The organism is Pseudolysinimonas yzui, from assembly GCF_014653215.1.
GTDB classification, from domain to species: Bacteria; Actinomycetota; Actinomycetes; order Actinomycetales; family Microbacteriaceae; genus Pseudolysinimonas_A; species Pseudolysinimonas_A yzui.
The window spans coordinates 680,343-737,208 of sequence record NZ_BNAI01000001.1 but is presented as its reverse complement, the minus strand read 5'-3'; the positions used below and the strand labels follow the sequence as shown (position 1 = coordinate 737,208).

The 56,866-nt window shown below is 69.5% G+C and carries 58 protein-coding genes and 4 tRNA genes (2 of these 62 only partly in view); 7 read left to right on the top strand and 55 right to left on the bottom strand.

What is annotated here, in order from left to right; translation table 11 throughout:
* The 32 genes from IE173_RS03705 to IE173_RS03550 all read right to left on the bottom strand — a co-directional run.
* On the bottom strand, window positions 1–372 hold the 5' end (the start) of the coding sequence (locus IE173_RS03705) for an abortive infection family protein (protein ID WP_191281984.1). Its footprint begins 816 nt before the window's first position; the window shows 372 of its 1,188 coding nt (coding positions 1–372); its start codon is at window positions 370–372; its stop codon lies beyond the left edge, outside the window.
* A gap of 116 nt (window positions 373–488) precedes the next feature.
* Entirely contained in the window at window positions 489–1,151 is a 663-nt protein-coding gene (gene rpe, locus IE173_RS03700) for a ribulose-phosphate 3-epimerase (RefSeq protein WP_191281983.1), read from the bottom strand.
* Window positions 1,148–2,521 carry an RsmB/NOP family class I SAM-dependent RNA methyltransferase gene (locus IE173_RS03695; RefSeq protein WP_229841860.1) on the bottom strand — a complete coding sequence of 458 codons (1,374 nt, stop codon included), beginning with the start codon at window positions 2,519–2,521 and terminating at the stop codon, window positions 1,148–1,150. Before IE173_RS03695 ends, rpe begins: the two co-directional genes overlap by 4 nt.
* Complete coding sequence (gene fmt / locus IE173_RS03690; protein WP_191281982.1) at window positions 2,518–3,426, bottom strand: methionyl-tRNA formyltransferase; 909 nt, start codon at window positions 3,424–3,426, stop codon at window positions 2,518–2,520. Before fmt ends, IE173_RS03695 begins: the two co-directional genes overlap by 4 nt.
* A 40-nt stretch (window positions 3,427–3,466) precedes the next feature.
* Entirely contained in the window at window positions 3,467–5,407 is a 1,941-nt protein-coding gene (locus IE173_RS03685) for a primosomal protein N' family DNA-binding protein (RefSeq protein ID WP_191281981.1), read from the bottom strand.
* Window positions 5,408–5,413: 6 nt separating this feature from the next.
* Entirely contained in the window at window positions 5,414–6,604 is a 1,191-nt protein-coding gene (metK, locus tag IE173_RS03680) for a methionine adenosyltransferase (RefSeq protein WP_191282474.1), read from the bottom strand.
* 16 nt (window positions 6,605–6,620) lie between these two features.
* A complete protein-coding gene (gene coaBC / locus IE173_RS03675; RefSeq protein WP_191281980.1) occupies window positions 6,621–7,814 on the bottom strand; it encodes a bifunctional phosphopantothenoylcysteine decarboxylase/phosphopantothenate--cysteine ligase CoaBC in 1,194 nt (397 codons plus the stop codon).
* A gap of 19 nt (window positions 7,815–7,833) precedes the next feature.
* A complete protein-coding gene (gene rpoZ / locus IE173_RS03670; RefSeq protein ID WP_191281979.1) occupies window positions 7,834–8,091 on the bottom strand; it encodes a DNA-directed RNA polymerase subunit omega in 258 nt (85 codons plus the stop codon).
* A gap of 25 nt (window positions 8,092–8,116) precedes the next feature.
* The gene (gene gmk / locus IE173_RS03665) at window positions 8,117–9,016 is read right to left on the bottom strand and encodes a guanylate kinase (RefSeq protein WP_229841859.1); all 900 of its coding nucleotides are present in this window, start codon (window positions 9,014–9,016) and stop codon (window positions 8,117–8,119) included.
* A complete protein-coding gene (gene pyrF, locus IE173_RS03660; protein ID WP_191281978.1) occupies window positions 9,013–9,840 on the bottom strand; it encodes an orotidine-5'-phosphate decarboxylase in 828 nt (275 codons plus the stop codon). The genes gmk and pyrF overlap by 4 nt, the downstream gene beginning before the upstream one ends.
* Window positions 9,837–13,163 carry a carbamoyl-phosphate synthase large subunit gene (carB, locus tag IE173_RS03655; protein ID WP_191281977.1) on the bottom strand — a complete coding sequence of 1,109 codons (3,327 nt, stop codon included), beginning with the start codon at window positions 13,161–13,163 and terminating at the stop codon, window positions 9,837–9,839. Before carB ends, pyrF begins: the two co-directional genes overlap by 4 nt.
* Complete coding sequence (carA, locus tag IE173_RS03650) at window positions 13,163–14,299, bottom strand: glutamine-hydrolyzing carbamoyl-phosphate synthase small subunit (RefSeq protein ID WP_191281976.1); 1,137 nt, start codon at window positions 14,297–14,299, stop codon at window positions 13,163–13,165. The genes carB and carA overlap by 1 nt, the downstream gene beginning before the upstream one ends.
* Window positions 14,296–14,790 (bottom strand): PH-like domain-containing protein, encoded by a 495-nt coding sequence (locus IE173_RS03645; protein ID WP_191281975.1) that lies wholly within the window; start codon window positions 14,788–14,790, stop codon window positions 14,296–14,298. Before IE173_RS03645 ends, carA begins: the two co-directional genes overlap by 4 nt.
* Window positions 14,783–16,081 (bottom strand): dihydroorotase, encoded by a 1,299-nt coding sequence (locus IE173_RS03640; protein WP_191281974.1) that lies wholly within the window; start codon window positions 16,079–16,081, stop codon window positions 14,783–14,785. Before IE173_RS03640 ends, IE173_RS03645 begins: the two co-directional genes overlap by 8 nt.
* Entirely contained in the window at window positions 16,078–17,022 is a 945-nt protein-coding gene (locus IE173_RS03635) for an aspartate carbamoyltransferase catalytic subunit (protein WP_191281973.1), read from the bottom strand. The genes IE173_RS03640 and IE173_RS03635 overlap by 4 nt, the downstream gene beginning before the upstream one ends.
* Window positions 17,019–17,558, bottom strand: a complete 540-nt coding sequence (pyrR, locus tag IE173_RS03630; RefSeq protein ID WP_191281972.1) for a bifunctional pyr operon transcriptional regulator/uracil phosphoribosyltransferase PyrR — start codon at window positions 17,556–17,558, stop codon at window positions 17,019–17,021. The genes IE173_RS03635 and pyrR overlap by 4 nt, the downstream gene beginning before the upstream one ends.
* An 80-nt stretch (window positions 17,559–17,638) precedes the next feature.
* Window positions 17,639–18,403 carry an ABC transporter permease gene (locus IE173_RS03625; protein ID WP_229841858.1) on the bottom strand — a complete coding sequence of 255 codons (765 nt, stop codon included), beginning with the start codon at window positions 18,401–18,403 and terminating at the stop codon, window positions 17,639–17,641.
* Window positions 18,404–18,491: 88 nt separating this feature from the next.
* Complete coding sequence (locus tag IE173_RS03620; RefSeq protein WP_191281971.1) at window positions 18,492–19,529, bottom strand: aliphatic sulfonate ABC transporter substrate-binding protein; 1,038 nt, start codon at window positions 19,527–19,529, stop codon at window positions 18,492–18,494.
* A gap of 40 nt (window positions 19,530–19,569) precedes the next feature.
* Window positions 19,570–20,472 carry an ABC transporter ATP-binding protein gene (locus tag IE173_RS03615; RefSeq protein WP_191281970.1) on the bottom strand — a complete coding sequence of 301 codons (903 nt, stop codon included), beginning with the start codon at window positions 20,470–20,472 and terminating at the stop codon, window positions 19,570–19,572.
* 80 nt (window positions 20,473–20,552) lie between these two features.
* Window positions 20,553–20,972: a transcription antitermination factor NusB gene (gene nusB / locus IE173_RS03610; RefSeq protein ID WP_191281969.1), complete on the bottom strand. Its 420-nt coding sequence runs from the start codon at window positions 20,970–20,972 to the stop codon at window positions 20,553–20,555.
* 13 nt (window positions 20,973–20,985) lie between these two features.
* Entirely contained in the window at window positions 20,986–21,549 is a 564-nt protein-coding gene (gene efp, locus IE173_RS03605; RefSeq protein WP_191281968.1) for an elongation factor P, read from the bottom strand.
* An 11-nt stretch (window positions 21,550–21,560) separates the two neighbouring features.
* Window positions 21,561–21,995 (bottom strand): type II 3-dehydroquinate dehydratase, encoded by a 435-nt coding sequence (locus IE173_RS03600; RefSeq protein WP_191281967.1) that lies wholly within the window; start codon window positions 21,993–21,995, stop codon window positions 21,561–21,563.
* A gap of 105 nt (window positions 21,996–22,100) precedes the next feature.
* Window positions 22,101–23,186 (bottom strand): 3-dehydroquinate synthase, encoded by a 1,086-nt coding sequence (gene aroB, locus IE173_RS03595; protein WP_191281966.1) that lies wholly within the window; start codon window positions 23,184–23,186, stop codon window positions 22,101–22,103.
* Complete coding sequence (locus IE173_RS03590; protein ID WP_191281965.1) at window positions 23,168–23,656, bottom strand: shikimate kinase; 489 nt, start codon at window positions 23,654–23,656, stop codon at window positions 23,168–23,170. Before IE173_RS03590 ends, aroB begins: the two co-directional genes overlap by 19 nt.
* A gap of 1 nt (window position 23,657) precedes the next feature.
* Window positions 23,658–24,863, bottom strand: a complete 1,206-nt coding sequence (gene aroC / locus IE173_RS03585; RefSeq protein ID WP_191281964.1) for a chorismate synthase — start codon at window positions 24,861–24,863, stop codon at window positions 23,658–23,660.
* Window positions 24,864–24,887: 24 nt separating this feature from the next.
* Entirely contained in the window at window positions 24,888–25,754 is an 867-nt protein-coding gene (locus tag IE173_RS03580; protein WP_191281963.1) for a shikimate dehydrogenase, read from the bottom strand.
* Window positions 25,721–27,055, bottom strand: a complete 1,335-nt coding sequence (gene mltG / locus IE173_RS03575; protein WP_229841857.1) for an endolytic transglycosylase MltG — start codon at window positions 27,053–27,055, stop codon at window positions 25,721–25,723. Before mltG ends, IE173_RS03580 begins: the two co-directional genes overlap by 34 nt.
* A 3-nt stretch (window positions 27,056–27,058) precedes the next feature.
* The gene (gene ruvX / locus IE173_RS03570; RefSeq protein ID WP_191281962.1) at window positions 27,059–27,520 is read right to left on the bottom strand and encodes a Holliday junction resolvase RuvX; all 462 of its coding nucleotides are present in this window, start codon (window positions 27,518–27,520) and stop codon (window positions 27,059–27,061) included.
* 6 nt (window positions 27,521–27,526) lie between these two features.
* On the bottom strand, window positions 27,527–30,184 hold the full coding sequence (gene alaS, locus IE173_RS03565) for an alanine--tRNA ligase (RefSeq protein WP_191282470.1): 2,658 nt from the start codon (window positions 30,182–30,184) through the stop codon (window positions 27,527–27,529).
* A 70-nt stretch (window positions 30,185–30,254) separates the two neighbouring features.
* Window positions 30,255–30,494 (bottom strand): hypothetical protein, encoded by a 240-nt coding sequence (locus IE173_RS03560; protein WP_191281961.1) that lies wholly within the window; start codon window positions 30,492–30,494, stop codon window positions 30,255–30,257.
* Window positions 30,495–30,572: 78 nt separating this feature from the next.
* Entirely contained in the window at window positions 30,573–31,202 is a 630-nt protein-coding gene (gene rpsD, locus IE173_RS03555) for a 30S ribosomal protein S4 (protein ID WP_191281960.1), read from the bottom strand.
* Between the two features lie 275 nt (window positions 31,203–31,477).
* The gene (locus IE173_RS03550; RefSeq protein ID WP_191282469.1) at window positions 31,478–32,791 is read right to left on the bottom strand and encodes a replication-associated recombination protein A; all 1,314 of its coding nucleotides are present in this window, start codon (window positions 32,789–32,791) and stop codon (window positions 31,478–31,480) included.
* Between the two features lie 141 nt (window positions 32,792–32,932).
* Here IE173_RS03550 and IE173_RS03545 point away from each other — a divergent pair, with 141 nt between their 5' ends.
* The 3 genes from IE173_RS03545 to IE173_RS03535 all read left to right on the top strand — a co-directional run bounded on the left by IE173_RS03545 (window position 32,933) and on the right by IE173_RS03535 (window position 35,645).
* Window positions 32,933–33,700 carry a peptidylprolyl isomerase gene (locus tag IE173_RS03545; protein ID WP_191281959.1) on the top strand — a complete coding sequence of 256 codons (768 nt, stop codon included), beginning with the start codon at window positions 32,933–32,935 and terminating at the stop codon, window positions 33,698–33,700.
* A 95-nt stretch (window positions 33,701–33,795) separates the two neighbouring features.
* Complete coding sequence (locus IE173_RS03540) at window positions 33,796–35,022, top strand: DUF349 domain-containing protein (protein ID WP_229841856.1); 1,227 nt, start codon at window positions 33,796–33,798, stop codon at window positions 35,020–35,022.
* An 89-nt stretch (window positions 35,023–35,111) separates the two neighbouring features.
* Window positions 35,112–35,645: a type IV toxin-antitoxin system AbiEi family antitoxin gene (locus IE173_RS03535; protein ID WP_191281958.1), complete on the top strand. Its 534-nt coding sequence runs from the start codon at window positions 35,112–35,114 to the stop codon at window positions 35,643–35,645.
* Here the strand turns inward: IE173_RS03535 and IE173_RS03530 are convergent.
* From IE173_RS03530 to IE173_RS03495, 8 genes are all read right to left on the bottom strand, one after another.
* A complete protein-coding gene (locus IE173_RS03530) occupies window positions 35,635–37,890 on the bottom strand; it encodes a RelA/SpoT family protein (protein ID WP_191281957.1) in 2,256 nt (751 codons plus the stop codon). The two genes, IE173_RS03535 and IE173_RS03530, sit on opposite strands and share 11 nt — an antisense overlap.
* A gap of 47 nt (window positions 37,891–37,937) precedes the next feature.
* The gene (gene secF / locus IE173_RS03525; RefSeq protein ID WP_191281956.1) at window positions 37,938–38,963 is read right to left on the bottom strand and encodes a protein translocase subunit SecF; all 1,026 of its coding nucleotides are present in this window, start codon (window positions 38,961–38,963) and stop codon (window positions 37,938–37,940) included.
* A complete protein-coding gene (gene secD / locus IE173_RS03520) occupies window positions 38,963–40,702 on the bottom strand; it encodes a protein translocase subunit SecD (protein WP_191281955.1) in 1,740 nt (579 codons plus the stop codon). The genes secF and secD overlap by 1 nt, the downstream gene beginning before the upstream one ends.
* A gap of 97 nt (window positions 40,703–40,799) precedes the next feature.
* Window positions 40,800–41,225 (bottom strand): preprotein translocase subunit YajC, encoded by a 426-nt coding sequence (locus IE173_RS03515; protein ID WP_191281954.1) that lies wholly within the window; start codon window positions 41,223–41,225, stop codon window positions 40,800–40,802.
* A gap of 69 nt (window positions 41,226–41,294) precedes the next feature.
* The gene (ruvB, locus tag IE173_RS03510; protein ID WP_191281953.1) at window positions 41,295–42,326 is read right to left on the bottom strand and encodes a Holliday junction branch migration DNA helicase RuvB; all 1,032 of its coding nucleotides are present in this window, start codon (window positions 42,324–42,326) and stop codon (window positions 41,295–41,297) included.
* A complete protein-coding gene (ruvA, locus tag IE173_RS03505; RefSeq protein ID WP_191281952.1) occupies window positions 42,323–42,931 on the bottom strand; it encodes a Holliday junction branch migration protein RuvA in 609 nt (202 codons plus the stop codon). Before ruvA ends, ruvB begins: the two co-directional genes overlap by 4 nt.
* The gene (gene ruvC / locus IE173_RS03500) at window positions 42,928–43,497 is read right to left on the bottom strand and encodes a crossover junction endodeoxyribonuclease RuvC (protein ID WP_229841855.1); all 570 of its coding nucleotides are present in this window, start codon (window positions 43,495–43,497) and stop codon (window positions 42,928–42,930) included. The genes ruvA and ruvC overlap by 4 nt, the downstream gene beginning before the upstream one ends.
* Before the next feature lie 66 nt (window positions 43,498–43,563).
* The gene (locus IE173_RS03495) at window positions 43,564–44,325 is read right to left on the bottom strand and encodes a YebC/PmpR family DNA-binding transcriptional regulator (protein ID WP_191281951.1); all 762 of its coding nucleotides are present in this window, start codon (window positions 44,323–44,325) and stop codon (window positions 43,564–43,566) included.
* Window positions 44,326–44,399: 74 nt separating this feature from the next.
* Between IE173_RS03495 and IE173_RS03490 the strand changes: the two genes are divergently transcribed.
* Window positions 44,400–44,855: a hypothetical protein gene (locus IE173_RS03490; protein ID WP_191281950.1), complete on the top strand. Its 456-nt coding sequence runs from the start codon at window positions 44,400–44,402 to the stop codon at window positions 44,853–44,855.
* Here the strand turns inward: IE173_RS03490 and IE173_RS03485 are convergent.
* Genes IE173_RS03485 through thrS form a run of 6 tightly spaced genes read right to left on the bottom strand, consistent with a single transcriptional unit; the run spans window position 44,852 to window position 50,117 of the window.
* Window positions 44,852–45,460 carry a hypothetical protein gene (locus tag IE173_RS03485; RefSeq protein ID WP_191281949.1) on the bottom strand — a complete coding sequence of 203 codons (609 nt, stop codon included), beginning with the start codon at window positions 45,458–45,460 and terminating at the stop codon, window positions 44,852–44,854. The genes IE173_RS03490 and IE173_RS03485 overlap by 4 nt on opposite strands.
* 41 nt (window positions 45,461–45,501) lie before the next feature.
* Window positions 45,502–45,996, bottom strand: a complete 495-nt coding sequence (locus IE173_RS03480) for a nuclear transport factor 2 family protein (protein WP_191281948.1) — start codon at window positions 45,994–45,996, stop codon at window positions 45,502–45,504.
* Window positions 45,993–46,622 (bottom strand): pyridoxal 5'-phosphate synthase glutaminase subunit PdxT, encoded by a 630-nt coding sequence (gene pdxT, locus IE173_RS03475; protein WP_373298443.1) that lies wholly within the window; start codon window positions 46,620–46,622, stop codon window positions 45,993–45,995. Before pdxT ends, IE173_RS03480 begins: the two co-directional genes overlap by 4 nt.
* Window positions 46,612–47,529 carry a pyridoxal 5'-phosphate synthase lyase subunit PdxS gene (pdxS, locus tag IE173_RS03470; protein WP_191281947.1) on the bottom strand — a complete coding sequence of 306 codons (918 nt, stop codon included), beginning with the start codon at window positions 47,527–47,529 and terminating at the stop codon, window positions 46,612–46,614. Before pdxS ends, pdxT begins: the two co-directional genes overlap by 11 nt.
* 58 nt (window positions 47,530–47,587) lie before the next feature.
* Window positions 47,588–48,148, bottom strand: a complete 561-nt coding sequence (locus IE173_RS03465; protein WP_229841853.1) for an HIT family protein — start codon at window positions 48,146–48,148, stop codon at window positions 47,588–47,590.
* Window positions 48,149–48,170: 22 nt separating this feature from the next.
* Window positions 48,171–50,117 (bottom strand): threonine--tRNA ligase, encoded by a 1,947-nt coding sequence (gene thrS / locus IE173_RS03460; protein ID WP_229841852.1) that lies wholly within the window; start codon window positions 50,115–50,117, stop codon window positions 48,171–48,173.
* A gap of 103 nt (window positions 50,118–50,220) precedes the next feature.
* On the opposite strand from thrS, the gene IE173_RS03455 reads away from it, so the two are divergent.
* Window positions 50,221–50,490: a hypothetical protein gene (locus IE173_RS03455; RefSeq protein WP_191281946.1), complete on the top strand. Its 270-nt coding sequence runs from the start codon at window positions 50,221–50,223 to the stop codon at window positions 50,488–50,490.
* A 21-nt stretch (window positions 50,491–50,511) separates the two neighbouring features.
* On the opposite strand, the gene adhP is transcribed toward IE173_RS03455, so the two are convergent.
* Window positions 50,512–51,522, bottom strand: a complete 1,011-nt coding sequence (adhP, locus tag IE173_RS03450; RefSeq protein WP_191281945.1) for an alcohol dehydrogenase AdhP — start codon at window positions 51,520–51,522, stop codon at window positions 50,512–50,514.
* A 54-nt stretch (window positions 51,523–51,576) separates the two neighbouring features.
* Window positions 51,577–52,008 carry a hypothetical protein gene (locus IE173_RS03445; protein ID WP_191281944.1) on the bottom strand — a complete coding sequence of 144 codons (432 nt, stop codon included), beginning with the start codon at window positions 52,006–52,008 and terminating at the stop codon, window positions 51,577–51,579.
* A gap of 123 nt (window positions 52,009–52,131) precedes the next feature.
* Between IE173_RS03445 and IE173_RS03440 the strand changes: the two genes are divergently transcribed.
* A complete protein-coding gene (locus IE173_RS03440) occupies window positions 52,132–54,033 on the top strand; it encodes a heavy metal translocating P-type ATPase (protein WP_191281943.1) in 1,902 nt (633 codons plus the stop codon).
* Here the strand turns inward: IE173_RS03440 and IE173_RS03435 are convergent.
* The 5 genes from IE173_RS03435 to IE173_RS03415 form a co-directional block, all read right to left on the bottom strand.
* Complete coding sequence (locus tag IE173_RS03435; protein WP_191281942.1) at window positions 54,017–54,454, bottom strand: hypothetical protein; 438 nt, start codon at window positions 54,452–54,454, stop codon at window positions 54,017–54,019. The genes IE173_RS03440 and IE173_RS03435 overlap by 17 nt on opposite strands.
* A 259-nt stretch (window positions 54,455–54,713) precedes the next feature.
* Entirely contained in the window at window positions 54,714–55,250 is a 537-nt protein-coding gene (locus IE173_RS03430; protein WP_191281941.1) for a hypothetical protein, read from the bottom strand.
* Between the two features lie 128 nt (window positions 55,251–55,378).
* Window positions 55,379–55,450 (bottom strand) — tRNA-Val (locus tag IE173_RS03425).
* Window positions 55,451–55,481: 31 nt separating this feature from the next.
* Window positions 55,482–55,552 (bottom strand) — tRNA-Cys (locus IE173_RS03420).
* Between the two features lie 48 nt (window positions 55,553–55,600).
* A tRNA-Gly gene (locus tag IE173_RS03415) sits at window positions 55,601–55,672 on the bottom strand.
* A gap of 120 nt (window positions 55,673–55,792) precedes the next feature.
* Between IE173_RS03415 and IE173_RS03410 the strand changes: the two genes are divergently transcribed.
* Window positions 55,793–55,868, top strand: a tRNA-Val gene (locus IE173_RS03410).
* Between the two features lie 8 nt (window positions 55,869–55,876).
* Here the strand turns inward: IE173_RS03410 and IE173_RS03405 are convergent.
* Both IE173_RS03405 and IE173_RS03400 read right to left on the bottom strand, forming a co-directional pair.
* Window positions 55,877–56,791, bottom strand: coding sequence for a universal stress protein (locus IE173_RS03405; RefSeq protein ID WP_191281940.1), 915 nt, complete (start codon window positions 56,789–56,791; stop codon window positions 55,877–55,879).
* Between the two features lie 26 nt (window positions 56,792–56,817).
* On the bottom strand, window positions 56,818–56,866 hold the end of the coding sequence (locus IE173_RS03400) for an Hsp20/alpha crystallin family protein (RefSeq protein ID WP_191281939.1). It continues 377 nt past the right edge of the window; only the last 49 of its 426 coding nucleotides appear in the window; its start codon lies beyond the right edge, outside the window; the stop codon is at window positions 56,818–56,820.

Genomic DNA, 56,866 nt, shown 5'->3' with positions numbered 1-56,866 from the left:
TTCAGCGCTGTCGAGCACTGCCCGGATCGTCTTGCGTGACGGTGGATCCGGGACGCTGACGGGGACTGGGATCCTAGGAATGGAAGCGGTCGGGTCTTCATCCGTCACACCGAAGGTCACAGCCCACTTGAAGAAGTCGCGGAGACTCCCCACCACCACTAGCCGGGTATTCGGTCCCCAGTCCTTCGCACCCAAGTATCCGAGGACGTGTTGGGCGCGGATCTTGTTGGGGCCATGGACAGTTGCGCGAGAGAACCTGCCGACGTGGAACAGTCGAAGCTCAACCGTGCGTGCCTTCTTACCGGAAGCGATCAGCCAGTCTTGGTAGCGCGCCATCGTCGAGGCCCAACTGCTTGGATCCATGTCTTCCATTGACGCCTCCGCCGGAAGCCTAGTGACGGGCGCGCCCAGCGCGTCTCTCTACTTCGCTTCCCAGGACAACTTGCGCTGGACGCCGCGGCCGTGGTTGCCGAGAACCGGCCCGAGCGTCAGTGCGCGTGGCGCTCTGCCGAAGCGCGGAGTTCAGTGATCGCCGCCTCGACATCGGCTGCGCCGTACACAGCGGATCCCGCGACGAACGTGTCGGCACCCGCCTCTGCAGCCTGTCCGATCGTGTCCAGCGCGATCCCCCCGTCGACCTGCAGCCACACGTCGACACCCGCCGCGTCGATCGCGGCACGCGCCGCGGCGACCTTCGGCATCATGTCGGCCATGAAGCTCTGACCGCCGAAGCCCGGCTCGACGGTCATCACCAGGATCTGATCGAACTCGGGCAGCAGCTCCAGGTAGGGGTCGAGCGAGGTGCCCGGTTTGACCGCGATCCCCGCACGCGCGCCGATCCACCGCAGCCGACGCGCGAGGGCGACGGGCTCGTCGGTCGCCTCGGCGTGGAACGTCACCGAGAAGGCGCCGAGCTCGGCGTACCCGGGCGCCCAGCGGTCGACATCCGAGATCATCAGGTGCACGTCGAGCGGAATCGGGGCGACCGTCTGCAGCCGGCCCACCATCTGCGGGCCGAAGGTGAGGTTCGGCACGAAGTGGTTGTCCATGACGTCGACGTGAACGGCATCCGCGGTCGCGATGCGCGCCACTTCGGCTTCGAGATTCACGAAATCCGCCGACAGGATGCTGGGCTCGATCCGTACGGTCACGCGTCCACCTTAGAGAGCAACTGGATGAACATCGCGTCGGTGCCGTGGCGGTGCGGCCACAGCTGCACGGCCGGTCCGACGCCGGGCCCGAGGTCGCTCGTCGCGATGCGGGCGACGACCTCGCGGGTGTCGACGGCGGTGAGCTCCGGATGCCGGTCGAGCACGCCGGCGACAGCGGCGCGGGTCTCGTCGGGATGCGGCGAGCAGGTCACATAGGCGAGCAGGCCGCCCGGCGCGAGCGCGGCGACTGCGGCATCCAGAAGTCGGGCCTGGAGGGCGACGAGACCGGGGATGTCGGACGGCTGTTTGCGCCAGCGGGCTTCGGGGCGGCGACGCAGGGCGCCGAGTCCAGTACAGGGGGCGTCGAGCAGGATGCGGTCGAATCCGCCCGCCTCGCTCGTCGCGAAGCGTGTGGCGTCGCCTTCGACGACGCGGGGGGCCGGATCGAAGACCGCGAGGGCGCGACGCACCAGCCCCGCCCGCGCGGGCACCAGCTCGTTGGCGATCAGTTCCGCACCGCCGATGCGGGCTTCGGCGGCGAGCAGCGCGGCCTTGCCTCCGGGACCGGCGCACATGTCGAGCCAGCGCTCCCCCGGCACGATCTCGCGGGCCCGGCTGAGGGCGATCGCCGCGAGCTGGGATCCTTCGTCTTGCACCCGGGCGAGACCCGCCGCGACGGCGGGCACGGCGGCCGGATCCCCACCCAGCGCCCGAACCGCCGTCGGGGCGATGACCCCCGGCTCGCCGACGGCAGCAACCTCGACCAGACCGGGAAGCGCCACGAGCGCGACCGCCGGCGCGACATTGTCGGCGGCGAGCAGCTCTTCCAGTTCGGAACCGCGCCCGTCGGCCTCGAGCCCTCGACGCAGCGCATCGACGACCCACTCCGGATGCGAGTACTCGGCCGCGAGCCGCGCATCGCCGGTGAGACCCTCGGTGAGGCGGGCATCCCATTCCTCTGGCGTCGACCGCGACACGGTGCGCAGTACCCCGTTGACGAACCCGGTCGCCCTCCGGGGGGCGAGAGCGACGGTGTCGCCGACCGCGGCATGCGGCGGGATGCGCGTCGCGAGCAACTGGTGCACGCCGAGGCGCAGCACATCCAGCACGACCGGGTCGATCGCATCCGTCTCGCGGTTCGCGGCGAGCCGGATGATGCGGTCGTACCGCCCCTGCATCCGCAGGGTGCCGTAGGTGAGTTCGGTGGCGAGGGCGGCGTCTCCGGGGCTCAGCTTCGCCTGGGCGATGCGGCCGGGCAGCAGCAGGTTGGCGTAGGCGTCGTCGTCGCGCACCGCCGCGAGCACCTCCGCGGCGACCTTGCGGGCGGGGGCGGCGCGCCCCGTGGTGCCGGCTCCGTGCTTGACGTTCACCGGGTGCGTCCCCGCCACCAGTCGGCGGCGGCCATCGGGCGCTTTCCTGCGGGCTGCACGGTCACGAGGTGCAGCGGGTCGGTCCCGGTGCCGACGAGCAGCCGGCCGGCGCGCAGATCGAACTCCCCGGGTGCGAGCGGGGCGTCGTCGTGCGCTATCGCGGCGTCGAGCACCTTGAGCCGCTCGGTGTCGCCGTCGAGCAGTGCGAACGCCCCCGGCTCGGGCGTGGTGCCGCGGATGCGGGCATCCAGTTCTGCTGCTGGACGCGACCAATCGAGGCGGCCGTCATCCAGTTCGAGCTTCGGGGCGAGGGTCACCTCGCCCCTCTGCGGAACCGCGCGTGCCGTTCCGGCGTCGAGGTCGTCGACGACCGAGACCAGCAAGTCGGCCCCGCGTGCGGCGAGCACGTCGAGCAGATGCCCCGCGGTCTGGTTGCGTCCGATCGCGTAGTCGAGCGTCGCGAACACCGGGCCGGCGTCGAGTTCGGCGACCAGCTGGAAGACCGCCGCACCCGTCACCGGGTCACCGGCGATGAGCGCCCGCTGCACCGGCGCGGCGCCGCGCCAGCGCGGAAGCAGCGAGAAGTGCAGGTTGATCCAGCCCAGCCGGGGTGTCGACAGCAACGGCTCGCGGATGAGCCCGCCGTACGCGACGATCACCCCGAGATCGGGCCTCAGTGCCGCGATGCGGGCTTCCAGGGGCGCGATCCGGTTCGCCTTGAGCACCGGGATGCCGAGCTGCGTCGCAACGTCGGCGACCGGGGTCGGAGTCAGCACGCGCTTCCTGCCGAGGGGTGAATCCTCGCGGGTGACGACAGCCACGATCTCGTGATCGGTCGCCGCGAGGGCCCGGAGACTGGGGACCGCGGCGGCGGGGCTTCCCGCGAAGACGATCCTGAGAGCCATCCTTCGATTCTGCCGTGCCGCACGCCTCGGCCCGGACGCCCTACTCCTCGAACGGCTCGGGATCGTCGAATCGCGCGCGCAGCGGCAGCGGCTGACGACCGCGCGGCGGCGTGCCGGGAATCGGCTTACGGCGCCGCGTTGCCTGCCGGATGACCTCGGCGTGCACCGATTCCGCGATCTCGGCGCCGTCGCGGTAGTCGAAGCGCAGAATCGCGCGGGCGCGACCCGCGGTGAGCGTCGTGCCGAGCACTTCTGCGGATGCCGGGAGCTGGGCGAGCGCCTCCTCGACGGCGTCGGGGGCACCCTGCACGGTCGCCATCCGCACCGCCGGTGGGAACCGCAGTTCCCGTCGACCCGCGTACTCGGAGCGGGCGAAGTCGGGCTGGTTCCACCCGGCGAGGGCGTGCCCGAGCGCTCCCCCGACGCCGACGAGCACGATCCCGGCGTCGTCGGCGGCGAGAGCCGCGGCGTCCGACCACCAGCGCAGGCAGTCTTCGGCGACGCGCAGGCTTTCCCGTGCCAGCATCCGCTCCCCGTCGAGCAGCAGCACGGCGCGGTAGCCGTGCGGGGCGAACGGCTCGGCCCCGCGGGTCGCGATGACGAGGGCCGGCCGGTCGTCGACGTCGAGCAGCGGCCTCTCGCCGTCGGAGACGATCACCCGGGTGCCCGGGAACGCGCGCCCGAGTTCGTCGGCGGTGCGCGCGCTGCCGGCGCCGGACGTGCGGAGCTTGCGCGACCGGCAGTTCGGGCAGGCCCAGGTTCGATCGGGGGTGCCGCACCAGGTGCAGGTGGGCGGGGCGCCCGCCGCACGTTGCCGCAGCGGGCCGGTACACCGTTTGCATCGGGCCGCCTCGCCGCAGTCGGCGCAGCGCAGCCCCGGCGCGTAGCCCGGGCGGGAGACTTGGACGAGCACCGGGCCCTTCTCGAGACCCGCGCGCGCCTCCCGCCAGGCGACCGACGGGATGCGGGCCTGCGCCATGAGCGCCTCCTCGCCCGGGCCGTCGGCGGTGGGGATCACCCGCATCCGGATGCGCTTCGCGGGGCCGAGTTCGCGCAGCCAGCCGATCTCGACGAGCCGTTGCGTCTCGGTGCTGCGGGTGTGGCCGGCGAGCACCAGCGCGCCACCCTGCTGTTCGTGCCGCACGAGCGCCGCGTCACGGGCGTGCACGTAGGGTGCGAGCGGTTCCCCGAGCAGCGGGTCGCCGTCGTTCCAGACCGCGAGCAGGCCGAGGTCTTCGGCCGGCGCATAGACCGCGGAGCGATTACCGACGATGACGGCGGCCCGGTCACCGGCGACGAGCAGCGCCCGGTAGCGGTCGGCGTTGGGTTGCCGGGAATCCCAGCGCAGCAGCGACTCCGCGGGCACGAGGGCAGCGAGTGCGCGCTCCAGCTGATCCTGATCGCGATGGTCGGGCGCGACGAGGATGGCGGTGCGCCCCGACGCGAGGGTGTGGGCCGCCGCCTGGGCCAGCGTGAGCGCCCAGCGGGACACTCCGACGCCCTGCACCTCGGTCACCCCGGGTTGCACCCGCAGGGCGACCCGCTCCCCCGCGTCGATCGCTTCGGCGAGCCCGGGGTGTCCGTCGAGGCTCGGCGCGACGACGACGGGCGGATCCACGGGCCCGCGGGCGAGCCACGCCTTCTCAACGCGCACCTGCCGCGGCGGCACCGCGAGCCGCAGCACGTCGTTCGCCGAACCGGCGGCGCGGTCGGCGACGGCGCGGGCGAGCCGCCACACCTCGGGACGCAGCACCGGGATGGACGACACGACCGCCGCGACCTCGCTCAGCGGGCCGGGGAAGTCGGCATCCGCCGCCACTTCGATGACGAAGGCCGTCGCCATCCGTTTCGCGCTGCGCAGTGGCACGCTGACCCGCACCCCCGGCTCGACTCCCTCAAGGGAATCCGGGATGCGGTAGTCGAGCAGCCGATCGAGTTGCGGCAGGGCTGCATCGACGAGAACCCTCGCGACGCCCGCCATCGGTGGCTACAGTCCGGCGGCGGCGCGGAGGTCGTCGACGCGGTCGGTGGCCTCCCAGGTGAACTCCGGCAGTTCGCGGCCGAAGTGCCCGTACGAGGCGGTGGCGGCGTAGATCGGCCGCAATAGCTTCAGATCGCGGATGATCGCCGCCGGACGCAGATCGAACACCTCGCGGATCGCGCCGATGATCGCCTCATCGCTCACGTGCCCGCTGCCGAAGGTCTCGACGTAGAGCCCGACGGGCGAGGCGGTGCCGATCGCGTAGGCGACCTGCACCTCGAGGCGGTCGGCCAGCCCCGCCGCGACGGCGTTCTTGGCGACCCAGCGCAGGGCGTAGGCAGCCGACCGGTCGACCTTCGACGGATCCTTACCCGAGAAGGCCCCGCCACCGTGACGGGCGGCGCCGCCATAGGTGTCGACGATGATCTTGCGGCCGGTGAGCCCGGCGTCGCCGTGCGGGCCGCCGATCTCGAACCGGCCGGTCGGGTTGATGAGCACGCGCGCGTCGGCCGACGGCAGGTCGACGAGGTCGAGCACGGGACGGATGACCAGGCGCTCCACCTCGGCCCGCAGGGTCGCCGTGTCGACATCGGGCGAGTGCTGGGTCGAGACGACGACGGTCTCGACGCTCGCCGGGGTGGTGCCGTCGTAGCCGATCGTCACCTGCGTCTTGCCGTCGGGGCGCAGGAAGTCGACGATCCCCTCGTGCCGCACCAGGGCGAGCCGCTCCGACATCCGGTGCGCGAGCCAGATCGGCAGCGGCATGAGAACCGGGGTCTCGTTGGTGGCGTAGCCGAACATGATGCCCTGATCGCCGGCACCCTGGCGGTCGAGGTCGTCGACGCTCGTGCCCTCGCGCGCCTCGAACGCGTGGTCGACGCCCTGGGCGATGTCGGGCGACTGACCGCCGATCGAGATCTCGACGCCGCACGACCGGCCGTCGAACCAGACGTCGGAGCCGGTGTAGCCGATGTCGGTGATCGTCTTGCGCACGATGCCCGGGATGTCGACGTAGCTCGTCGTCGTCACCTCACCGGCGACGTGCACGAGACCGGTCGTGACGAGCGTCTCGACGGCGACACGCGCCGCCGGGTCGACCGCCAGCATCGCGTCGAGGATCGAGTCGCTGACCTGGTCGCAGATCTTGTCGGGGTGCCCCTCGGTGACCGACTCAGAGGTGAACAGGCGAAGGCTCAGCGGGAACTCCGAAGGGCTAGGGGACGATGAGGTCCAGGATGCGGTCGGCGATCTCGGACTTGGAGCCCGACGCCTCGGTCACTCTATCGCCGCCACCCGTCACGACGACGACGTCGTTACGCTCTGTGCCGAAACCCTCGGTCCAGCCGACCCTGTTGATAACCAGGAGGTCGACGCCCTTGCGGGCCGCTTTCGCCCGGCCCAGCTCCAGCAGGGCATCCGGGTCGGCCTCGGTCTCGGCCGCGAAGCCGATGATCGTCTGCCCGTCGCGGCGCGCCGAGGTGAGCTCTTTGAGGATGTCGGGGTTGCGCACGAGCCGCAGGTCGAGCACGTCGCCCTGCGTCTCCTTCTTGATCTTGCCCTCAGCCACGGTCTCGGGGCGGTAGTCGGCGACGGCCGCCGCCATCACCACGACATCCGCGGACTGCGCCTCCTGGAGTGCGGCCTCGCGCAGCTCGGCGGTCGTCGAGACGTGCCGCACCGTCAGCCCCGCCGGGTGGGCATCCAGAACGCCGTCGTCGATGTTGGCGACGAGCAGCACGACCTCGGCCCCGCGGTCGGCAGCGGCGCGGGCGATCGCGACGCCCTGGCGCCCGCTCGACCGGTTGCCGATGAAGCGCACCGGATCGAGCGGTTCGCGGGTGCCCCCCGCGGTGACGAGGATGCGGCGGCCGGTCAGATCACGCGGGCCGACCACCGCGAGGGCGGCGGCGACGATCTCGTCGGGCTCCACCATGCGGCCGGGGCCGCTGTCGGTGCCCGTGAGCTGGCCTGACGCGGGGCCGACGACGTGGATGCCGCGTTCCCGCAGGGTCGCGATGTTCGCCACGGTCGCTGAGTTGTTCCACATCTCGGTGTGCATCGCCGGAGCCACGACGAGCGGCGCCGTGCTGGCGAGGATCGTGTTGCCGAGCAGGTCGTCGGCGAAGCCCGCCGCGATCTTCGCGATCGTGTTGGCGGTCGCCGGAGCGACGATGATCAGGTCGGCCGCCTGGCCGATGGCGACGTGACGCACCTCGGCGACGCCTTCGTAGAGGTCGCTGTGCACGAGGTTGCGGCTGATCGCCTCGAGGGTCGGGCGCCCGACGAACCGCAGCGCGTTCTCGGTCGCCACGACGTGCACGTCGTGGCCGGCGAGCACGAGGGCACGCACGACGCCGACGGCCTTGTAGGCCGCGATGCCGCCGGTGATGCCGACGACGACGTTCATCCGCTGTGCGCTGAAGCGCTTACTCTGCGATGGGCTTGAGGACGAGCTTGTCCTCGTTGATCTCGTGCATCGCGACCGACAGCGGCTTGTCGTCGATCGTCGAGTCGACGAGCGGGCCGACGTTGTCGAACAGCGAACCCTCATGCAGGTCGGCGTAGTAGTCGTTGATCTGACGCGCGCGCTTCGAGGCGAAGATCACGAGCTGGTACTTCGAGTCGACCTTCGAGAGCAGTTCGTCGATGGGCGGGTCGATGATGCCGCTGGTGCGATCGGCCATGGGGTCTCCCTAAGTCTGATGCCGGTTAAGGCGCAGTGCCTGTTGCAGGCACATCCAACAATTCTACGACCTCGCGCGCAGCTTGGCCGACGTCGCGGTTCACGACTTTCACATCGAACTCGTCTTGGGCCGCGAGTTCGACTTTCGCGGTGTCCAGCCGGCGCTGCTGTTCTTCGGCGCTTTCGGTGCCCCGTCCGACCAGTCGGCGCACCAGCTCGTCCCAGGTGGGCGGCAGCAGGAAGACCAGGAGCGCCTCTGGCATCGCCGCCTTGACGGCACGGGCTCCCTGCAGGTCGATCTCGAGCAGCACGCTCTTGCCTTCGGCCAGTGCCCGGTCGATCGGCGGCCGCGGCGTGCCGTATCGGGACGCGTTGTGCACCGTCGCATGCTCGAGGAGCTCGCCGCGGGCGATCATCGCGTCGAACTCGGCGTCGCTGACGAAGTAGTAGTGCTCGCCGTCGACCTCCCCCGGTCGCGGCGGCCGGGTCGTCGCCGAGACGCTCAGCAACACATCGGGATACGTCTCGCGGATGTGCCGCGAGACGGTGCCTTTGCCCACCGCCGTCGGTCCGGCGAGCACCACGAGCCGGCTGCGCCGCTTCGCGCCCTCACGGCGTTCGAGGTAGTCGCGCAGCACGGCACGTTGTCGCACGCCGAGCCCGCCGACGCGCTTCGAGGGCGAGATGCCGAGTTCCGCCATGACGCGTTCGGTGCGGGTCGGGCCGAGGGTCGGCACGCTCTTGAGCAGCTCGGTGACGCGCAGGGTCGCTTCGGGAGCGGTCGGCTCACCCGCCCACGCCGTCTCGGCGACGTCGAGCGCCGTGCGTTCCCGCGACGCGACCTGCCGCTTCACTTCGGCGCGCGCCCGGCGTGCGGCGACGGCGGCACGGGATCCGGCGGCCCGGTCGACCTCGGGGGGCTTCACGCGGCGCCGCCTACCGAGGGCAGGGCCCGCAGTTCGGCCTGAGCGCGGTCGATCGCCGCGACGATGCCGTCGGGGCCCGCTCCGAGGATCTCGCGGGAGACGTGGGCGGCGACCTGCGGCGCTGCGGCTTCGAATAGCGCGCTGAGGTCGGCCAGCCGGGCGCCCTGAGCACCGAATCCGGGGGCGAGAATCGGAATGCCGGCGAGCGACTCGGGCGCGATGCCGTAGTCGCCGAGGCGGATCGTCGCACCCAGCACCAGACCCCCGGTACCCGGCAGGGTCGCGACTTCGGCAGCGATCCCCGCCGCGACGGTGCGGCCGTCGGAACGGACCGCGGTCTGCGTCGCGACCGCCTCCGGATTCGACGTCGCCGTGACGACGATGACGCCCTTGCCGTGCTGCTCGGCGAGGTCGAGCACCCCGCGCAGTGATCCGAGCCCCTGGTAGGCGTACGCCGTCATCGCGTCGGCCTCGAGCGGCGAGCCCGGCGACAACCAGGCTTCGCCGTAGGCATCGACGGTCGAGCCGATGTCGCCGCGCTTCGCATCGGCGATCACGAACAGCCCGGCAGCGCGGGCGGCTGCCAGCACCTCCTCGAGGGCGGCGTAACCTGCCGACCCATGCCGTTCGAAGAATGCGACCTGCGGCTTGACGATCCCCGCTCGGCCGGCCACGGCATCCACGGTCTTCAGTCCGAACTCACGCACCCCGGCCGCCGAGTCCGGCAGGCCCCAGGTCGCCAGCAGCCCGGCGTGCGGGTCGATGCCGACGCACAGCTGCCCCGACTCGGTGAGAGTCGTGAGCAGCCGCGTGGCGAACGTCATCGGGCGACCGGTTCCCGCTCGGTCCGGTTCGCGAGGCTGACGGCGCGGTCTTTCGCGTAGTCCTGCAACGACCGCACCCGCATCGCACCACGGGCGACCTCGAACGAGGCGACGGCGGCACCGAGCTGGGCGATCGTGGTGAACAGCGGTTTGTCGGCGGCGACCGTCGCGGTGCGGATCTCGAACCCGTCGGCGCGCGCGGAGCGGCCCGACGGCGTGTTGATCACGACGTCGATTCTGCCCGCATTGATGAGCTCGACGATCGACGGGTCGCCGGCATCCGTGTCCTGCCCCATGAAGAACTTGCGCACCGTGGTGGCCGGGATGCCGTTGCGGGCGAGCACTTCGGCCGTTCCCGAGGTCGCGACGATGTCGAACCCGAGTTGGGTGAGCCGCAGGATCGGCAGCACGATCGCGCGCTTGTCGCGGTCGGCGACCGAGACGAACACCGTGCCCGACGACGGCAGCCCGCCGTAGGCGGCATCCTGGCTCTTCGCGAAGGCGCGCGGGAAGTCGGCGTCGATACCCATCACCTCGCCGGTGGACCGCATCTCCGGCCCGAGCACCGAGTCGACGACGTGCCCCTCGCTCGTGCGGAATCGCTTGAACGGCAGCACCGCCTCCTTCACCGAGACCGGCGCGTCGAGCGGCACGTACTCGCCGTCTTCGGCGGGCAACAGCCCGTCGGCGACGAGCTGGCGGATGCTGCGGCCGACCATCACGAGCGATGCCGCCTTCGCGAGCGGGATGCCGAGGGCCTTCGAGACGAACGGCACCGTGCGGGAGGCGCGCGGGTTGGCTTCGAGCACGTAGAGCACGCCCGCCCCGATGGCGAACTGCACGTTGAGCAGCCCGCGCACCTCGATGCCTTCTGCGATCTTGCGGGTGGCTTCGACGACCCGGGACTGCACGTCGCGGCCGAGGGTCACGGGCGGCAGGGTGCACGCGGAGTCGCCGGAGTGAACGCCGGCCTCCTCGATGTGCTCCATGATGCCGCCGACGTACAGTTCGTCGCCGTCGTAGAGGGCGTCGATGTCGATCTCGAGCGCGTCGTCGAGGAACCGGTCGACGAGCAGCGGCGAGCCGGGGCCGATGATGGCCTGCTCGCGCACCCGGTCGAAGTAGTCCTCGAGGCTCGGGGTGTCGTAGACGATCTCCATGCCGCGGCCGCCGAGCACGAACGACGGGCGCACCAGCACGGGATAGCCGATGCCTTCGGCCACCACGACCGCCGAGGGGGCGTCCGTCGCGGTGCCGTTCTTCGGTGCGAGCAGCCCTGCGGCGTCGAGGATGCCGGAGAACAAGCCGCGCTCCTCTGCGAGGTCGATGGCACTCGGGCTCGTGCCGAGGATCGGCACGCCGGCAGCTTCGAGGCCCTTCGCGAGCCCGAGCGCCGTCTGGCCGCCCAACTGCACGATGACGCCGACGAGTTCACCCGACTGCGACTCCGCGTGGATGACCTCGAGCACGTCCTCGAGGGTGAGCGGCTCGAAGTACAGCCGGTCGGAGGTGTCGTAGTCGGTCGACACCGTCTCGGGGTTGCAGTTGATCATGATGGTCTCGAAGCCCGCGTCGTGGAGGGCGAACGAGGCGTGCACGCACGAATAGTCGAACTCGACGCCCTGGCCGATGCGGTTGGGGCCGGAGCCGAGGATGACGACCTTGCGGGCATCCGACGGCGCGACCTCGGTCTCGAGGTCGTACGACGAGTAGTGGTACGGCGTCAGCGCCGGGAACTCGCCCGCGCAGGTGTCGACGGTCTTGAACACCGGACGCACCCCGAACTGCCAGCGCGCGTTGCGCACCTCGGCTTCGGTGAGGTCACGCAGCTGGGCGATCTGGATGTCGGAGAAGCCGTGGTCTTTCGCAAGGCGGATGAGCGCGGCGTCGAAGCGCAGCGACCCGGCGATCTCATCGGCGACCTCGTTGATGAGCACGATCTGGTCGAGGAACCACGGGTCGATCTTGGTGGCCTCGAACGCCTCCTCGATCGTCGCGCCCTTGCGCAGCGCCTGCTGCAGCGTGACGATGCGCCCGTCCGTCGGGATGCGGGCGACCTCGAGCAGTTCGGCCTTCGAGCGCGGCTCGGGCCCCCAGTGGAAGCTGCTCCCCCGCTTCTCGAGGCTGCGCAGCGCCTTCTGCAGCGCGGTCGAGTAGTTGCGGCCGATCGCCATCGCCTCGCCGACGCTCTTCATCGTCGTGGTGAGCGTGGCATCCGCCGACGGGAACTTCTCGAACGCGAACCGCGGCACCTTGACGACGACGTAGTCGAGCGTCGGCTCGAAGGATGCCGGGGTGACCTTGGTGATGTCGTTCGGGATCTCGTCGAGTCGGTAGCCGATCGCGAGCTTGGCGGCGATCTTCGCGATCGGGAACCCCGTCGCCTTCGATGCGAGGGCACTCGACCGCGACACCCGCGGGTTCATCTCGATGACGATGACGCGGCCGGTGTTCGGCTCGACCGCGAACTGGATGTTGCAGCCGCCGGTGTCGACGCCGACCCGGCGGATGATGTCGATGCCGATGTTGCGCAGGTTCTGGTACTCGCGGTCGGTGAGGGTGAGCGCAGGGGCGACGGTGATCGAGTCGCCGGTGTGCACGCCGACCGGGTCGACGTTCTCGATCGAGCACACCACGACGGTGTTGTCGCTCGTGTCGCGCATCAGCTCAAGCTCGTACTCCTTCCACCCGAGGATCGACTCCTCGAGCAGAACCTCGGTCGTCGGAGACTGGTGCAGACCGTCGCCGACCATGCGGATGAGGTCGTCCCGGGTGTACGCGAAGCCCGAGCCGAGCCCGCCCATCGTGAACGACGGCCGCACGACCAACGGGTAGCCGAGATCCTCGGCGGCATCCACTGCTTCGCCGACCGTGTGCACGATGTGGCTGCGCGCCACGTCGGCCCCGGACTCGAGCACGAGCTCCTTGAACAGCTGGCGGTCTTCGCCCTTCTTGATCGCGTCGACCTTCGCGCCGATCAGCTCGACGCCGTACTTCGCGAGGATGCCCTCCTCGTCGAGCGCGATCGCCGCGTTGAGTGCCGTCTGGCCGCCCAGGGTCGGCAGGATCGCATCCGGCTTCTCCTGCTTGATGATCGCCTCGAGCGCCTCGGAGGTGATCGGCTCGATGTAGGTCGCGTCGGCGAAGTCGGGGTCGGTCATGATCGTCGCCGGGTTCGGATTCACCAGGATGACCCGGATCCCCTCCTCGCGCAGCACGCGGCACGCCTGAGTGCCCGAGTAGTCGAACTCGGCGGCCTGGCCGATGACGATCGGCCCCGACCCGATGACGAGAACCGAGTGGATGTCTGAACGCTTCGGCATTACTTGGAGTCCTTCTGGTTCTCGAGGACCATGTCTCGGAAGCGATCGAACAGGTAGTTGGCATCGTGCGGACCGGCCGCGGCCTCCGGGTGGTACTGCACCGAGAAGGCGGGGATGTCGAGCGCTCGTAGCCCCTCGACCACCTGGTCGTTGAGGCCGACGTGACTGACCTCGACGCGGCCGTAGCCGTTCGGCGATTCGACCGGCCCGTCGAGGGGGGCGTCGACCGCGAAGCCGTGGTTGTGCGCGGTGATCTCGACCTTGCCGGTGGTCTTGTCGAGCACAGGCTGGTTGATGCCGCGATGCCCGAACGGCAGCTTGTAGGTGCCGAAGCCGAGCGCACGCCCTAGTAGCTGGTTGCCGAAGCAGATGCCGAAGAACGGCAGCTTCCGGTCGAGCAGCTCGCGCAGCAGCGCGACGTGGGCGTCGGAGGCTTCCGGGTCGCCGGGGCCGTTGCTGTAGAACGCGGCGACCGGGTCGATCGCCAGCACCTGCTCGAGCGTGACGTTCTGCGGCAGCACGTGCACCTCGAACCCCCGCTCGGCGAGGTTGTCGACGGTGGACTGCTTGATGCCCAGGTCGAGAATCGCGAGGTTGCCGATCTTCTCCCCCACCGCCGGGGTGACCACCGGCTCGGTGACCGAGACCTCGGCGGAGAGGTTGCGACCGGTCATCGGCGGGGCGGCGCGTACGATCGCGAGCTGCTCGTCGGCGGTGAGGGCGGCATCCGCTCCCGAGAAGACGCCCGCGCGCATCGCGCCCGAGTCGCGCAGCCGCCGGGTGACGGCGCGGGTGTCGATGCCGGAGATGCCGACGATGCCGGTGTCGGTGAGTTCGGCGTCGAGCGACCGCTTGGCGCGGAAGTTGCTGACCACCCGCGAGGGGTCGCGCACGACGTAGCCGGCGACCCAGATGCGCCGTGACTCGGGGTCTTCGTCGTTCATGCCGGTGTTGCCGATGTGCGGTGCGGTCTGCACGACGATCTGCCCGGCGTACGAGGGGTCGGTGAGGGTCTCCTGGTAGCCCGTCATGCCGGTGGCGAAGACGGCCTCCCCGAGGGTGCGGCCGCGGGCGCCGTAGGCGCGGCCCTCGTAGCGGGTGCCGTCTTCCAGCACGAGCACAGCTTGGTCGGTCATGCGGCCTCCTTCGAAGCAGGGGCGATGGTCTGCAGCGCGTTCACGAGAGCCGTGGGCTCCGCGACCCGCAGGTTGGTGTCGACGTGCGTGCCGCCGAAGCTCCAGCGAACGAAGACGAGGCCGTCCTGACCGACGACGCGGTCGATCGTCCACGCGGCCCGGCCGACCCCGACGATCGCCGACGTCGGGATGAAGGCATCCGGCTGCCCGGCGATGCTGAGGACGACGCCTTCCGGATGCACGGCGACTCCCGCGCGAGCGCGGAAGCCGAGGCCGCGCACCGCGATCCGGTCGGTCGGGGCATCGGCGCGGGTCGTCGCGACGTAGAAGCCGTCGGCGACGGCCAGGGCGGCCCCGAGCGTCGCGGGCGGGGACTCGAGCGCGGGAAGGGCCGCCTGACGGCGACGTCGCGCCCGCCACCCGAACGCGAGTCCGACGAAAACCAGCACCACGATCGTGGCGATGACGAGAACCGGGGTGACCCTATCCACGGGCGACCTCCTCCGGTTCGCGGAGTTCGCCGTCGAGCACGGTCGCCACGCCACCGTGGATCGTCGTCACGACGCGGCCGGGGAGTTCGATTCCGAGGTAGGGCGAGTTGATGCTGCGACCCTTCAGGTGGTCGACGCCGAACGTGCTGCGAGCCGTCGGGTCGACGAGCGTGAGGTGCGCGGGCGCTCCGATCTGGAACGCCGCGGCGTAGCCGTCGACTCGCCCGATCGCGGCGGGTGCGCTCGACAGCACGCGGGCGACGCCCACCCAGTCGAGCAGCCCGGTGTCGACCATCGCGGCCTGCACGACGCTCAGCGCGCTCTCGAGCCCGACCATCCCGAAGGAGGCCTCGGCCCACGCCGCCTCTTTGGTCTCCACGGGATGCGGCGCGTGGTCGGTGGCGACGATGTCGATCGTGCCGTCGGCGAGGGCGTGGCGGAGGGCGTCGACATCCTCGCTGCGCCGCAACGGCGGGTTCACCTTGTAGCGCGCGTCGTAGCCCGAGGCGAGGTCTTCGGTGAGCAGCAGGTGATGGGGCGTCACTTCGGCGGTGACCGGGATGCCGCGAGCCTTCGCCCAGCGGACGACCTCGACGCTTCCCGCCGTGGAGACGTGGCAGACGTGCAACCGGGCGCCGGCCGCCTCGGCGAGCAGCACGTCGCGGGCGATGATCGCCTCTTCGGCGACGGCGGGCCAGCCCGCAAGGCCGAGTTCGGATGCCAGCGCACCCTCGTTCATCTGGGCGCCTTCGGTGAGCCGCGGCTCCTGCGCGTGCTGGGCGACGACCCCGTCGAAAGTGGCGACGTACTCGAGCGCCCGGCGCATGAGCAGCGCGTCGTGCACGCACTTGCCGTCATCGCTGAACACCCGCACGGCGGCTCGCGAGCGGGCCATCGCACCGATCTCGGCGAGCCGCTCCCCCGCCACGCCGATCGTCACCGCCCCGATGGGGCGCACCGTGACATAGCCGTGCTGGTCACCCAACGAGGCGACCTGCTCGACGACGCCGGCCGTGTCGGCCACGGGGCTGGTGTTGGCCATCGCGTGCACCGCGGTGAACCCGCCCGCCGCGGCGGCCCGGGACCCGGTGAGCACCGTCTCGCTCTGTTCGAAGCCCGGCTCCCGCAGGTGAGTGTGCAGGTCGACGAGTCCGGGAAGCGCCTGCAGTCCGTCGGCATCGATCACCGTCGACGCCTTCGCACCGCCCGCATCCACGAAGACACCGTCACGGATGGCGAGGTCGGCGCGCGTTCCGTCAGGAAGAGTCGCGGCCTTGATCAGGATGTTCATGCGGCACCGCCAGCGAGCACGAGGTACAGAACCGCCATTCGTATCGAGACCCCGTTCGTGACCTGGTCGAGCACGAGCGAGCGGGCTGAATCGGCAGCGCCTGCAGAGATCTCGAGCCCGCGCATCATCGGGCCGGGGTGCATCACCATGGTATCCGGGCGCAGGCGGCCGAACCGGGCGTCGTCGAGACCCCACTCCCGGGCGTACTCGCGCTCGTTGGGGAAGAAGGCCGCGTTCATCCGTTCGCTCTGGATGCGCAGCATCATCACGACATCCGGGTTCTGGGCGAGCGCCTCGTCGAGGTCGTGTCGCACGGTTGCCGGCCAGGTCGCGGCCCCGGTCGGCAGCAGGGTCGCGGGGGCGACGAGGGTCACCTCGGCACCGAGCGTTGTGAGCAGCCAGAGGTTTGAGCGCGCGACGCGGGAGTGCAGGATGTCGCCGACGATCGTCACCTGCAGACCGTCGAGATCCTTGCCGCGGGAGGCGTCGCCGTGGCGCGCCTTGCGCATCGTGTAGGCATCCAGAAGCCCCTGCGTGGGGTGCTCGTGCGTGCCGTCACCGGCGTTGACGATCGCCGCGTCGATCCAGCCGCCGTCGGCGAGGGTGCGCGCCGCGCCGGACGCGTCGTGGCGGATGACGACGGCATCCACCCCCATCGCCGCGACCGTCTGGGCGGTGTCTTTCAGACTCTCGCCCTTCTGCACGCTCGAGCCCTTCGCGCTCAGCGTGATCACGTCGGCCGAGAGCCGCTTCGCCGCCGCCTCGAACGACAGGCGGGTGCGCGTCGAGTCCTCGAAGAACAGGTTCGCCACCGTGCGGCCCTGCAGCGTGGGCAGCTTGGGCACGGCCCGGCGAGCGACGTCGGCCATGTCTTCGGCGACGTCGAGGATGCCGATCGCGGTGTCGCGGTCGAGGTCACGCGTGGAGAGCAGGTGCTTCACTCGGCACCTCCCGCGATCTCGACCGCATCTTCACCGTCGGTCTCGAGCAGTCGCACGTTGATGCGCTCGGCGACCGAGGTCGGCAGATTCTTGCCGACGAAGTCAGCCCGGATCGGCAGTTCCCGGTGGCCGCGGTCGACGAGCACCGCGAGCCGCACCGCGCGTGGCCGGCCGTGCGCGCTGAGAGCGTCGAGCGCGGCCCGGATGGTGCGGCCCGAGTAGAGCACATCGTCGACGAGCACGACCGTCTTGCCGTCGATGCCCCCTTCGGGGATGCGCGTCGGCTGCGGGCTCCGCGTCGGTTGGGAGCGCAGATCGTCGCGGTACATCGTCACGTCGAGCGCGCCGACCCGCCCGGTTCCCGGTTCGAGCCGTTCGAGGATGCCGGCGATCCGCTCGGCGAGCAGCACGCCGCGGGTCGGGATGCCGAGAAGCACCAGATCCGAGGAACCGTGGTTCGACTCGAGGATCTCGTGCGCGATGCGGGTGAGTGCACGCGTGATGTCAGCCTGCTGCAGCACGGGGCGTGCAGTCATCCTGACCTCCTTCCCCGTCTCTCTGGACGGACTTAAAGGTGGTCTGTTTCGAGTCGATGCTACAGGACGCGGCTGCCCCGCTAACCCCAGTGCTTCAGCAGCCAACGCTCCAGGAGGCCGATCAGGCCGTCCGTCAACTTGCCGAGGATCGCCAGACAGATGATCGCCAAGAACAGCCGATCAACTCGGCCGTTGTTCTGCGAGTCGATGAGAAGGAAGCCCAGACCCATCGACGATGCCAGCAGCTCGGCGGCCACGAGGAAGAGCCACGACTGCGCCAACGCGAGCCGCAAGCCGCTGACCACCGAAGGAATGACGGCAGGCAGTTGGACGGTCGTAAGAAGCGAGAATCGGGACAGGCCGAATGCCCGGCCCATCTCGACGAGATTGCGATCGACGTGCCGAAGGGCACCCGCGACCGTTGTGTAGACCGGGAACGCGGCACCGATCGCGATCAGGACGATCTTCGGCACCTCCCCGATGCCGAGGTAGATCCCCAGCAGCGGCACCCAGGCCAGTGACGGCACGGCGCGGATAGCACCGATCGTCGGCGCCAGCAGGATGCTCAACTGCCGTGAGAGGCCAACGATCGTGCCCAGGGTGATGCCGATGGCCGCGCCGATGCCGAAGCCGAAAAGAACCCGTTGCGTCGAGATCGCGGCGTATTGCTGCAGTAACCCCCGTTGCACCATGTCGATCGCGGCATCCCACACCATCTGCGGCGACGGCAGGCGATAGAGCGGAACCAGCCCGCTTGCGGAAATCGTGAACCACACGACGACGAGAATGACCGGAACCAGGAGTCCGCCGGTGACAATCCAGGCACGGCTCCCGGCCGGCAACACGCGCGCCCGAGCCGCGGTCTCCGTTCGGGAGACCGCGGCATCGAGAGTGAGGGCGGTGCCAGCGTCGAGGCCGGCACCGCCGCTCAGATCATTCGAAGAAATCGGGATCAGCCGCTTCCGCGTACTCCGGGTTGAAGAGGGCGTCCAGCGCCTGGTCGATCAGCTGCTGGTTCGCGACGTCTCCGGACTCGACGAAGATCGGCCCGATGATCTCGAGCACAGCACGCTGCGTCTCACCGGGAACACCGTCCAGGTCGAGGTTGGTGCGGTCGATCAGCACAGCCTCGGCGATCGCGGGGTCGATTCCGGCAACCTCGGCAAGGATCGCCGCGGTCTCTTCGGGGTTCTCAAGCGCCCAGACCCGGGCGGCCTCGTACGCGTTGACGACGAGCTGCGCAAGGTCGGGCGAGTTCTGCAGGAACGTCTCCGTCGCGTTGAGGAAGCCGTAGCTGTTGAAGTCGATGTTGTCGTAGATGATCTCGGTGCCGGCCGTGGCGACGCTCGTGGAGAGCAGCGGGTCAAGACCCGACCACGCGTCGACGGCGCCGGACTCGAGCGCCGCCTTGCCGTCGGCGTGCTGGAGGTTCTCGATCGTCACCTCGTCAAGACCGACCCCCGCCTCATCAAGTGCCTGAAGCAGGAAGAAGTACGGGTCGGTTCCCTTGGTCGCGGCGATCGTGTGACCTGCGAGGTCTTCGACCGACTCGATGTCGGAGCCGGCGGGAACCGCGATGGCGGCCCAGTTCGGCTGGCTGTAGATGTCGATCACCTGGATGGGCGAACCGTTCGAGCGCGCGAGGAGAGCCGCCGAACCGGCCGTGGAACCGACATCGATGGCACCGTTGCGAAGGTTCTCGTTGGCCTTGTTCGAACCGGCCGACTGGATCCAGTTGATCGTGACCTCACCGTCGGTGGCCTCTTCGAGCCAACCCTGGTCCTTGATGATGAGGCTCAGGGGGTTGTAGGTCGCGAAGTCGATGTTGAGAACATCGGCGCTCCAGCCGTCTTCACCGAGGGCCGGGCCTGCCGGCTCGGCGGGGGTGTCTTCACCGGCGACGCAACCCGTGAGGGCGAGTGCCGTGGCGGTCGCGATCGCCGCGAGAACGGCGAGGGGACTCTTCTTCATAGTGCGGGTTTCCTTTGCTGTGAAACGTGGGTGGGTGGGATCAGAAGACGTGGGGGCGGGTCGGCTCGTCGGTCGACGCCGTCGGCCGGTCGCCGACTTTTTGCCGCTGCTTGCGCAGCGCGGCGGTGACGTAGTTGGGGGTGTGGTGACTCTCCACGCCGAGGCGCTCGAGCAGATCGGCGCGAAGGAGCGCCAGGGCGGCGTCGGCCCGGTCGCGGGGGCGCGGCTTGCCCACTTCGAGGATCGAGCGGATCGTCGACCCCGTTCCGGGCGCCGCCGGATCTTCACCGAGCAGCACGATCCGGTCGGCGAGCGTCAGCGCCTCGTCGACGTCGTGGGTCACGAGCACCACCGTCGCGGGCTCGGTCGAATGGATGTCGAGCAGCAGATCCTGCATCGTCAGCCGGGTGAGCGCGTCGAGGGCGCCGAACGGCTCGTCGAGCAGCAGCACGCCCGGGCCGCGGGCAAGTGCCCGGGCCAGCGACGCACGCTGCGCCATCCCACCCGACACCTGACGCGGACGCAACGTCGACGCGTTTTCGAGTTGCACGAGACGGAGCAGCTCGGCGACCCGGTCGCGACCCTCCTGAGCGTCGGTTCCTCTCGGCAGGCCGAGGCTCACGTTGCGTTCGATCGACCGCCAGGGCAACAGCCGCGGCTCTTGGAACGCGATCGCCGACCGCTGATCGACCTCGGCGATCGGCGTCCCGTCGAGCGCGAGCGCGCCGGCATCCGCCGTGTCCAGACCCCCGATGAGACGCAACAGAGTCGATTTCCCGCACCCCGAGGGGCCGAGCAGCGCGATGATCTCACCCGGACGGATGTCGAGGTCGACGTCGCGCAGCACCGGCTTGAGTCCGCCCCCAGGCGCCGGGAAGGTCCGTCCGACGCCGCGCAGACTCACCCGGAGGGCGGGAGCCGAGACAGCGACGGATGCGGGCACCCGACCGAAGTTACGGAAGGCCGCCCGGCGGCACAAAGCGAGATGTCACGAAACGCAACACGCGTGGTGAGGTCGAGGCGTCAGAGCGATTCGCGGTCGCGGGAGATCGCGCCGAGCAGCCCGTTGAGGTAGCCCGACGACTCCTCGGTGCTCAGCGAGGTCGCCAGGTCGACGGCCTCGGCGATCGCCACGCCGTCGGGAACCTCGTCGTTGTGCAGGATCTCCCACGCGGCCAACCGGGCGATCGCGCGGTCGAGCGCCGGCATCCGCGCGAGGCTCCAGCCCTGCGAATGGGCTTCGATCTCCTCATCGAGTTCGGCGAGATGCCGGTCGACGCCTTCGACGATCTCGCGGGCGTACGGCCACGACGACCCGCGTTCGGGCTGCGTCTCGGCCCGCTCAGCTTCGGCGCCGAGGAGCGTCGCGATCTCGATGCCGCGCACATCCGCCCCGTACAGGATGTCGAGGGCGCGCTTGCGCGATTTGGTGCGGGCGCTCACGGCGTGCGGGCGTTCAGTCGGTCACGCGCCCGAGATACGACCCGTCGCGGGTGTCGACCTTCACCCGGGTGCCCTGCTCGAGGAAGAGCGGAACCTGGATCTCGTAGCCGGTCTCGAGCGTCGCGGGCTTCGTACCGGCGCTGGAACGGTCGCCCTGGAGGCCCGGCTCGGTGTAGGTGACCTCGAGCACGACCGACGTCGGCAGTTCCACATACAGCGGCTCGCCGTCGTGGGTCGCGATCGTGACCGTCTGGTTCTCGAGCATGAAGTTGGCGGCATCGCCGACGATCGGCCCCGGCACGGTCACCTGGTCGTAGTCGGTCGTGTCCATGAACACGAACCCGTCGCCGTCCTTGTACAGGTACTGGAAGTCGCGACGGTCGACCGTCGCGAAGTCGATCTTCGTGCCGGCGTTGAAGGTGCGGTCGACGACCTTGCCCGACATGATGCTCTTCATCTTGGTGCGCACGAAGGCGCCGCCCTTGCCCGGCTTGACGTGCTGGAACTCGATGACGTTCCAGAGCTGGCCGTCAATGTTGAGAACGCTGCCGTTCTTGATGTCGTTGGTCGTTGCCACGAGGGACGAGCTTAGCCGCGCCCGACAGCGCTGAGCGCCAGCACGTACGAATCGAAGCCGAAACCGGCGATCACTCCGGTCGCGACCGCCGAGATGACGCTCGTGTGCCGGAACGTCTCACGCGCGTGCGGGTTCGAGATGTGCACCTCGATGAGCGGGATGCCGGCCGCGGTCACCAGCTTCGCCGCGTCGCGCAGGGCGTAGCTGTAGTGCGTGAACGCCGCAGGGTTGAGGATCACCGGCGTCTCGGTGTCGACCGCTTCGTGCAGCCAGCCGATCAGCTCCGCTTCGTCGTCGGTCTGCCGCAGGTCGATCTCGGTGCCCGTCGCCGCCTTCTCGCTGAGCAGCACCCGCAGCGCCGACAGGTCTTGAGCCCCGTACACGTCGGGCTCGCGGCTCCCCAGCCGCCCCAGGTTCGGCCCATTGAGCACCAGCACGCGCGACATGATGACGAGCGTATCGATAGTGCTGGCTGAACCGTTCCGGTGAGGAGTCAACAATGGTCGGTATCGGACCGGAAATCCGACCGTTCTGGACCCCTCAGCCTCGGGTCAGGCGTCGGCGAGGTTCTGGTAGGCGAGGAAGAGCAGGGACTCGTCGGGGCCTTCGAGGGTGGTGGGGCGTCCGATGCCGTCGAGCACGATGAAACGCAGCATTCCGGCACGGGCCTTCTTGTCGCGTTGCATCGTCGCGAGCAGCGTCTTCCAGCGACCGACCGGGTAGGTGGTGGGCAGCGACAGCGAGGTGAGGATGCTGCGGTGCCGTTCGACGTCGGCATCGGAGAGGTTGCGGGTGAGCCGGGAGAGCTCGGCCGCGAACATCATCCCGATCGCGATGGCGGCGCCGTGGCGCCACTGGTAACGCTCGGCGTGCTCGATCGCGTGCCCCAGGGTGTGCCCGTAGTTGAGGATCTCGCGCAGGCCCTGCTCGGTGAAGTCCTCGCCGACGACGCGCGCCTTGACCCCGATCGCGAGTTCGACGACCCGGCGGAACTGCGGGGTGCCCGGATCGGTCACCGCGTCGACATCCGCTTCGACGATCTCGAGGATCTCGGGCTCGGCGATGAACCCGGCCTTCACGATCTCGGCGAAACCGGCGAGGATCTCGTTCTTCGGCAGCGCGTCGAGGGTCTCCAGGTCGCACAGCACCGCGCGGGGTTCGTGGAAGGCACCGACGAGGTTCTTGCCCTCCGCGGTGTTGATGCCGGTCTTCCCGCCGACGGCGGCGTCCACCATGCCGAGCACCGTCGTCGGGATCTGCACGACGTCGACGCCGCGCAGCCAGGTCGCCGCCACGAAGCCGGCGAGGTCGGTCGTCGCTCCCCCGCCCAGCCCGATCACGGCATCCGTGCGGGTGAAGTCGGTCTGCCCCATGACGCCCCAGCAGAACGCGGCCACCTCGACGCGTTTCGCGTTCTCGGCATCCGGCACCTCGGCGAGGTAGACCTCGTAGCGCCCCGCCAGCTGCTCCCGCAGTTGTTCGGCGCGCGCCGCGAGCGTCGGGGCGTGCACGATGAGCAACTTCGCCGTCTTCGGCGAGAGCACGTCGGGCAGCCGCTCAAGCAGGCCGCGTCCGACGAGCACGTCGTAGCCCGGCGTGCCGGAGACCCGAATCGTCGTCACGTCGTCGTCAGCCATGCCGCCACCTCTTTCGCGAGTTCGTCGTTGGGGCGGTGCGAGGTGTCGAACGTCGCATCGGCGAGTCGTTCGTAGATCTCCCACCGCGGCGCGTTGAGCGCGATCCAGTCGTCCACGCCATTGCGCACCAGCGGCCGGTCGGTGTCGCCCGCCAGGCGCCGGGCCACCGCCTCAGGCGAGATCGTCAGGAACACGACGCGATGATCCGCGAGGTCGCGCTGCGTGTCGGGATCGAGGATCGCGCCGCCCCCGAGGGAGAGGATGCCGTCGCCCTGCAGCCCGCGACGGACGGCATCGCGTTCGAGGGCCCGGAAGTGGGCCTCCCCGTGCTGCTGGAAGATCTGCGGAATCGGCCCGTGCTCGGCGATGATCACCCGGTCGGTGTCGGTGAACGGCACACCGAGCAGGCGCGCGACCCGTTTCCCGAGTCGCGACTTGCCCGCTCCGCTCGGCCCGATGAAGACGATCACGTCACTCCGCGGCAGATGCCGGTGCGGTGCGGAGCGCGTCGGGGATCGCGGCGAGATAGTTCGTGAGGTTGCGGCGGGTCTCGTCGATCGAGTCGCCGCCGAACTTCTCCACCACGGCGTTCGCCAGCACGAGCGCGACCATGGCCTCCGCGACCACTCCGGCGGCGGGAACCGCGCACACGTCGGAGCGCTGGTGATGCGCCTCGGCTGCCGCACCGGTCGTCACGTCCACCGTGCGCAGGGCGTGCGGCACGGTCGCGATCGGCTTCATGCCTGCCCGCACCCGCAGAACGGTTCCGGTCGACATCCCGCCTTCGATGCCGCCCGCGCGGTCGGAGAGCCGGGTGATGCCGTCGGCGCCGACGACGAGCTCGTCGTGCGCAGCCGACCCGGGCCGAGTCGTCGTCGTGAAGCCGTCGCCGACCTCGACGCCCTTGATCGCCTGGATGCTCATCAGCGCACCCGCGAGTTGCGAGTCGAGCCGACGATCCCAATGCACGTAGCTCCCGAGGCCCGGGGGAAGCCCGAAGGCGAGCACCTCGACGACACCGCCCAGGGTGTCACCGGAGTCGTGCGCCTGGTCGATCCGCGCCACCATCGCCGCCGACGTCGTGGCGTCGAAACAGCGCAACGGGTCGGCGTCGAGCGCGGCGACGTCGTCGGCGGTCGGCAGTGCAGCGCCGTCGGGCACGCGCACCTCGCCGATCGCGAGCGTGTGCGCCACCAGACGGATGCCGAGCTCACCGAGGAAGGCGCGCGCGACGGCCCCGAGGGCGACCCGCGCCGCCGTCTCGCGGGCGCTCGCCCGCTCGAGCACGTTGCGCGACTCCTCGAAGCCGTACTTCTGCATCCCGACGAGGTCGGCATGGCCGGGTCGCGGACGGGTGAGCGGGGCCCCGCGGCCCTTGGGAAGGGTCTCGAGGTCGACGGGCTCGGCGCTCATCACGTCGACCCAGCGCGGCCACTCGGTGTTGCCGATGCGCAGCGCGATCGGCGATCCCATGGTGAGGCCGAACCGGATGCCGCCCGAGATGTCGAGAACGTCTTCCTCGAACTTCATCCGCGCGCCGCGCCCATAGCCGAGCTTGCGGCGCTGCAGGTCGGCTTGGATGCCGGCCTTCGAGACGGGTACGCCCGCGGGCATCCCCTCGAGGATCGCCACCAGTTCGGGGCCGTGAGACTCCCCCGCGGTCAACCAGCGCAGCATGACAACCAATCTTTCCGGATCAGTTCAGTCTCCCAGCTTCAGGCCGACCGATTCGCGCATCGCGTCGATCACCTCGTCTTCACGATCGAGTCTCCCGCCCTCGACGCCGGTGACGAAGATGCGCACCTGCCCGATCGCCTGGTGCAGCAGCATCTCGAGGCCGCTGACGACGAGGCCGTCGCGCTCGGCCCAGCGGGCGGCGCGCGGCGTCGGCCACGGGTCGTACGGCACCTCCATGAGCACCTCGCCGAGGTCGGCTTCGGGCAGATCCTCCGGGTCGACATCGCCCGGCAGGGTGTTGATCACGACATCGGATCGCACCCGTACGTGTGAGCCGTACAAGCGCCACTCGGTGTGCACCCCGAGCCGGTCGCCGAGCCGTTCGAGCGCCGCGATGCCGTCGAGGCTGCGCCCCGAGATGAGCACGCGGGAAGCCCCGAGCCGGGCGGCCGCGAGGAACGCCGAGGATGCGGTGTTGCCGGTGCCGATGATGTGCACGGTGTCGACATCCGACACCCCGTGGTCGCCGAGAGCGCCGACGATGCCGGCGACATCGGTGTTGAACCCGCGCGGCCCGCCGGGTGCCAGGAGCACCGTGTTCGCGGCTCCCGAGATCTCGACCAGCTCGGTGCGTTCGGCCAGCAGCGGCAGCACTTCGCGCTTGAGCGGCATCGTGAGCGACAGCCCGAGCCACGAGTCGTCGAGGCCCGCGAGGAAGCCCGGGAGTTCGCCGGAGGCGACCTCCGCCCGGGTGTAGCGCCACGGCAGGCCCAGCACCGCGTACGCCGCCGCATGCAGGTCGGGCGACCGCGAGTGCTCGATCGGCGAGCCGAGCACCGCGAGGTGTCGCTCGGCGGTCAGCACGCGGGGTGGTCGGTCTCGCGGCACCACGCCTTCAACTGCTCGACTCCGCGATCGTGCTCGTCCACCGTCTCCGAGAAGAGCGTCTCGCCGGTGTCGAGGTTGACCGTGACGAAGAAGATCCACGGGCCGTCGACGGGATGCAGGGCCGCGTCGATCGCGAGGTCGCCGACCCCGGCGATCGGGCCGATCGGCAGCCCTTCGCGCTTGTAGGTGTTGTACCCGTTGACGGCCTCGAGCTGCTCGGCGGTGCTGAAGGCCGAGTCTTGCTCGTCCACGCCGTACTGCGCCGTCGAGTCCATCTCGAGGAGCATCGGGATCGCGAGCCGGTTCTGGATGACGCGCGACACCTTGTAGAAGTCCTCGGCGATGCGCGCCTCACGCTGGATGATCGACGCGATGGTGAGCACCCGGTTGCGATCCTCGGGGGCGACCCCGGCCGCGTCGAGCGACTCGAAGGTGCGGTTGACGAGCATCTGGATGATCTCGCGCGCGGTGACGCCCGGATCGAACTCGTAGGTCGCGGGGAACAGGTACCCCTCGAGGCTCACGGCGTCTTCGGGCAGCCCGTAGGAGGTGTAGTCGGCGACCGCCGCCTCGAAGTCCTCCACCGGGATTCCGGTGCCGGCCGAGAGCAGTTCGACGTACGACGACAGGGTGAGGCCTTCGCGGATGACGGCGGAGTTCACCTTGCGGTTCGATTCGTCGAGCAGAGCGTCGAGTGCCGCCTGAGCGCTCATCTGCTCTTCGAGCGCATAGGTGCCGGGGATGAAGACGGGCTGCTCGTCAAGGCCCAGCAGGAGTTCGTAGAACGCTTCGTAGGTCATCGTGACGCCGGCCTCGTACAACGTGGTCGCGATGTCCGACCCGATCTGACCCGACGAGATCGTCACGTCGACCTCGACGCCGTTGCCGTCGCCGACGTAGTCGATCGGCAGCTCCCAGCCCATGACTTCGCGCACCTGCTCTTCGAACAGGATCCACGCCGTCGCGGCCCCGCCGCCGACGAGCGCGAGCAGGGCGACGACCACGATCACCAGTGCGGTGCGCCCGCGGCGCTTCTGCTTCGGCGGCGTCGACCCGGAACCACCGCGCCGTGCGCCGGCCTCATCCTGCTCCCGCAGCTGTCGACGGGTCAGCGTCTCGGTCGTTCCGCTGGCGGGTGCGGCGGGCTGTTGAGTGCGAGCCTCGGCGGCCGCGACGGCGAACGGGTCGTCGGCACGCACCCCGGGGAGGCCCGTCGCGGGAGCCGGGGTCGTCGGGGTGCGATCGGAGCCGGCCGGTTCCCCTGAGGGCCGGAAGATCTCATCCCAGCTGGGTTCGTTCGCCAACTCTCAGCCTTCTGGATCGGGATCGACGGTCACGCCCGGCGGGCGTCCCGCGGTGCGCTCATAGTCGAGGGCGTTCTGCAGGATGATAACAGCGGCGACTTGGTCGATCACGGGACGCGACCCCTTGGTGCGTCGCCCGGCGGCGTGCAGGGCGCGCTGCGCGGAGACGGTCGACAGGCGTTCGTCGACGAGACGCACAGGCACGTCGACCCAGTGCGCGACCGCCGCGGCGAACTCGCGGGCGTCGGTCGTGGATGCCGTGTCGACTCCGCTCAGCGACAGCGGCAGACCGATCACGATCTCCGTCACGTCGTGCTCCTCGACGAGGATGCGGAACGCACGCTTGTCGGCATCCTCGCGGGCGAGGGTGGCCACCGGGGTCGCCACCAGCCCGTCGCGGTCGCACAGCGCGATCCCGACCCGGGCTTTCCCGACGTCGACACCCAGCCGCACTCCGGTGCGCACGCGCGCCTAACCCCGCAGCGCGTCGGTGATTCCGGTGAGCGCCGCGCCGATCGCCGTCACGTCGCTGCCGCCGCCCTGCGCGAGGTCGTCCTTGCCGCCTCCGCCGCCGCCCAGCGTCGCCGCCGCCTGCTTGGCGAGCGCTCCCGCCTTGGCGCCGGCATCCCGAGCCGCCGGGTTGGTCGCGACGATCACCGCGGGCTTGTCGCCCACCCGTGCGGCGAGGGCGACGACCGACGCGTCGGAGCCGAGCCGCTCCCGCACGCTCGTCGCGAGCGACCGGAGCTCGTCGGCCGACGCGACCTCGCCGAGGTCTTCGACGACCGCGAGGTAGGCGCCGACCCGGGTCGCGTTCTCGACGAGCGCCGGAACCCGACCGGAGAGCTTCTGCGCCTCGAAGGCGGCGATCTTCTTCTCGGCCGCCTTGAGCTGCTCCACGAGCGAGGTGATGCGCTCGGGGAGCTGCTCGCGCGGGGTCTTCAGCGAGCTGGTGAGTTGCGCGACGATGGCCCGCTCCGCCGTGAGGTCGCGGAACGCGTCGAGTCCGACGAGCGCCTCGACGCGGCGGTTGGTCGAGCCGACGCTCGACTCGCTCACCAGGTTGACGATGCCCACCTCGGCGGATGAGCGCACGTGGATGCCGGCGCAGAGTTCGCGCGACCACGGGCCGCCGATGTCGACCATCCGCACCGTGTCGCCGTACTTCTCGCCGAACAGCGCCATCGCGCCCGCCGCCTTCGCCTCGTCGAGGGAGAGGATGCGGGTGGTCACCTCGAGGTTGTCGCGCACCGCGTTGTTGGCGATCTCTTCGATCTCGCTCCGGGTGTCGGGCGACAGCGCCTGGTTCCACGAGAAGTCGAGGCGCATGTAGCCGGCCTTGTTGTACGAGCCCGACTGGTGCGCTTCGCTGCCGAGGGTCTGGCGGAGTGCCGCGTGCACCAGGTGGGTCGCCGAGTGCGCCTGCGAGGCCGCGTGCCGGTAGACGGGGTCGACGACCGATGTGGCGGCCGCATCCACTGCGACCTCGCCCGACGTCACCCGCACGGTGTGGCTGATGAGCCCCTTCACGGGCCGCTGCACGTCGATGACCTCGAGGTCGAAGCCGTTGCCGACGATGCGCCCCTGGTCGGCGGCCTGGCCGCCCGACTCGGCGTAGAGCGACGACTCGGCGAGGATGACCTCGGCCACCTGCCCGGCGGTCGCCTTCGTCACGGGCTGGCCGTCGACGAGGATGCCGAGCACCTTCGTCTCGGTCTCGAGCGTGTCGTATCCGGTGAACACGGTCTCGCCGAGCGAACGCAGGTCGGAGTAGATCGCCAGATCGGCGATCGCCCCCTTCTTGGCCTTGGCGTCGGTCTTCGCACGCGTGCGCTGCTCGAGCATGAGCTTGTCGAAGGCGTCGCGGTCGACGGTGAGGCCCGCCTCCTCGGCGATCTCGAGCGTGAGGTCGATCGGGAATCCGAACGTGTCGTGCAGCAGGAAGGTGGTGTCACCCGGCAGCGTGCCGGCACCGATCTTCTTCGCCTCCGCGACCGCGGTGTCGAGGATCGTGGTGCCGCTCGCGAGGGTCGACAGGAAGGTCTCCTCCTCGCCGAGCGCCAGGCGCGACGTGCGCTCCCAGTTCTCTTCGACATCCGGGTAGGCGTCGCGCATCGCGACCCGCGACGCGTCGAACAGCTCCGCGAACGACGGCGCGTCGACACCGAGCAGCCGCATCGAGCGGATGGCGCGGCGCAGCAGGCGGCGCAGGATGTAGCCGCGGCCCTCGTTGCCGGGCGTCACGCCGTCGGTCATCAGCATGAGACCCGAGCGCACGTGGTCGGCGATCACCCGGAAGCGCACATCGTCGCCGTGGTCGGCGCCGTACTTCTTGCCCGACAGCGCGACCGCGGCATCCAGAACCGGACGCACCTGGTCGATCTCGTACATGTTGTCGACGCCCTGCTTGATGAAGGCGACGCGCTCCATGCCCATGCCGGTGTCGATGTTCTTCTTCGGCAGTTCGCCGACGATGTCGAAGTCGACCTTGCTGCGCACGTTCTGGATCGCGTACTGCATGAAGACGAGGTTCCAGATCTCGACGTAGCGGTCGTCGTCGGTCGCCGGACCGCCGTCGGCGCCGTAGGCCGGGCCGCGGTCGAAGAAGATCTCGGAGCACGGGCCCGCCGGGCCGGGCTGGCCGGTCGACCAGTAGTTCGAGTCCTTGCCGAGGTTCTGGATGCGGTCATCCGACAGGCCGGCGACCTTCTTCCAGAGCGCCCGCGCCTCGTCGTCTTCCTCGTAGACGGTGACCCAGAGGTCCTTCTCGTCGAAGCCGAGGCCGCCCTGCCCCTCGGGCGTCGTCAGCAGCTCCCAGGCGTACCCGATCGCGCCTTCCTTGAAGTAGTCGCCGAACGAGAAGTTGCCGTTCATCTGGAAGAACGTGCCGTGCCGCGGGGTCTTGCCGACCTCTTCGATGTCGTTCGTGCGGATGCACTTCTGCACACTGGTGGCGCGCGGATAGGGCGCCGGCACGACCCCGGTGAGGTACGGGATGAACGGCACCATACCGGCGACTGTGAACAGCAGGCTCGGGTCGTCGCTGACGAGCGAGGCGGAGGGAACGACGGTGTGCCCGCGCTCACCGAAGAAGGTGAGCCAGCGGCGGTGGATGTCGGCGGTCTGCACGAGGTTTCCTGAGTCGAGGTCGGGCACGGCGGACCGCCGACCGGCGGTCACCGGCCGGGGGCGGTCGGTGTTACTTGGCGGCGGCCCGGGCTCGGGCGGAAAGGTCGGAGACGACTCCGGTGGCCTCGGCCACCGTCTGCTTCAGCTCGGCCTCACGGCTCTTGTAGCCCTGCACGACCGCGTCGCTGAAGTCTTTGGCCTTCTTGTCGACCTCGGCGAAGAACTTCTGGCCTTCGGGAGTCTTGGAGACCTGGTGCGCGATCGCGAAGCCGGCGGCGACGCCGACGGTGAGAAGCAGCAGACCCTTCATGGAATCCTCCTGGAGATACGACGACGGGGAAGTCCCAGCTTAGAGCTGCGACTTCCCCGTTGCCTGTGGGAATGGTGGTTAGCGGGCCGCGTAGTACTCGACGACGAGCTGAACCTCGGCGGTGACCGGAACCTCGGCGCGCTTCGGGCGACGCACGAGCGTGGCCTGCAGCTTGTCGAGCTGCACGTCGAGGTAGGCCGGGGTCTTGGGCAGCACGTCGACGTGACCGCCGGCGGCGGCGACCTGGAACGGCTCAGTCGACTCCGAGCGCTCCTTGACGTGGATGGTCTGACCCGGCTTCACGCGGAACGACGGGCGGTCGACGAGCTGGCCGTCGACGAGGATGTGGCGGTGCACGACCATCTGGCGCGCCTGTGCGGTGGTGCGGGCGAAGGCGGCACGCAGAACGAGGGCGTCGAGACGCATCTCGAGCAGCTCGACCAGGTTCTCACCGGTCAGGCCCTGGGTGCGGCGGGCTTCGTTGAAGACGATGCGCAGCTGCTTCTCGCGGATGCCGTACTGCTCGCGCAGACGCTGCTTCTCGCGCAGACGCACCGCGTAGTCGCTGTCGGTCTTGCGCTTGGTGCGGCCGTGCTCACCCGGAGCGTATGGACGCTTCTCGAGGTACTTGGCGGCCTTGGGCGTCAGCGGGATGCCGAGCGCTCGGGAGAGACGCACCTTGCGGCGGTCCTGGGACTTCGTAACCAATGTGAATCCTTCGAACACGTGGACGCGGCTGTCGCGACTCACGGACGTACAGCCCGCTCCCCCGGAACCGATGACGCACGTCGCGACGCCCTCGAGGGGAATGAAGAGTGGGATGTGTCGGTCATCGAGACCAACCGCGAAAGACTACCAGAAGCCGCGTCGTTCCGACCTGTTCGCCGGTGCTCGCCTGGTCAGCACCGCTTCGCGGTCGGTTCGGCGTGTCGGTCGAATCTTCCGGCGTGTCAACCGACTCGGTGCTGAGCGGTCGAAGACCGTCAGCCCTCGGCGGGGGTTCGACCGCCGGGCACCGGGCGGCCGCTCAGGATCGCGCGGATCTTCTCCAACCGGGCGGCGACATCCCGCTCGTACCCGAAGCCGCTCGGGTCGTAATAGGTGGTGCCGACGAGTTCGTCGGGCAGGTACTGCTGCGGGGCGACCCCGAACTCGGCGTCGTGGGCGTACTGATAGCCCTTCCCGTGGCCGAGCCGTTGCGCTCCCGGGTAGTGCGCGTCGCGCAGGTGGTTCGGCACCCGCCCGATGCGGCCCGCGCGCACGTCGGCGATCGCGGCATCCAGCGCCTTGTACGACGCGTTCGACTTCGGGGCCGTCGCCAGGTAGACGACCGCTTCGGCGAGCAGGATGCGGCCCTCCGGCATCCCGATCAGCGCGACGCCCTCGGCGGCGGCGACCGCGATCGGCAGGGCCTGCGGGTCGGCCATGCCGATGTCTTCCGCCGCGAGGATCATCACCCGGCGCGCGATGAACCGCGGATCCTCGCCCGCTTCGATCATGCGGGCCAGGTAGTGCAGCGCGGCGTCGACGTCGGAGCCGCGGACCGACTTGATGAACGCCGAGATGACGTCGTAGTGCTCGTCGCCCTGGCGGTCGTAGCGCAGCAGGGCGCGGTCGACCGTCGCCGCGACGAGTTCCGCCGAGATCGACGGGATGCTGCCCTCCTCCGCGTCGGAGAGCACCGCGGTCGCGGCCGCCTCGAGCGCGGTGAGCGCGCGTCGGGCGTCGCCGGACGCGAGCCGCACGATCGCGGCGCGGGCGTCATCCTCGAGGGTGACGCTGCCGGCCAGACCGCGCGCGTCGCCGACCGCCCGGTCGATCAGCAGGGCGAGGTCGTCGTCACCGAGCGGCTCGAGGGTGAGCAGCAGCGATCGCGAGAGCAGCGGAGCGATCACCGAGAACGACGGGTTCTCGGTCGTCGCGGCGACGAGGATCACCCAGCCGTTCTCGACCCCGGGCAGCAGGGCGTCTTGCTGGGCCTTCGAGAAGCGGTGGATCTCGTCGAGGAAGAGCACCGTCGAGACGCCGTACAGGTCGCGGTCGGCCCGGGCCTTCTCCATCACCTCGCGCACGTCTTTGACCCCGGCGGAGACGGCGGAGAGCTCGGTGAACCGGCGGCCCGACGAATGCGCGATCGCCTGCGCGAGCGTCGTCTTGCCGGTGCCGGGCGGGCCCCAGAGGATGAGCGACACCGCGCCCGACTCCCCCGTCGTATCGTTCGCGAGATTGACCAGCGGCGAGCCCGGTTTGAGCAGATGCGACTGTCCGGTCACCTCGTCGAGTGAGCGCGGCCGCATCCGAACGGCGAGCGGGGCGGCACCCGCGCGGAGTCCGGGCTGAGTCACTCGGTCAGCGTAGCCGTGACGTCCGGCACCCGCGCCGAACCGCAGGGATGCCCACGCTAGAGTTCTCCACGGCAACGAAAGGGTTCGTGAGGCGTGGCATCTGTCAACAAGCAGCAGCGGGAGGCCGCGGCGCGGCTGAAGCGGTACGAGGCGCGTCAGCAGTTGAACGCCACCCAGAACAAGCGTCGGGTGCGCGACAACATCGTCGCCGTCATCGGCGTCCTCGTCGTGGCAACCCTCGCGGGCTTCGCGCAGTTCTTCTACTTCGACTCCGGGCCCGGTGCACCGACTCCCGCCCCGAGCGAGACGCCCGTCGCCGGCGAGAACGTCGGAGCGCCCGAAGCCGACCTCTCCGAGTACCGCGTCTGGACCGGCGACTTCACCTTCAACGACAGCACCGTCGTCGGCATCCAGCTCGACGGCACGCTGGCGCCGCAAGCGGTGGCCGGTTTCGTGCAGGATCTCGGCACCGGGTACTACCCCGGCAAGACCTGTCACCGTCTCGCGAGCGACCTGTCGTTCCTGCAGTGCGGATCGATCGACGGCGCCGGCAGCCCCGACCCGGCGTTCTCGTACGGCCCGGTCGAGAACGTCCCGGCCGACGACCTCTACCCCGCCGGCTCGATCGCGATGGCGCGCGGCAGCGACACCTACAGCAACGGCCACCAGTTCTTCATCGTGCTGAGCGACACCACGCTCGACGGGTCGACGGGTGGCTACACGATCGTCGGAACCGTGACCTCGGGGCTCGACGCCCTGGCGGCCCTGGTCGCCGGCGGACTCGACCCGGCGACGATCGGCCAGGACGGAACCGGCGCTCCGTTGCAGCCGGTGACCATCACCGGCTTCAACATCCAGTAGGGCGCCCGTCGCCGTCGGAGGCCTCCGGGTAGTGCAATAGGCTGACTCGGGTCCGAGAGAGGCACTCGGATGCTCTGGACAGCTAAGGAAGCACAGTGGCGAACGAACAGGCACCGTGGGGTCGCGTTGGCGACGACGGCACGGTGTACGTCCGTGAAGCGGATGGCGAACGTGCCGTCGGCTCCTACCCCGACGCGACGCCCGAAGAGGCGCTCGCCTACTTCGAGCGCAAGTTCACCGAGCTGCAGGGCCAGGTGTCGCTGCTGGAGCAGCGCGTGCGTGGTGGTGCGCCCGCCGCCGACGTGGCCAAGGCGATCACCTCGCTGACCGAAGCCGTCGCGACCGCGAACGCCGTCGGCGACCTCGCGTCGCTCACCGAGCGCCTCGGCAAGCTCACCGGCAGCGTCGGCGAGCTCACCGAGAAGCAGTCCGCCGAGGCCCGCGCCGCCGTGGATGCCGCCATCGCCGAGCGCGAAGCCCTCGTCGCGGAGGTGGAGGCGCTCGCGGCCCAGGACCCGGCGAAGGCGCAGTGGAAGCAGGTGTCGACGAACCTCGACGAGCTGTTCGCCCGCTGGCAGGCCGCCCAGAAGGACGGACCGCGGCTGCCGAAGGCGGTCGGCGACGAGTTCTGGAAGAGGTTCCGCGCCGCTCGCACGACGATCGAGACGCACCGCAAGGCGTTCTTCGCCGAGCTGGACAGCACGCACAAGGAAGCCCGCACCCGCAAGCAGGAGCTGGCGGAGCGTGCCGAAGCCCTCGTCGGCAAGGGCACGGCGGCGATTCCCGACTACCGTCGGCTGCTCGACGAGTGGAAGCTCGCGGGTCGGGCCGGCAAGAAGGTCGACGACGCGCTCTGGGCGCGCTTCAAGGCCGCCGGCGACGCCCTCTACGCCGCGAAGGCGGAGGTCGACGCCCGCGAGAACGAAGAGTTCGCCGGCAACCTCGAGCAGAAGCTGGCGCTGCTCGACGAGGCCGAGAAGCTGCTGACCGAGACCGACCGCGAGGTCGCCAAGAAGACCCTGCTCGGCATCCAGCGGCGCTACGACGCGATCGGCAAGGTGCCCCGCGACTCGCTGCGCACCGTCGAAGACCGCATGCGCAAGGTCGAGGCGGCCGTCAAGAAGCTCGACGACGACCACTGGAACAAGACCGATCCCGAGAAGGTCGCCCGGTCGACGGGCCTCGCGGCTCAGCTGACCGGTGCGATCGAGAAGCTCGAGCGCGAGCTCGAGGCGGCGAAGGCCAACGGCGATGCCCGCAAGATCAAGGATGCCGAAGAGGCCCTCGCGGCGCGGCGGGTCTGGCTCGACGCCCTCGGCTGACCCGACGGCGGAGTTCTCCACAGGCTCGCCTGTCCACCGGATGACACCGGATCGCACGTTCGCGGTGCCACGGCTGCGAGCCTGTCGGCATGCGCCTCTCCCCCGTGCTCGTCGATGCCGACCTGAGTCCCGTCGAACTGCAGGCTGCGCGGCTGGACGGTGAGGTCTACGACCTCGCCGGGGCCTATTGTCTCGTCGGCGAACTCGAGGAGCCGCGACATCGGGCCCGCGCCGTGCTCGGTGCCCGCTCGCCGCGGCTGATCGCCGAACTCGGCACGGCGGCCTGGATCTGGGGTGCTGCCGAGCAACCCGACCGGCTGGAGTTCGCGGTCACGCCCGACGCCCGCGCCCGGCTCTCGCCCGTGCACCAGATCGCCGTGCGCGAGATCGTCTACGACGCCGACGATCTGACGTCGCTCGACGGCTGTCGCGTCACCACCCCGCTGCGCACGATCCTCGACCTCGCCCGGTGTGTCGACCGGTTCGACCTGACGACCGTGACGCGTCTGGCCGCTGTCGGTCGCCTCGACCTCGCCGACTGCCTCGCGTCGCTCGAGAGGCGAGCCGGCATCCCGCTGAAGGTGCGCGCCCGCGCCAACCTGCGTCGCGTGCTTACGCCGTAGACACCCGGTATACGTCGTACACCGCATCGATGCGGCGCACGGCGTTGAGCAGGCGATCGAGATGCACGGTGTCGCCCATCTCGAAGACGTACCGACTGATCGCCAGGCGGTCGCTCGAGGTCGACACGTTCGCCGAGAGGATGTTGACGTGGTGCTCCGACAGCACGCGGGTGATGTCGGAGAGCAGGCCGGAGCGGTCGAGCGCCTCCACCTGGATCTGCACGAGGAACACGCTCGACGAGGTCGGCGCCCACTCGACGTCGATCATCCGCTCGGGGTCTTCCCTCAGGGCCGTCACGTTGAGGCAGTCGTCGCGGTGCACCGACACCCCCGACCCGCGGGTCACGAAGCCGACGATCGAGTCGCCCGGCACCGGGGTGCAGCACTTGGCGAGCTTCACGAGGATGTCGGGGGCGCCGCGCACGAGCACGCCCGAGTCGCTCGGCCGCAACTGGCGGGCGCGGCCCTTGGGGGTGAACGGGATCTCGGCCTCGTCGGCTTCGGCCTCCGACTGCACCGAGGCGACGACCTTCTCGAGCACCGACTGCGTGGAGACGTGGCCTTCGCCGACAGCCGCGTAGAGCGCCTCGACGCCCTCGTAGCGCATCGCCGCCGCGACCTCGGCGAGCACGTCGGAACTCATCAGCTTCTGCAGCGGGAGGTTCTGTTTGCGCATCGCGCGGGCAATCGAATCCTTGCCCTGCTCGATGGCCTCTTCGCGGCGCTCCTTCGTGAACCACCCGCGAATCTTGTTGCGGGCCCGCGGGCTCTTGACGAAGTTGAGCCAGTCCTGGCTGGGGCTGGCATCCGGGTTCTTCGAGGTGAACACCTCGACGACGTCGCCGCTGGTGAGCTCGCTCTCGAGCGGTACCAGTCGCCCGTTGACCTTCGACCCCATCGTGCGGTGACCCACCTCGGTGTGCACGGCGTAGGCGAAGTCGACCGGGGTGGCTCCCGCCGGCAGGCCGATGACCTTGCCCTGCGGGGTGAAGACGTAGACCTCTTTCGCCCCGATCTCGAAGCGCAGGTTGTCGAGGAACTCGCTCGCGTCTTCGGTCTCGGCCTGCCAGTCGCTGATGTGCGCGAGCCAGGCCATCTCGGTGTCGTTCGGCCCGCGATCGGATTCGCCGCGACCGGAGTTGACGCGCTCCTTGTACTTCCAGTGGGCGGCGACACCGAACTCGGCGCGCTGATGCATCTCGTGGGTGCGGATCTGGATCTCGACCGGGCGGCCCTTCGGCCCGATCACCGTCGTGTGCAGCGACTGGTAGAGGTTGAACTTCGGCGTCGCGATGTAGTCCTTGAACCGGCCCGGGATCGGGTTCCAGCGGGCGTGGATCGCGCCGAGCACCGCGTAGCAGTCCCGGATGTTGTTGACCAGCACGCGGATGCCGACGAGATCGTAGATCTCGGTGAACTCCCGCCCGCGCAGCACCATCTTCTGGTAGATCGAGTAGTACTGCTTCGGGCGGCCGACGACCTGACCCTTGATCTTGCCCGACTTGAGGTCTTCGTTGACCGCATCGATGACGTTCTGCACGAACTCTTCGCGCTGCGGCGTGCGATCCCGCACGAGGCTCTCGATCTCGACGTAGAGCTTCGGGTGCAGCACCGCGAACGACAGGTCTTCCAGTTCCCACTTGATGGTCTGGATGCCGAGGCGATGCGCCAGCGGCGCGTAGATCTCGAGCGTCTCCTGCGCTTTGCGCCTCGCCGCCTCCTCGGGCACGAATCCCCAGGTGCGCGCGTTGTGCAGGCGGTCAGCCAGCTTGATGACGAGCACGCGGATGTCTTTGCTCATCGCGACGACCATCTTGCGCACCGTCTCGGCCTGTGCGCTGTCGCCGTACTTCAGCTTGTCGAGCTTGGTCACGCCGTCGACGAGCATCGCGATCTCATCGCCGAAGTCGGCGCGCACCAGGTCGAGCGTGTAGTCGGTGTCTTCGACGGTGTCGTGCAGCAGGGCCGCCGCGATCGTCTTCGCACCGATCCCGAGATCGGCGAGAATCTGCGCCACCGCGACCGGATGGGTGATGTACGGCTCGCCGCTCTTGCGCTTCTGCCCGGAGTGCGCCTTCTCGGCGGCGGTGTACGCCCGCTCGATGAGGGCGACGTCGGCCTTCGGGTGGTGGGTGCGCACCGTCTTGAGCAGCCGGTCGACCGCCCCCGTCGGCTGCGCGCGCGAGAAGATTCTGGGCAGCAGAGTTCTCAGTGTTGCCGTATTCGGCGCCTGAGTCTCCGTCATGCGCTGAGTCTAGTTTCGCTACCCAGGTACCGCTGACGCGTGGATGCCTAAGCGGTGACGGTGGACTTCTCGCGGAGCTCGAGCACGCGCTTGTCGCGCTTCGCGATCGCGGGCTCGTTCTCCCGGAACCAGACGTACAACGGCGAGGCGACGAACGGCGTCGAGTAGGTGCCGATGATCGTTCCGACGAGCAGCGCCAGCGAGATGTCGCGGAGCGTGTCGGCCCCGAGCACGAACGACCCGATGAAGAGGATCGCGGCAACCGGAAGCGCGGCCACGACACCGGTGTTGATCGATCGCACGAGCGTCTGGTTGACCGCGAGGTTGACCGTCTCGCCGAAGGTGCGCGTCGAGTCGTCGGACATCTCCGACGTGTTCTCGCGGATCTTGTCGAACACCACGACGGTGTCGTAGAGCGAGAACCCGAGGATCGTCAGGAACCCGACGACGGCGGCCGGGGTGATCTCGAAGCCGGATGCGGCGTAGACGCCGACCGTGATGACGAGGTCGTGGAACAGCGAGACGATCGCGGCGAGCGACATCTTCCAGGTGCGGAAGTAGATCGCCATCATGATCATCGCCAGAACGAGGAACACGCCGAGACCGATGAGGGCCTGTCGCGTGATGTCGGCACCCCACGTGGGCCCGACGAACGACGACGTCACCTCGGTCGTCTCGTAGGAGTCCTCCAGGGCGCGCGCGACGTCCTGCGTCTCGGCATTCGTCAGCTGGTCGGTCTGCACCCGCACACCGTCGTCTCCGACGGTGCTGACCCGCACGACGGCGTCCGGCGCGACGGAATGCACGGCCTCTTCGGCGAGCGACGCATCGGGCTGGTTCGCCCCGTCGGGAATGGCGGCGTTCGACACCTGGAACTGAGAACCGCCCCGGAACTCGATGCCGAAGTTGAAGCCGGCCGCGAAGTCACCGCCGCCGCGTACGAACGGCACGGCGAGGGCGATCAGCATCAGCACGGCCGCGATCGACAGCCAGATGACCCGGAGCCGGATGAACGGAACCGACCGGGCGCCGGTATAGAGGTCGTTGCCGAAGCGCGTGAGTCCGCTGGCCATTACTTCTTCCCCTTGGACTCGGTGGACTGCGACGACGTCGAGGCCATCTCGGCGGCTTTGCGCTCAGCGATCGTCTGGCGCTTGCCTGCCTCGCGGCTCGCGCCGGCCTTGCGGGCCTCCGTCGACGGCCGGAACTCGGCCCGACCGCGGTACACCGCGCCGAGCGCCTGGGGATCCAAGCCGCTCAGGGGGTGCCCCGACGAGAAGAACCGGCGGGTGGCCAGCACCTGCAGCATCGGGTGGGTGAAGAGCACGACGACGAGCACGTCGATGATGACCGTGATGCCCAGGGTGAAGGCGAACCCCTTCACGTTGCCGACCGCGACGATGTAGAGCACGATCGCCGACAGCAGGGTCACGCCCTTCGCGGCGTAGATCGTGCGCAGGGCGCGCTTCCAGCCGGCCTCGACCGCGCTGGTCAGCCCCTTGCCGTCGCGCAACTCGTCGCGGATGCGTTCGAAGTACACGATGAACGAGTCGACGGTGAACCCGATCGCGACGATGAGACCCGCGACGCCCGCGAGCGACAGCCGGTAGTCCAGTCGGCCCCACGACAGGATCGTGACGGTCAGGTACGTGATCAACGCGGCGACGACGAGCGAGGCGATCGTGACCGAGGCGAGGGCCCGGTACTGGAAGAACGAGTAGATGACGACCAGCAGCAGGCCGATGCCACCGGCGACGAGGCCGCTCGCGAGCTGGCTCTCACCGAGCGTGGCCGAGATCGACTCCTGGCTCTGCGCCTCGAAGCTCACGGGCAGCGCCCCGAACTTGAGCTGGCTGGCGAGCGACGTCGCGTCTTCCTGGGTGAAGTTTCCGGTGATCTCGGGCTTGCCGTTGGTGATCGCGGCCTGGGTCGCCGGAGCGATCAGCACCTTGCCGTCGAGCACGGCCGCGAACTGGTCCCGGGGTGAGGCAAGACTGACCAACCGCGTGGTGATCTCGGAGAACGCCGCGGTACCGGTTTCGTCGAACGTCGGGTAGATGGCCCATCGTCCGGTGTTGGCGCCGTTGGAGCCCAGCACCTGGCCCGCGCGCGCATCGCTGATGTTGGAGCCATCGACTTCGACCGGACCGAGGATGTACTTGATCGAGAGGTCGGTCTCGCAGGTGATCAGCGGCTCGTCGGCGGGCGCGACGTTGGTGGTGGCCGAGGCCAGGCTGGCGCAGTCGAAGGCGTCGTACTCCGCCTGAAGCTCCGGGGTCACCCAGGCGAGGTCGCTGCCGTCGGTCGGGGTGACGCTAGGGGTCGCGGCGGGATCAGGGGTCGCCGACTCGGTGGGGTCGGGAGTGCCGTCGCCGTCGGCATCCGTTCCGTCGCCCGCCGTCGTGGCCGACGGCGCGCCGGCGACGAGCACGGCGCGGAACTCGAGCTTCGCCGAGGCCTGGAGGCGGTCGAGGGTCGCCTGGTCGGGCTCCCCCGGGATGGCGACGACGATGTTCGTGCCGAGCGTCGAGATCTCGGCTTCGGAGACACCGGTGGCGTCGACACGCTGGCGGATGATCGTCACCGCCTGCTCGAGCTGCTCCGTCGTGACGTCGGCAGCCCCCTCGGCGATGAGCGGCTCCAGGATGATCTGCGTGCCGCCCTGCAGGTCGAGCGCGAGCTTGGGGGCCGGATCCCAGCCGCCCCAGATCACTCCGCCGCCGACGATGCCGCCGAGTACGGCAATGATCGCGCCGAGCCAGGCGAGCGAACGCGCCGCCTTGCGTGCCGGGCTCGATGACTTCGTGGCCACGCGCCTCTTCTTTCTACGATTCAGAACACGCCGTGCTGTGAAGGACTCACCGGCGCGCCGCTCCGGCCCCACGCGGGGCCGGAGACCAGGGTAACGACTACTCGGTCGGCTTCTTGCGCGACCGCGGGGCCGGCTTCGGCTTCTCGGACCGCTCGCCGAACTCGGGCTCGTCGGTGATGTCGATGTCGGGGTCGGTGATCGCCCCGGTCGCTTCGAGGATCTCGGCGTCTTCGGTCGCGTCGTCTTCCGCGGGCACGATCTCGTCGACGACCTTGGCGATGGTCTGGCTGTGCACGCGGAGCTTCGTGCCCGGCGTGGTCTCGATGATCGCTTCGTTCTTCTCTTCGTCGACGGAGAGGAGGGTTCCGTAGATGCCCTGACTGGTCATCACTTCGGCACCGGGAACGATCTTCGCGCGCATCGTCTCGGCGTCACGGCGGCGGCGCCGCGAGCTGATGAACATGAACACGATGAGCACGGCCGCGATGGCGATGAGGGCGAGGGACAGCGGGTCTTCGAACACGAGAAGCCTTCCGGGGATTGAGGGGTATCGCGCGCAGCCTACGTACTGTGGCTCGGCGAACCCCCTGAATCATATGTCATCGTCGAACAGCCCCCCTCGGTCGGGTCGACGCACCCCCAGGTGGTCCCAGGCGCGGCGGGTCGCGACCCGGCCCCGCGGCGTGCGACTGAGCATCCCGACGCGCACCAGGAACGGCTCGACGACGGATTCGATCGTGTCCGCCTCTTCGCCCACGCTCACCGCGAGGGTGCTCAGGCCGACCGGGCCTCCTTCGAACCGCGACACGATCGCCTCGAGCACGGCCCGGTCGAGGCGATCGAGGCCGATCGGGTCGACGTCGTAGAGCTCGAGCGCGCCGTGCACCGCGGCGAGACCCGCTCCCCCGCCCCGCACGAGCGCGAAGTCGCGCACCCGGCGCAGCAGCCGGTTCGCGATGCGCGGGGTGCCCCGGCTGCGGCTCGCGATCTCACGCCGCGCGTCGTGCGGGATGTCGAGGTCGAGCAGCCGCGCCGCGCGAGAGAGCACCTCCTCGAGTTCGTACGTCTCGTAGAACTCCAGGTTCGCGGTGAAGCCGAAGCGGTCGCGCAGCGGGTTCGGCAGCAGACCCGAGCGGGTGGTCGCGCCGACGAGGGTGAAGGGCGCGAGATCGAGCGGGATGCTCGTGGCACCCGCGCCTTTGCCGACCATGATGTCGATGCGGAAGTCTTCCATCGCGAGGTAGAGCATCTCTTCGGCGTTGCGCGCCATGCGATGGATCTCGTCGATGAACAGCACTTCGCCGGGCACGAGGCTCGACAGCAGCGCCGCGAGATCGCCGGCGTGCTGAATGGCGGGGCCGCTCGACATGCGCAGCGGCCGCCCCGACTCGTGGGCGACGATCATCGCGAGCGTCGTCTTGCCGAGTCCGGGCGGGCCGGCCAAGAGGATGTGGTCGGGCGTGCGATTCTGCATCGCCGCCGCGTCGAGCAGCAGCTGCAACTGACCGCGCACCTTGGCCTGGCCGACGAACTCGGCGAGGCTGCGCGGACGCAGCGCGCCCTCGAAGGCGAGCTCGGCATCCGACTCGGGTGCCGGTCGCACCAGGCCGGTGTCGTCGGTCATGAGCGCACCTGCTGGGGTCCGAGCCGGGCGAGGGCGAGGCGCAGCAGTGCGGGCACCGGCAGCGCCCCGTCTTCCGTCGCGGCCTCGATCACCTCGTCGACGGCTTGCACGGCGACGCGCTCGTTCCAGCCGAGTCCGACGAGTGCGGCGACGACGTTCTGAGCGGTGGAGGATGCCGGCGCGGCGACCGGTGCGACGCCCACCGGAGCGAGGATCTTGCCGGCGAGCGACACGACGATGAGCTTCGCGGTCTTCGGCCCGATGCCCGACACCTTGCGGAACGGGCCGTCGTCTTCGGCGGCGACCGCCGTCGCGATCTGGTCGGGCGTCAGCGTGGCGAGCACCCCGAGGGCCGACTTCGGTCCGACGCCGGAGACGCTGCGCAGCAGGTCGAACATCTCGAGTTCGGCGCCCGTCGCGAAGCCGAACAGGCTCATGTCGTCTTCCCGCACAATGAGCACGGTGTGGAGCCGCACCTCGTTGCCGACCCGCAGGCTGAGCGCGTGCTGCGGGGTGATCTGCACGGCGTACCCGAGCCCGCCGACGTCCACATGCACGTGCGACCCCGAGACGTTCAGCACCGTGCCACGCACCGACGAGATCACGACGCCACCCTACGTTTGCCCGCCGACTTCTCGGCCTCGCGCCACGCCCGCTGCGCCGGCGTCTCGCTTCCGTTCGCCTCGAGACCAGCCCCCACGCTCCCCCGCCACCCGTGGCAGATCGCCAGCGCCAACGCATCCGCGGCATCCGCCGGTTTCGGGATCTCGTCGAGCCCGAGGATGCGCATGACCATCGTGCCGACCTGAAGCTTCGCGGCCGAGCCGTACCCGGTGATCGCGGCTTTCACCTCGCTCGGCGTGTGCAGCCCCACCGGCAACCCGTGCTCGGCCGCCATCGCGAGCGCGATGCCGCTGGCCTGCGCGGTGCCCATGACGGTGCGCAGGTTGTGCTGGGCGAACACCCGCTCGACGGCGACGGCGCCCGGGGTGAACTCGGTGATGAGTGCCGAGATGCCGCGCGACACCGCGAGCAGGCGCTGCTCGAGCGGGTCGGAGGGCGGCGTGCGGATGACGCCGGCGTGGATGAAGCGCACGCGGCGACCGGCGCCGAGTTCGACGACGCCCACTCCGCACCGGGTCAGACCCGGGTCGATCCCCAGGATGCGCACCTGGTCAGACTACCGAGCGATTCGAACAGATGTACGAACGGCGCCCGGCGTGTCTCCTCGCCGTATCTACTCGTCTGTATCGAGTTCGGCCTGAACGGCGTCGGGGATCTCGAAGTTGCTGAACACGTTCTGTACGTCGTCGCTGTCTTCCAGCGCGTCGATCAGCCGGAACACCTTGCGCGCGGTCTCGGCGTCGACCTCGATGTGCAGGTTCGGCACGAACTCGGCTTCGGCGGAGTCGTAGTCGATCCCCGCCTCCTGCAGCGCCGACCGGGTCTGCACGAGGTCGGACGGGTCGGTCACGACCTCGAAGCCGCCGCCCTGGTCTTTGACCTCTTCGGCTCCGGCATCCAGCACGGCTTCGAGGATCGTGTCTTCGTCGACCCCGTCGGTCTTGGTGATCGAGATGACGCCCTTGCGGCTGAAGTTGTAGGCGACGCTGCCCGGGTCGGCCAGGGTGCCGCCGTTGCGGTTCAGGGCCGTGCGCACCTCGGCGGCGGCGCGGTTCTTGTTGTCGGTGAGGCACTCGACCAGGAACGCGACGCCGTTCGGACCGTAGGCCTCGTAGATGATCGACTCGTAGTTGACGGCCTCGCCACCGATGCCGGCACCCCGCTTGATGGCCCGGTCGATGTTGTCGTTGGGGACCGACGTCTTCTTGGCCTTCTGCACGGCGTCGAAGAGGGTCGGGTTGCCCGCCAGGTCGGCGCCGCCGATCTTCGCGGCGACTTCGATGTTCTTGATGAGCTTCGCGAACGACTTGGCGCGACGGCTGTCGATGATCGCCTTCTTGTGCTTCGTGGTCGCCCACTTGGAATGCCCGCTCACGGTGCTCCTTCTTGCTTCGAAACCCGTGCAATCTTAGCTGGCGTGCCGACGAGGCCCCGCTCTAGGCTCACGAGGTGCCTGCCCGATGGTTCCGCATCTCGTTCGCCGAGAACGCGTTCCGGCGTCACCTCACCGAGATCGGCGAGTCGCTCGACTCGCTGCGAATCGGCACGGCGCTGCGCGCGATGACCGGGTTCTACACCGAGTCCCGCGCCCAGCACGCCCGCATCCTCGACGACGGCGACGGGCTGCTCTGGCAGTGGGGTCCGGATGCCGACGCGACGCGGTTCACCGCGGGCGTCACCCGTCAGCTCATCCGCGAGGGCGACGACCAGCCGATCGTGCAGGTGACGCTCTGCCTGAGCTACCGGTGGACGCCCGCCCGGCGCGCGCTCGGTCGCGGTCACGCCTGGTGTTTCTCACCGACCGCGGTCGACGACTTCGAGCGCGGCATCCGCCGCTCCCCCGAGTTCCGCGCCGTCTCGACGGCCGCTCCGGTCGACGTCACCCTCCGCACCGACACCCTCTAGCTCTCGCGCAGCTTCACTCCCGACGAGCGCAGTTCGAGTTGCGCGAGGCGACGCACCACCTCCGGTTCGCCACGGCGCCACGCGCCGAGGGCGTCGGCGTCGATCTTCGTGATCGCCGAGAGCTTCTGGGTGGTCAGCGCCCGCAGGGCGAGCAGGTCGAGTCCCGCGTCGGCCGTCACGACCGCCTTGGCGCGGCCGGCCCGGCGGATGAAGAGGATGCGCGGCACCAGCCAGACGATGAGAATCATCAGCACCGGAAGCAGCGCCGTTCCGATCCCGAGCGTCGTCGCGAGCTGCAGCACCGCATCCTGTTGGGCCTGTCCCGCGGCTTCGAGGGTGCTGCCCGCGGCGCTGGCGCCGTCGAACGGCAACCGGATGCCGGGGCCGATGAGCGGGATGCCACCGAGGGTCTCGCCGACCTCGGTCATCGTCTCCTCGAACCCGGCCCCGGCATCCTCCATCTGCACGCCGAAGACGGCGAGATTGTTGATCAGGGTGAACACGGTGTACCCGAACCACACCCAGAGGGCGATCGCACACAGCGCGAGCACGTCGGCGATGATCTGGCGGGTGCGGCGGCCGGCGAAATCGGAGTAGATCTTCATCGTCCGATCATGCCGCGCCGGGATACCGCGCGGAGAGTCGGTTACTCCAGGTCGAGTTGGTCGATCAGCCAGGCGCCGTCGGACTGCACCAGGTGGTACACGTACAGGTCGGTGCCATCCTCGCCGTCGAGCACGTAGGTCTCGGTCGTGCTCACCGTGGCGGTGTCGCCGGTCACCGAGGTGCCCGTCACCGTGACCTTGTAGTCGGAGTAGGTGTCGACGAAGTTCTGCGCCGTCGCTTCGAACTCTTCGCAGGTCGGCATGAACGACTCTTGGTAGGCCTCGGTCGTGATGCTCAGGTACAGCTCGCAGTCGACCTCGTCGAAGGCGCGGTCATAGGCCCCGACGACCTCCTGCGGGCCCTTGGTGGCACCGAGGATGACGTTGAACACGACCACGATGGCGACGACGATGAGCACGACGAGCCCGAGGCCGACGCCACCCAGGATCCACGGCAGTTTCGAGCGGCGCGCCGGCGGCACGGGTGCGGCAGGGATGACCGGTTCGGAACCGGCGTCCGGCGGAAGGGTGCTCATCGCCCGATGCTATCGAGGAAGCGCTCGTGGAAGCGATAGTCGGCGGTGACCTCGGGGTGGAACGCCGTACCGAGCAGCACACCCTGTTCGACGGCGACCACCCGTCCGTCGTCGAGCTCGGCGAGAGAGCGCGCGGCAGGCCCGACCTGCTCGATGACGGGCGCCCGGATGAAGACCGCGTGCACCGGCCGCTCGCCGAGTTCCGGAATGTCGAGATCGGTCTCGAACGAGTCGTTCTGGTTGCCGAACGCGTTGCGCCGTACAACGACGTCGAGTCCGCCGAAGTTCTGCTGCCCGGTGATCGCGTCACGCACGGTGTCGGCGAGCATGATGAGACCCGCACAGGTGCCGTAAACCGGCATGCCGTCGGCGATGCGCTGCTTGATCGGCTCGGCGAGGCCGAAGGCGCGGGAGAGCTTGTCCATCACGGTCGACTCGCCGCCCGGGATCACCAGCCCGGCCACATCGTCCAGTTCGGCCGCGCGGCGCACCGGCACGGCATCCGCCCCCCGCTCGCGCAGCACGAGCAGGTGCTCGCGGAAGTCGCCCTGGAGGGCGAGCACGCCGACCTTGGGTCTCGACACGCGCCCGGAGGGCGCTACTCGACCGCCGATCTCACCAGCCACGGTCGGCGAGCCGGTGCGGCGCCGGGATGTCGGCGACGTTGATGCCGACCATCGCCTCACCGAGACCCCGCGACGCGGCCGCGATCTCGGCCGGGTCGTCGAAGAACGTCGTCGCCTTGACGATGGCTGCGGCTCGGGCGGCGGGGTTGCCCGCCTTGAAGATGCCCGACCCGACGAACACGCCGTCGGCACCGAGCTGCATCATGAGGGCCGCGTCGGCCGGGGTGGCGACTCCGCCCGCGGTGAACAGCACCACGGGAAGCTTTCCGGTCGCGGCGACCTCGGCGACGAGGTCGTACGGCGCCTGCAGTTCCTTCGCGGCGACGTAGAGCTCGTCTTTGGTCTTCGACTTCAGCGCGTTGATCTCGCCCGTGATCGTACGGATGTGCTTGGTCGCCTCGGAGACGTCGCCGGTTCCCGCCTCACCCTTCGAGCGGATCATCGCCGCACCCTCGGTGATGCGACGCAGCGCCTCGCCGAGGTTGGTGGCGCCGCAGACGAACGGCACGGTGAACTTCCACTTGTCGATGTGGTTGACGTAGTCGGCGGGCGACAGCACCTCCGACTCGTCGATGTAGTCGACCCCGAGCTGCTGCAGCACCTGGGCTTCAACGAAGTGCCCGATGCGGGCCTTCGCCATCACGGGGATCGACACGGCCGCGATGATGCCGTCGATGAGGTCGGGGTCGCTCATGCGGGCGACGCCGCCTTGGGCGCGGATGTCGGCGGGCACGCGCTCGAGCGCCATGACCGCGACGGCTCCGGCGTCTTCGGCGATCTTCGCCTGGTCGGCCGTGACGACATCCATGATGACGCCGCCCTTGAGCATCTCGGCGAGTCCGCGCTTGACGCCCTTCGTGCCCAGTTCCTGGGAGGCGGAGCCGGTGGGGGTTTGCGTCGTGGTCATAACTATCGATTCTACGTTCGTTCAGAGTGAGCGGTGGCGGCCACCCGGGATGCGGTGGCTACTGAGGCCAGGCGGCGGCGATCTCGTCGCGCACCTCGCCGAGAAGCCTCGGGATCGCCTTCGTGCGGGCGACGATCGGAAAGAAGTTGGAGTCGGTCGCCCAGCGCGGAACCACGTGCTGGTGCAGGTGCGCGGCGATGCCGGCGCCCGCGATCGCCCCCTGGTTCATGCCGAGGTTGAAGCCATCAGCACGCGCGGTCTGGGTCAGCACCCGCATCGCCGTCTGCGTGAGCGCTCCGATCTCGGCGACCTCCTCCGGCGTCGCGTTGTCGTAGGTCGCGATGTGGCGGTACGGCACGACGAGCAGGTGGCCGCTGTTGTAGGGGAAAAGATTGAGGATGACGTACGCCAGCTCGCCGCGATGCGCGATGAGCGCCTGCTCGTCGGTCAGGGTCGGCGCAGTGCAGAACACGCAGTCGTCCCCGGGCGACATGCCGCCCTGCTCGATGTAGGCGATCCGATGCGGGGTCCACAGCCGCTGAAAGCCGTCGGGGATGCCGACGACCCCCGCCGACGACTCAGCCTCGGGGTATTCGGTGCCGTCGTAGTCAGTGGGCACAGCATCCGTAGGCGCGGCCACGTCAGACCTGCGCGTGGGTGTCGATGGCCTCGCGGATGCGCGTCACGGCATCCTCGATCGGCACACCGTTGTCTTGCGTGCCGTCGCGGAACCGGAAGCTCACGGTGCCCGCGTCGCGGTCCTTCTCCCCCGCGATCAACTGGAACGGCACCTTCATGAGCGTGTGCGAGCGGATCTTCTTCTGCATGCGCTCGTCGCTGACATCCAGTTCGGCGCGCACGCCTTCGCTCTTCAGCCGGTCGACGATTGCCCCGAGGTAGTCGGCGAACTCCTCGGCGACCGGGATGCCGACGACCTGCACGGGCGACAGCCACACCGGGAACGCGCCCGCGTAGTGCTCGAGCAGGATCGCGAAGAACCGCTCGATCGACCCGAACAGCGCGCGGTGGATCATGATCGGCCGCTTCTTCTCGCCGTCGCGGTCGGTGAACTCGAGCTCGAACCGTTCCGGCAGGTTGACGTCGACCTGCACGGTCGAGAGCTGCCAGACGCGACCGATCGCATCGCGGGTCTTGAGGTCGATCTTCGGGCCGTAGAACGCGGCCTCGCCGGGCACCTCGGTGTACTTCAGGCCCGACGCCTTCGCGACGTGGCGGAGGGCGTTGGTCGAGTACTCCCAGAACTCGTCCGAGCCGATCCACTTGTCCTTCTCGTCGTCGCGCATCGACAGTTCGAGCTCGAAGTCGTCGAGCCCGAAGTCGCGCAGCATCGAGATGACGAACTCGAGCACCTTCGCGGTCTCGCCCTCGAGCTGCTCGGGCGTGACGAAGAGGTGCGAGTCGTCTTGGGTGAAGCCGCGCACGCGGGTCAGCCCGTGCAGCGCTCCCGAGAGCTCGTTGCGGTAGACCGTGCCGTTCTCGGCGAGCCGCATCGGCAGGTCGCGGTAACTGCGCCCGCGCTCCTTGTAGATGAGGATGTGCATCGGGCAGTTCATCGGCTTGAGGTAGTAGTCGACCCCCTGCTTCGTGACATTGCCGTCGGCATCCCGCTCCTCGTCCATGACGATCGGCGGGAACATCCCCTCCTTGTAGGTCACGAGGTGGTTGGAGGTGACGAAGAGGTCTTTCTTGGTGATGTGCGGCGTGTAGACGTAGGTGTAGCCGGCCGCGATGTGGCGTTTGCGGGCGTGCTGCTCCATCTCCATGCGCACGACGCCGCCGCGCGGGTGCCACACCGAGAGACCGGAGCCGATCTCTTCGGGGAACGAGAACAGGTCGAGCTCTTTGCCGAGCTTGCGGTGGTCGCGCTTCGCCGCCTCCTCGAGGCGTTCGAGGTAGGCCTTGAGCGCGGCCTTGTCGGGCCACGCGGTGCCGTAGAGCCGCTGCAGCTGCGGGTTCTTCTCGGAGCCGCGCCAGTAGGCGGCCGCGATGCGGGTGAGCTTGTGGGCACCGAGGGCGCCGGTGTTGGGCACGTGCGGACCGCGGCAGAGGTCTTTCCAGACCGTGGCGCCGTCGCGGTCGACGTTGTCGTAGATCGTCAGCTCAGGCCCGCCGACCTCCACGGACTCTGCGTCGTCGCCCCCGCCCTTCAACCCGATGAGTTCGAGCTTGTACGGCTCTCCCGCGAGTTCGGCGCGGGCCTCATCGTCGGTCACGACCCGGCGCACGAAGCGCTGACCGGAGCGGATGATGCGGTCCATCTCCTTCTCGATCGCGGGGAGATCTTCGGGGGTGAACGGGCTCTCGACATCGAAGTCGTAGTAGAAGCCGTCGGTGACGGGCGGACCGATGCCGAGCTTCGCGTCGGGGTTGATCTTCTGCACCGCCTGCGCGAGCACGTGCGCCGTCGAGTGCCGCAGAATCGCCAACCCGTCGGGTGAGTCGATCTCGACGGGCTCCACGGCATCCGTCTCGAGAACGAGCGTCGCCTTGTCGGCCAGCTCGCCGTTCACCCGGAGGGCGATCACGGCGCGGTCGGGAAACAGGTCGAACCCGGTCTTCGCACTCACCTGCTCAACGATAGCGGCGCGCCACGCGACGACAGGCCGCTGCTAGCCTCGCCTCGACCGGCGCGACATCACCGCGTCGACGCAAGAACGAAGGAGTTCGAGCATGGAGTGGATCATCGGAATCATCGGCGGCGCGCTGGGCGGCGTCGGTTCGGGCGCTGCGGTCAAGAAGAACACCCTGGGGCCGGTCATCAACGGCATCCTGGGCGCCATCGGTGGCGCGGGAGGCAGCGCGATCGTGCAGGCTCTGCTCGCCGGCGGCGCGGGCCTCGACCTCGGTGCGATCGCCGGCAATCTCGTCGGCGGTGGCGTCGCGGGCGCGGTCGTGGCGACCGTCGTCGGACTGATCGTCAACGCGGTCAAGAAGAAGTAGCGCGCCGGGGCGCCGAATCGCTCAGTACTCGAAGACGAGGCGCGCGAGCACCTTGCCGGAGAGCACCTCGTCGACGGCCTCGTTGACCTGGTCGAGACGGCGCCCCTCCGCGATGATCCGGGTGCGACCGGCCGCGTGGAGGGCGAAGACCTCGGCGAGATCCTGACGGGTCCCGACGATCGACCCGATGATCGAGAGCCCCTTGAGCACGGTTTCGAAGATCGAGATCTTCATCTCCTGCTCGGCGGGCAGGGCGACGCAGATCAGGCGGCCGCCGCGGTTGAGCGACGCGAACGCCTGCTCGAAGACCTTCGGCGACGCGGCGAGCACGAGGGCCACATCCGCTCCCCCGATCTTCTGGACCGCGTCGATCGGGTCGACCTTCGCGGCGTTCACCAGGTGGTCGGCGCCGAGTTCGCGCGCGAGTTCCAGCTTGGGATCCTCGACGTCGACGGCGATCACGGAGCCGCCGAGGATGCGGGCGTACTGCACCGCGAGGTGGCCCAGGCCGCCGATGCCGTAGATCGCGACGCGTTCGGTCGGCACGATGTTCGCCACCTTGAGCGCCTTGTAGGTGGTGACGCCCGCGCAGGTGAGCGGCGCGGCGTCGAGCGCGCTCACGCCGTCGGGCACCGGCACCACGAAACGCGCACTCGCGACCGCATACTCGGCGAACCCGCCGTCGACGGAGTACCCGCTGTTGTGCTGCGCCTCGCAGAGCGTCTCGCGGCCGTCGATGCAGTAGCGGCACTCACCGCACGCGTAGCCGAGCCACGGAATCGCGACGCGTTGGCCGACCGCCCGCGACGTGACGCCGTCTCCGAGCTTCTCGATGAGGCCGACGCCCTCATGGCCGGGCACGATCGGCAGCGCGGGCTTGACGGGCCAGTCGCCGTGGGCGGCGTGGATGTCGGTGTGGCACAGTCCGCAGGTCTCGAGGTGAATGAGCACCTCACCCGGGCCGGGTTCGGGGATGTCGCGCTCCTGGATCTCGAGCGGCGCGGTGAACGACGTGACGACGGCAGCTTTCATGCCGAGAGAGTCTCATCGACGTCGACCCCCGGCCCAGGGCCGAAGGTCCCGGCGTCACGGAGCCGGAGTCGGAGTGGGTTCGGGGGTCGGCACCGTCGTCGGCGTGGGCTCGGGCACGGGATCCGCGGGCGGCGGAGGGGGTGCGGGGTCGGTCGCGACATCCGTTTCCGGGGGTGCCGACGGCGTGGGCGATACCGAGGGAGTCGAGGAATCGAGCGGCACGGGCTCGCCCTTCGGCAGGGTGCTGAGCACGACGACGGCGATCAGGGCGGCCGCGGCCGCGGTGAGCCCGACGATGAGAACCCGCTTGCTCGCGTCACGGCGCGGGGCAACGGTGGCGGGTGCGACGGTCGCCGCTTCGACGGTGGCGGGCTCGGCGATGGGAACGTGCGGCGCGATGAGCGGTTCCGTCGCAGCGGCGTCGGCCCGGGGTTCTTCACCGGCAGCGGCGGGCAACGGCTGGGTGGGGTCGTCGTCTCGGGTCATGTCTTCACGGTGCAAGCTCGGCCGACGACGGGGCAACACCTTGCTTTCGGCCCGACTACGGGCTAACCGCTGCGGGACGAAGGTCTCTCGCGTCGACCGTGCGCCACGGGAATACTCGAACGCATGACCGTGCTCGCCGACACCCGCCGCGTCCCACGGGCGGGGGTCGGGAAGCTGGCGCGGCGCTATCCGCTCGTCGTGCTCGTGCTCGCTGCCGGACTCGCCGCCGACATCCTCACCCTCATCGGCCAAGGCACCGCGGCCGGGTGGACGGCGACGGCCGTCGCCGCGACGGTGGCGCTCCTGCAGCTGGTGCGGATGGTGCGCGACGCCCGTGCCGGTCGGTGGGGACTCGACATCCTCGCCGTTCTCGCGATCAGCAGCACGGCGGTGCTCGGCGACTACTGGGCGTCGCTGATCGTCGCCCTCATGATGGCCGGCGGCGAGGCACTGGAGGACTACGCATCGCATCGTGCCCGCGGTCAGCTGACCGCCCTGCTGTCACGGGTGCCTCGCTTCGCGCGGCGGATCGGTGCCGACGGTGAGCCGCACGAGGTCGACGTGGCCGCGCTCGCCCCGGGCGATGTGGTCGCCGTGGCGCCCGGTGACGTGGTGCCCGTCGATGCCGTGCTGCTGGATGCCGAGGCCGAGTTCGACGAGTCATCGTTGACCGGCGAGAGCCTTCCGGTGACGCATCTCGCCGGCTCCGCGGTGCTGAGCGGCTCGGTGAACGGTTCGAGTGTCGTACGGATGCGCGCCACGGCCCGCGCGCAAGACAGCCAGTACCAGCAGATCGTCGCCCTCGTCGAGGGTGCGGCGGCATCCCGGGGTCGGTTCGTGCGCCTCGCCGACCGCTTCTCGCTGCCGTTCACCGGGGTCGCGTTGCTGATCGCCGGGATCGCCTGGGCGGTGAGCGGTGACCCGGTCCGGTTCGCCGAGGTTCTCGTGGTCGCGACGCCGTGTCCGTTGCTCATCGCCGCCCCGGTCGCGTTCGTCGCCGGGATGGGGCGCGCAGCCCGCGAAGGCGTCGTCATCAAGAGCGGCGAGAGCCTCGAACGACTCGCCCACCCGCACACCGTCGCGATGGACAAGACCGGCACCCTCACCCGCGGGCGGCCCGAAGTCGATCGCGTCGAGTCCTTCGGTGCGACCTCGGTCGACGACATCCTCGCGATCGCCGCAGGCGCCGAAGAGAACTCGAACCACGTGCTCGCGACCGCGATCCTCGAAGCGGCGGACGCACGGAAGGTGAGGCCGGCCCATGTCACCGAACTGCAGGAGGAGACGTCACACGGCATGCGCGGCCACTGGAACGGTGCGCACGCGTTCGTCGGCAAGGCGGCTTTCGTGGCCGCCGGCACCGCGCCCTTCGAGCCCGGCGCACTCGCCCCGGGCGAGATGGCCGTCTACGTCGGCGCCGACGACGAACCGATGGGACGCATCGTGCTGCGCGACGAGGTGCGCCCCGACTCCGCGGCGACGATCGCTCGTCTGCGGGACGCGGGTGTGCGCGCGATCGTCATGATGACGGGCGACTCCGACGCGACGGCGCAGCACGTCGCCCGCGCGGTCGGAATCACCGACGTGCGCGCCGGCCTGCTTCCCGCCGACAAGGTCGCCGTGGTCGCGGGACTGCCCGACCGGCCGGTGCTCATGGTCGGCGACGGCGTCAACGACGCCCCCGTGCTCGCCGCGGCGGATGTCGGGGTCGCCATGGGTGCGCGGGGATCGACCGCAGCGAGCGAGTCGGCCGATGTCGTCATCCTCGTCGACGACCTCGACCGCGTCGGCACCGCCGTCACGACCGCCCGCCGCACCGTGCGGATCGCCCGGCAGAGCATCGCGCTCGGGATCGGGCTGAGCGTCGTCTTCATGCTCATCGCCGCCACCGGAGTGCTCCCCGCCATCGGCGGCGCGCTCGTGCAGGAAGGGATCGACGTCGCGACGATCCTCAACGGCCTCCGCGCCGGCCGAGGTGCGCGTGCGGCGCGTCCGCGGACGGTGCCGGTCAGCGGAAGGAGCTGACCCAGACCTCGGTTCCGGTCGGACCCCACTTGAGGTCGAGGCCGAAGGCGGTCATTCGCAGGCCGTTGTGCGCGAAATCGGACTCGGAAGCGCACTCCGCGGTCGCCGCTCCATCCGCCGACTCCACCAGCAGGCACACGTTGACGAACTCGTCCTGGCGCCAGCGCACGGCGTAGACCTCAAGGTCTTCTGGCGACCCGACCCATCGCAGTTCGAGCCGATCATCGGGAGACACCAGAGTCCCCTCAGCGCCCCGGAGTAGGTCCTCGATCGGGCTCACGAGGTTCGCCGGATCATCGACCGAGCGCGCTTCCCGATCAAACACCACGAGCGCCGTAGCCCCATCCGGCTGGTCGCCATCCTCGGCTAACACCGCGAAGGTGACAAGCGTGCCGATGAGCGCTCCGAAGAGCGCCCCCACGGTGCCCCCGGCCAGGAGCTGTCTCCAGTGCCGAGAAGACCGAGCCTTCTCGCTCACCTGCCCTCCCTCAGCCGGCGGCGTCACGCGCTCCCGGGCGGCGAGGCGACGCAGGTCATCCGCGGTCCCGGTTCGCGAGTACGCGCGCCGACGGAGTGAATCGAGTTCCTGATCCTTCACGACACCAACCTATGTCGAGTGCTCGTAGCGAATCGAAGGGCCGGCGAGATTGCGAAACACCCGATCTCTCGGGCAGCCGGGACTACTGAGCAGGAAGCCCGTTCGTCTCACGGAAGTCGTCCAAGCCTCGGTAACTATCTGCGAGTTGACGGAACGCCACGTTCGCGTCGGCGTACGCGAACACCGTGCGCCGGTAGGCACGTCGCAACGGCAGCGAGAGCTCGCGGAGCAGAGGCACTTCGAGCAAGGGCGACAGATCCGGCTCAAGGAGACGCACCCCAATGAGCTCAAGCTTCTCCAGCGATCGAAGCGACCGCACCCAGCCGAGCTCCCGGATCGCGACCGTTTTGTCGTTACCCAAGTCGGCGTTTCCGTATCGGATGTGACGAACCGCGCTGAGAGTCTCGAGGGGGCTGAGATCGAGAATCGCGAATGGCCCGTCGATCATCAAGGTTTCGATCTCCGTCAGACCCCGCAGCGGTTCGAGGCTGCTGAGCGACCGAGCGTCTTCAACGACGAGGGCGGCACCTCGATAGCCGCGGACGCTTTCCTCAAACTCCACCTGCGAGACACGCCCTGTGATCCGCAGCTCGTCGTTGGCCGTCTCTCCCGAGCTCATTCGGCAAGCCAATCGCTCAACACGCCGAATGCAGAAAGCACGTTGATCGCCCCATCCACAGTTGGACGCATGTCGTACGAAGGTCCGCTGATGCGAAGTAACCCCCGGAGGACCAGGGGTTTTCTTTGTGGGCGATACTGGGATCGAACCAGTGACCTCTTCCGTGTCAGGGAAGCGCGCTACCGCTGCGCCAATCGCCCGCTCCCGGTTGGCTACCGGATCGGATGAGAGAGGTGGCGACGGGATTCGAACCCGTGTGGACGGCTTTGCAGGCCGCTGCCTCGCCTCTCGGCCACGCCACCACGTGAGCGGCCGTCCATCGCTGGACGAACCGTGAGACTTCTCCCTCGAGCGGATGACGAGATTCGAACTCGCGACCCTCACCTTGGCAAGGTGATGCGCTACCACTGCGCCACATCCGCGTTGCCCGCTTGCGCGTGCGGGTTCGACTCTAGCCGATGCCCTCACCCCGGCCAAACCAGCCGCGGGCGTGTTACGAGGTCGCCCGCGGCACTCGAGCGTTATGGCAGGATGGATGCCGCGGGCGATTGGCGCAGTTGGTAGCGCGCTTCCTTCACACGGAAGAGGTCATCAGTTCGAGTCTGGTATCGCCCACCATTCCGGTGTCAGTACGTCGCCGCCGTCCCACCGCCGTCGCCGTGCACGTCGATCGGGTCACTCGGTTGCGGCACGACAGCGACCGGGCAGGGCGGGTCCTGCACCAGCGCGTGACTGACCGAGCCGAGCAGCAGCCGGGTCAACGACCCGCGCCTGCGACGACCCACCACCAGCAGGTCGGCTCCCTCGGCGGCGGCCCGCAGGATGTCGGCGGGCTCGCCGCGGTCGACCGCGCTGGTGACCTCGAGGCCCGCCGAGCCCGCACTGAGTTCGGCGGTGAACGTCTCGATCGCGTGCCGCTGAAGGTCGGGGATCGAACCCGTGTCTCCGTTCATCGGCGGCGGGAGCTCACCGGTCACCGGCAGATCCCAGACGTGCACGACGTGGAGGTGTCCACTGCCGCGTCGGGCATGCGCCGACGCGAAGTCGATCGCCGCATCGGACGCGGTATCGATCGAGGCTCCGACGACCGTGCGGCCACCCGAGGGCGCCCACTCGGCCGGCACCACCACGACGACGCACTCGGCGCTCGATGCGAGACGCAGCGGAAGCGCATCCCGTCGAAGTGGCGTGTCCGTCGCACCGATCACCAGCAGGTCGGCGCCGCGTGCCTGTTCAGCCAGGGTCTCTTCGGGGTCGCCGATCAGCACCTCGGCCGAGACGTGCGCGTTCGGAGCGACCGTGTGCACGACCTGGGTGCCGCGATCGACGGCGTCCTGGTGCGCGCTCACGGCCGCCTGGTCGTCGGCACGCGGAAGAGGGCAGACGACGTGGACTTCGGCGGGATGCCGACCGACCCGCGCACCGACCCAGCGCACGGCGGCGCGACCCGCCGGGCCGTCGTCCTCGACGACGACGATCCGTTCGCCGATTCGACCCTCACTCGTGACGGGCATCGCCGAGGTCTCCTTCGACGCGTTCATCGTTGCTCCTGTCGTCCCGAGCGAACTCAGGCTCCGGTGGTGATGGGCACCTTCTTGGGAGAGGGCAGCTTCTTG

Coding starts and splice junctions, on each gene's coding strand:
- fmt (WP_191281982.1), bottom strand. CDS start 3,426: ATGGCTCTCAGGATCGTCTTCGCGGGAAGCCCCGCCGCCGCGGTCCCC.
- IE173_RS03685 (WP_191281981.1), bottom strand. CDS start 5,407: ATGGCGGGCGTCGCGAGGGTTCTCGTCGATGCAGCCCTGCCGCAACTC.
- coaBC (WP_191281980.1), bottom strand. CDS start 7,814: ATGAACGTCGTCGTCGGCATCACCGGCGGCATCGCGGCCTACAAGGCC.
- rpoZ (WP_191281979.1), bottom strand. CDS start 8,091: ATGGCCGATCGCACCAGCGGCATCATCGACCCGCCCATCGACGAACTG.
- pyrF (WP_191281978.1), bottom strand. CDS start 9,840: ATGACGTTCGCCACGCGGCTGCTCACGACTCTCACCGAGTCGGGGCAG.
- carB (WP_191281977.1), bottom strand. CDS start 13,163: ATGCCGAAGCGTTCAGACATCCACTCGGTTCTCGTCATCGGGTCGGGG.
- carA (WP_191281976.1), bottom strand. CDS start 14,299: ATGACCGACCAAGCTGTGCTCGTGCTGGAAGACGGCACCCGCTACGAG.
- IE173_RS03640 (WP_191281974.1), bottom strand. CDS start 16,081: ATGAACATCCTGATCAAGGCCGCGACTCTTCCTGACGGAACGCGCGCC.
- pyrR (WP_191281972.1), bottom strand. CDS start 17,558: ATGACTGCACGCCCCGTGCTGCAGCAGGCTGACATCACGCGTGCACTC.
- IE173_RS03620 (WP_191281971.1), bottom strand. CDS start 19,529: ATGAAGAAGAGTCCCCTCGCCGTTCTCGCGGCGATCGCGACCGCCACG.
- IE173_RS03600 (WP_191281967.1), bottom strand. CDS start 21,995: ATGTCGCGCGTGCTGGTGCTCAATGGGCCGAACCTGGGGCGGCTGGGG.
- aroB (WP_191281966.1), bottom strand. CDS start 23,186: ATGGCTGACGACGACGTGACGACGATTCGGGTCTCCGGCACGCCGGGC.
- aroC (WP_191281964.1), bottom strand. CDS start 24,863: ATGCTGCGCTGGTTGACCGCGGGGGAGTCTCACGGCCCCGAACTGGTG.
- IE173_RS03560 (WP_191281961.1), bottom strand. CDS start 30,494: ATGAAGGGTCTGCTGCTTCTCACCGTCGGCGTCGCCGCCGGCTTCGCG.
- IE173_RS03550 (WP_191282469.1), bottom strand. CDS start 32,791: ATGCGGCCGCGCTCACTCGACGAGGTGACCGGACAGTCGCATCTGCTC.
- IE173_RS03535 (WP_191281958.1), top strand. CDS start 35,112: ATGCGCCTCTCCCCCGTGCTCGTCGATGCCGACCTGAGTCCCGTCGAA.
- IE173_RS03530 (WP_191281957.1), bottom strand. CDS start 37,890: ATGACGGAGACTCAGGCGCCGAATACGGCAACACTGAGAACTCTGCTG.
- secF (WP_191281956.1), bottom strand. CDS start 38,963: ATGGCCAGCGGACTCACGCGCTTCGGCAACGACCTCTATACCGGCGCC.
- ruvB (WP_191281953.1), bottom strand. CDS start 42,326: ATGACCGACGACACCGGCCTGGTGCGACCGGCACCCGAGTCGGATGCC.
- IE173_RS03485 (WP_191281949.1), bottom strand. CDS start 45,460: ATGAAGATCTACTCCGATTTCGCCGGCCGCCGCACCCGCCAGATCATC.
- IE173_RS03480 (WP_191281948.1), bottom strand. CDS start 45,996: ATGAGCACCCTTCCGCCGGACGCCGGTTCCGAACCGGTCATCCCTGCC.
- pdxS (WP_191281947.1), bottom strand. CDS start 47,529: ATGACCACGACGCAAACCCCCACCGGCTCCGCCTCCCAGGAACTGGGC.
- IE173_RS03455 (WP_191281946.1), top strand. CDS start 50,221: ATGGAGTGGATCATCGGAATCATCGGCGGCGCGCTGGGCGGCGTCGGT.
- adhP (WP_191281945.1), bottom strand. CDS start 51,522: ATGAAAGCTGCCGTCGTCACGTCGTTCACCGCGCCGCTCGAGATCCAG.
- IE173_RS03445 (WP_191281944.1), bottom strand. CDS start 52,008: ATGACCCGAGACGACGACCCCACCCAGCCGTTGCCCGCCGCTGCCGGT.
- IE173_RS03440 (WP_191281943.1), top strand. CDS start 52,132: ATGACCGTGCTCGCCGACACCCGCCGCGTCCCACGGGCGGGGGTCGGG.
- IE173_RS03430 (WP_191281941.1), bottom strand. CDS start 55,250: ATGAGCTCGGGAGAGACGGCCAACGACGAGCTGCGGATCACAGGGCGT.
- IE173_RS03405 (WP_191281940.1), bottom strand. CDS start 56,791: ATGAACGCGTCGAAGGAGACCTCGGCGATGCCCGTCACGAGTGAGGGT.